We start from the raw sequence: 49048 nt of genomic DNA on the forward strand, positions 1-49048 counted from the left end.
GGGCTCGGCGCAACGCGCGCGCGGCGCCGCCGCAGCGCTCACGAACGGAGGAGCACGAGTTCGCGCGTGGAGCGGGTCATCGCGACGTAGCGGTCGACCGCGCCCGTCAGCCCGTCGCCGAACCGCTCCGGGTCGACGAGGACGACGAGGTCGAACTCGAGCCCCTTCACAAGGGGCGGCGGCAGCACGCGCACACGCGGGACGGAGGCCGTCGGCGCGCCGCCGATCACGACCGCGGTCCCCTCGGCGTGCGCGTCGAGCCATGCGGCGAGCACGCCGTCGAGCTCCGCGGCCGCCCCCTCGCGGACCGGGATGCCGGCGCGGCGCACCGACTGCGGCACGTTCGCGTCGGGGAGCGCGGCCCGGATCACCGGCCCGGCGACCGCCATCACCTCCGACGGCGTGCGGTAGTTGACGGTGAGCGAGGCCCGCGTCACGCGCCGGAGGCCCACGCGCGTCAGGCGCTCCTCCCACGACTCGGGGAAGCCGCCCCGCGCCTGGGCCCGGTCGCCGACCACGGTGACGCTCCGCGACGGGCACCGCTGCAGCAGCATCCGCCACTGCGCATCGGTGAGCTCCTGCGCCTCGTCGATGATGATGTGCGCGAACGGACCCGCCAGCGCGTCGGGATCGGACGCGGGCAGCGCCGCCTCGTCGACGAGGGAGTTCCGCGCATCCTGGCCGCGCAGGATCGACATCAGCAGGAGGTCGCCGTCGTCGGCGGCGACGAGCTCGTCGACGACACGGGCGCGGACCTCGCGCTCGGCGGCCAGGCTCGCCTCGCGCCGGCGCCGCGTCCGCACCTCCTCCGGGTCGCCGATGCGCCGGCGCGCGGCGTCGAGCAGCGGGAGGTCGCCGACCGTCCAGGGGTGCCCGGCGCCGGGTTCGGCGGGAGGGCGCTGCAGCAGCGCGCGCGCATCGTCGTCCAGCCACGGCGCGCAGTGACGCAGATAGCCCGGCACCGCGTAGAGATCGGCGACGACCAGGGCGGGGTCGAGGATCGGCCACGCGCGGGAGAACGTCCGGCCGAGATCCTCGTCGCGCGCGAGAGCGCGGCGGACGTGCGCCACGGTGACGCCGTCGTCCTCCTCGGCGCCGTGGAGGTCTGCGAGGCGATCCAGGAGCTCGGCCCACACCTGGTCGCGCGCCTCGTTGTGCGTCAGCGCCGGATCCGCCGCCTCGAACGCATCGGCCCAGTCGGCGCCCGTCACGAGGACCTCGCCCCAGGGCGTCTCGACGAGGAGGTCGCCCGTCGGCGGACGCTCGTACCAGCGGACGGCCGGCTCGACCGCGTCGACGAGACGGCCGTCGGTCTTCAGCGCCGCGACGGCGGGATCGACCTCGTCGCCGGCCGCGGCGCCTTCGGCCACGAGGTCGCGCAGCGTGCACACGCGCACCCCCTCTTCGCCCAGGCTCGGCAGCACGTCCTCGACGAACGAGAGGTAGGGCGCGTGGGGCCCGACGACGAGCACCCCGCCTTTCCCGGGGCCCATCCGCGGGTCCGCGTACTGCAGGTAGGCGGCGCGGTGCAGGGCGACGACGGTCTTGCCCGTGCCCGGGCCGCCGTCGACGACGAGCGCCCCCGGGGAGTCGGCGCGGATGACGGCATCCTGATCGGCCTGGATCGTCCCGAGCACGTCGCGCATCCGCGCCGACCGGCTCGCGCCGAGGCTGGCGATGAACGCGCTCTGGTCGTCGGGCGACAGACCGGCGTCGTCGCCGTCGGCGAAGACCTCGTCCCAGTAGTCGACGATGCGCCCGTGCGCCCAGCGATAGCGTCGGCGGCTGCGGATGCCGTGGGGGTGGGCGAGGGTGGCCGCGAAGAAGGGCTCCGCGGCGGGGGTGCGCCAGTCCACGAGCAGGCGCTCGCCGTCCGGGGAGGTGACCCCGAACCGGCCGATGTAGAGGGCGGCGCCGTCGGCGTCCACGATGCGGCCGAGGCAGGCGTCGATCCCGAACCGGTCGAGGGTGCGTCGTCGCGCCGAGAGGCGGTGGATCTCGAGGTCGCGCTCCAGGGCCGCCTCGCCGTGCGCCGCGGCCCGGCGCCGCAGCTCGTCGCGCCGGGACGTCACGGCGAGCCGCTCGGCATCGAGCGCCGCGGCGATGGCGGCGAACCGCGCGGCGTCGGCGCCGATGCGCTCGGGGGCGGACTTGGCGGCGAGGAGGGCGGGAAGGGCGAAGACATCGGGCAACGAGGGAGCCTCCGATCGGGGAACGGCCGACCAGTATGCGCCGCCGGGGGGCTCTTGCCGCAAGCCCCCGGTCGGGCGATATCCTGGACATGGCAGGAGGCGTGCGCGTCTCCTGCTTTCGCATGTCTGGCCGCCGATCCCGCCCGCCGCGCGCGTCAGCCCCGGTAGGCGTCGGCGACCCAGCGCGCGTAGGCGTCCCAGGGACGGATCCCGCCGCTGAGGCCGGCGATGTGGGCCGTCAGCCGCGCATCGGCGCGGAACCACTCGCCGCCCTCGCGGAGGTCGGCGAACTCGCGATGCCGCTGCTGCTCGAGGGTGCGGTCGCCCCGCTCGAACGCCAGCAGCTCCTCGTGGAGGATGGCCGTCAGTCGCTGGCGCGGCTGACGCGAGGTGCCGATCTTGATCCGCTCGCGCCATCGCAGGTAGTAGACGACGTCGATCCGAGGCGGCGGAAGGTCCGGATCGGGGGCGTCGCCGACGCGCCAGTCGCAGACGGCGCAGTGCCACCGTCCGTCGCGGCGGATGCCGTCGCGCGCGCCGCACAGCAGGCACGGCTGGGGAAGGGGCATGTCCGCACCGTAGCCGCGGCCTCCGACGCTGCCGGCTGGGGAGTGGGTGGCAGTGGTTGTCGGGTTCGGGGCGGGGTGGCGACCACGAGTGTCATCTGATCCGTGGGGCGGGCCGGCCGATCTGCGGAACCGACCGCGCGCGGTGTAGCAGAACCGCCGGGGGTGAGTCAACGGGTGGGCGCCCGCGTCGCGGCGGCCATACAGTGAAGCACGCAACAACGGGTGGGACGCGGTCGAGACCGCGGCGTTCGGGTCGTCGCAGTCTCCCGCGTCCAGCCGGAGAGGGTCCCACCGTACGGGCTTCGGTCGGGGCCCTCTTCGCGTGCCCGCCGGACCGCCCGGCACCGCCCCACCGCCCGCCCGCCGGCCCCACCGGCCCGCCCCGCCCCACCGCGCCGCACCGGCCGCACCGGCGGCTCAGTCCATCGTGTCGAGGATGGCGGTGAGGTGCTCGAAGGTGGTGCGCGGGTTCACGAGGGCGAACCGCGCGTTCGTGCGGCCGCGGTGGCTGCTCGGGGTCACGAAGGCGTGCTGGTCGTCGAGCAGCCGCGACGACCACGCGTCGTAGTCGGCCTTGCTCCAGCCCTCGCGCTCGAACACCACGACCGACAGCTGCGGGCGGCGCACGAGCGTCAGCCCGGGTCGCCGGTCGATCTCCTCGGCGATGCGCTGCGCCAGGGAGAGGGATGCCGTCACCGCCTCGCGGTAGACGCCCGCGCCGTAGGTGGCCAGCGAGAACCACAGCGGCAGTCCCCGCGGCCGCCGCGTGAGGTGGGCCGCGTAGTCCGATGGGCTCCAGTCGCTCTTCTCGGTGAGGGTGTCGAGGTACTCGGCGTGCTGGGTGTGGGCGCGTCGGCCGAGCTCGGGGTCGCGGTAGATCAGCGCGCAGGCGTCGAACGGGGCGAACAGCCACTTGTGGGGATCGACGACGAGCGAGTCGGCGTGCTCGACGCCGGCGAACAGCGGCCGGGCGGTGGGCGAGAGCATCGCCGCGAGCCCGTAGGCGCCGTCGACGTGCAGCCAGAAGTCGTAGCGGTCCTTGAGGGCGGCGATCCCGGCGATGTCGTCGACGATGCCGAAGTTCGTGGAGCCGGCCGTCGCGACGACGGCGAAGACACTGTCGCCGTGCTCGTCCAGGGCCGCCCGGACCGCCGCGGCCCGCAGCACGCCGTCGTCGCCGGGCGGGACGGCGACCACCTCGATGTCCATGACCCGCGCCGCCGAGGCGATCGACGAGTGCGCCTCGGCGCTGCAGACGACCCGCCAGCGGTCCGGACGCGGCCCCTCCGCTGCCTGAGCCTGCCGGAGGGCCCGCGCGGCCACCAGGGCCGAGAGGTTGCCGAGCGTGCCGCCCTGCACGAACACGCCGCCCGCTCCGCGGGGCAGTCCGAACTCGTCGGCGAGCCAGCGCAGCACCTCGTTCTCGGCGTGCACCGCTCCGGCGCCCTCGAGCCACGATCCGCCGTAGAGCGCGCTCGCCGAGACGACGAGGTCGAAGGCGGCGGCGGCCTTCGAGGGCGCGGACGGGATGAAGGAGAGGTACTGCGGATCGTCGGTGGTGATGCAGGCCGGGGCGAGCACATGCTCGAAGACCGATAGCGCCTTGCGCGCGCCGATCCCGCGCTCGTCGATCGTGCGGCCCGCGAGGCGCGACAGCTCCGCCGCCGACAGCGGCTTGTCGAGCGGGGTGTCGTCGGCGAGCAGGCGCTGGCGGGAGTAGTCGAGCACGAGGTCGACGATCGTCCGTGCCTCGTCGCTGACCTCGTGCATGCGGACGGCGTCGGTGGTCATGAGTGCTCCTGGTTCGGGCGGGCAAGAGGCGGGGTGAGGGGCGGCGCGGCACGGCGGGGGGCGATCGCCTCGAAGGCGGCGGCCAGACGCAGCAGCGCGCTGTCGTCGTAGGCGCGGCCGGCGAAGGTGAGGCCCACGGGCATCCCGATGTCCTCGAGCAGCCCCATCGGGACGGTGACGGTGGGGATGCCGAGGTGGCGGACGGCGAGGTTGCCGTTGGCGATCCACGTGCCGTTGCGCCACCCGATGTCCGCCGAGGCCGGGTTCACGTCCATGTCGGCGGGGGCAACGTCGGCCACGGCGGGGAAGACGACGGCGTCGAGGCCGAGGTCGTCCATCCACTCCTCGAGATCGCGGCGGCGGGTCTCCTCGAGTCCGCGCAGGCCGTCCTCGAGCTCGGGGATGTCCTCGACGGTGACGCCGGGGTGCGCGCGCACCCAGGCGGGGTACTCGGCGATGTCGTCGTCGAAGCCGGTGTAGCGGTCGGGGAGCGCCCCCGGCGGGGCGGGGAAGATCTCGGCGCCGTCGATGCCGGCCAGGGAGCGCAGCGCCGGGTCGCCGTTGGCGGCGAGGAAGTCCTCCCACGCCCACGCCGACAGGTCGACGATCTCCCGTCGCAGGTACGCCGGGCTCACCAGGCCGCGCGTGAGGATCGTGGGTTCCCCGGCCCGGTCGCCCTCGTACCGGGAGACCACCGGGAAGTCGACCTCGACGACCTCCGCACCGGCCCGCTCGAGGTCGCGCCGCGCCTGTCGCCACAGGGCGACGACGCTCGGCCGGGGCACGATCGCCTGCCCCGTCGGCCCGCCGATGCCGGTGGCTCCGACTCCGGCGTCGGGGTCCGTGCCGAGGTACATCCGCGGGACGCCGATGCGGGCGCCGGCGACGGTCGCGCCGTCGGCGAGGGCGGGATAGGAGGACGGTCGCACGGCAGAGGCCGCCGGGAGCGGCACCCACGGCTGCGCGCGCCAGAAGTCGCCGCGGGTGCGCGCATCGTCGGCGACGATCACCTCGAGCACGTCGAGCAGGTCGGCCATCGTGCGGGTGTGCGGCACGACGACGTCCATCGTGGGGACGAGCGGCCAGTTGCCCCGCACCGAGATGACCCCGCGCGAGGGCGTGTAGGCGCACAGCGCGTTGTGGGATGCGGGCCCGCGGCCGCTGGACCAGGTCTCCTCGCCCAGCCCGAACGCGGCGAAGCTCGCCGCCGTCGCCGTTCCCGAGCCGTTGGAGGAGCCCGAGGCGAACGGTGCGGTGAGGTACGCGGGGTTGTAGGGACTCTCGGCGCGTCCGTAGAGCCCGCGCTGCATGCCGCCGTTGGCCATCGGCGGCATGTTCGTGAGGCCCAGGCAGATCGCGCCGCCGTCGCGGAGCCGCTCGATCGTGAACGCGTCGTGCTGGGCGACGAGGTCCGCGAAGGCGGGCGAGCCGGCCGCGGCGGTGAGCCCCGCGACGAGGTAGCTGTCCTTGGCGGTGTAGGGGATCCCCTCGAGCGGCCCGCGGGCCTCTCCGCGGGCGCGCCGCTCGTCGCTGCGTGCGGCCTCGTCCCGCGCGCGGGGATTGCGCACGACGACGGCGTTCAGCGCGGTGGGCGTCGCGGGGCCGTCGTAGGCGTCGATGCGTGCGAGGTAGGCGTCCACGAGCTCCACCGCGGTGGTCCCGCCCGATTCCAGCGCGGCGCGCAGCTGCGCGATCGAGGCCTCGACGACGTCGATCATGCGCCCTCCGCCGCGGGCGTCGTGCGGGGCTGCTGCTGGGTGATGCAGTGGATGCCGCCGCCGCGGGCGAAGATCTCCCGCGCGTCGACGGTCACGACCTCGCGTCCGGGGTAGGCCTCGGCCAGGATCGCGGCGGCGTCCGCGTCCGCCTTCTCCTCGCCGAACCCGCAGGCGATCACTCCGCCGTCGACGACGAGGTGGTTGACGTAGCTCCAGTCCACGAAGCCCTCGTGGTCGCGCAGGGTCTGCGGGGCGGGGAGGTCGACGATCTCGAAGGGGCGCCCCGCGGCGTCGGTCTGCGCCGCCAGCAGCGCGCGAAGCTCGCCCGACACCGCGTGATCGGGGTGGGCGGCGTCGCGCTGGTCGTGGAGGAGGATCCGGCCGGGGGAGGGGATCGTGGCCACGATGTCGACGTGGCCGTTCGTGCCGAAGTCGTCGTAGTCGCGGGTGAGCCCGCGGGGGAGCCAGATCGCGTGGGTGGCACCGAGGGTGCGGGCCATCTCCGCCTCCACGCGCGCCCGGTCGGCGTACGGGTTCCGGCGCGGGTCGAGCTGGACCGTCTCGGTGAGCAGCACCGTCCCCTCGCCGTCGACATGGAGGCCGCCGCCCTCGTTGACGAGCACGGAGCTGACGAGCTCGGCGCCGGAGGCCGCAGCCACGATGCGGCCGTGCTCGGCCGACAGCCGCCACTGCGCCCAGGCGGGTGCGCCCCAGCCGTTGAAGATCCAGTCGACCGCGCCGAGCGCTCCGGTCGTGTCGTCGACGACGAACGTCGGGCCGGAGTCGCGCATCCAGAACTCGTCGACGGGAGCCTCGAGGAGCTCGATCTCGGCAGGGAGCATCCGGCGCGCGCGAGCGGTCTCACGCGGGTCGACCACCATGGTCACCGGCTCGAACCGCGCGACGGCCGCGGCGACCGCCGTCCACGCCGCGTAGCCGGCCTCGCGCTCGGCGTCCGAGGCGCCCAGCGTCTCGCCCTCCGCGGGGAAGGTCATCCACGTGCGCGCGTGGGGCGCCGTCTCGGCCGGCATGCGCCAGGGCATGGCGTCTCCTCGGTGGTTCGGTCTAGGGTATTGATCACGCGATCAACAAAGGGAGCGTATCCAGCCGATGTCGACCCCGTCAACCACCTCGTCCCGCCCGGCCGCCCCCGCGCCGTCCCGCGCGCCGCGCACGCGCAAGAGTCCGGACGAGCGCCGTGCGGAGGTCGCCGACGCGGCGCGCGCGATCGCGCTGGAGCAGGGGCTCGCCGCCGTGACGCTGCGTGCCGTCGCCGCCCGCGTCGGGGTGGCTCCCGGCCTGGTCGCCCACTACGCCCCGAGCATGGACAACCTCGTCGCCGACACCTTCGGCGACCTCGTCGCGGCGGAGCTGCACGAGGTCCTCACCCTCGTCCGGCGCGAGCAGCCGGCGCCGCGCCGACTCGGCCTCCTGCTCGAGACGCTCCTGGACGGCTCGCGCGCCGACATCACCCTCGTGTGGGTGCAGGCGTGGGCCATGGGCGCGGGCAGCGACGTGCTCGCCCGGCGGGTGCGCACGGAGATGGACGACTGGCAGGCCGCGATCGCGGCGGAGATCTCCCGCGGGATGGACGACGGGTCGCTCGTCCCCGGCGACGCCACCGGGATCGCCTGGCATCTGCTCGCCATGATCGACGGCCTGAGCGCGCACTCGCTCGTGCGGTGGAACGACCGGCCCGACCGGCTCACGCTCGCCGCGCGCGCCGTCGCCGGGCTCCTGGGGGTGGAGCCCGGCGCGCTGGCGCGTGGCGAGGTGTGACCCGGGCTACTTCGCGGGCTTCAGGGTGAACACGAACGACGAGCCGGGCACGAGGACCGTCTGCGCGATCGTCTGCCCGGTGCCGCGGTAGCGCTTGCCCGAGGTGGTCGTGTACGACCGCTCGCGGGTGATCACGTCGACGCGGTGGTTGGCGTCGAGCGCGCGCACCAGACCCGGGAACGAGGTGGCCTCCTCGTCGTAGTCGTACGGGGCGCGGGGGACGCTCAGGCTCACCACGACCGGGCGGGCGTTCCTCGGCACCGCCGCGGTGAACGTGGCGTACTCGGTGACCCGCTTGGCTCCGGGGACCGGCGTCAGCACGGCGCGGAACGTGTAGGTCTTGCCGGCGGGGACCGTGCTCATGCTGTTCCGGGAGATGTTCTTCCACGTGCCGCCGGTGAGCATCTGCACGCCGCTCAGCTTCGCCGCGCGGTATCCGTCGGTGAACCGGGCGCCGATCTTGACCCCCGTGATCTGCACGTCCTCGAAGGGGTTCGTCTGCAGCGCGGCGATGTCGTCGGCGAGGTCCCATCCGACGAACTCGCTGAAGGACTCCGTGCTCGAGTAGCGGTTGGTGTTGCGCAGGGTGCCGGTGGCGCCGCTCTCGCGCACGTACGAGATCGTCCACGTCACGAGCGCCGAGCCCTCCCACGCGTTGTCGAGCAGGCGGAGTGCGTCCGCGCTGAGCTGCGCGGCGGCGGCGGGCGCCAGCAGGAGCTTCTCGGAGATGTGGCTGACCGCCGTCCCGCGCTGCGACCCGGCAGCGGTCGTCGTCGTCACCGGGATGGTCGGGGTCCCGGCGCCGAGCGTGCCGCGGACACCCGCGAGGCGGTCCTCGACGAGCTTGCCCTTGACCTTGCCGATCGCGCCGACCAGCTTGTACGAGCTGCCGAGGTCCGGGACGATCCGCGCGGCGGACGCGCCGTGGATGTTGGCGCTGAGCGACGAGTTCCACTCGTTGGGGTGGCCGAAGGCGAAGACGTCGTCGCCGCAGACGGCGGTGACGGTGCCCACGCTGGCCGATCCGACCGCGCCGTAGCCGAACGAGACGGCGATGTTGCCGCCCGCGACGATCGGGTAGTCGGCGCCGTCGTCGACGCCGCCGTCGATCACCAGTCCGCCCATCGAGGCCGGGCGGTAGCCGGGCACGTCGCGCGCGAGGCGACGGGACTGGGCGTCGAGGGCGGCGGCGGTGGTCCCGAGGGTCACGCGGACGGGCTGGAGCTGACGCATCGTCGTGCCGCCGAGGGACTTCGGCGTCTCGCCCACCGCCGACGCGACCTGGCGCAGCGCGGACGGCGAGAGCGGCTGGGACAGCGGGAGGTCGCCGATCGACTTCATGTAGGCGGCGGGCGTGACGCCGGCGACGTTGTCGGCGAGCGAACTGAATCCGTACGCGACGGCGCCGATCAGCGCACCGTCGGCGTCGTACACGGGTGATCCCGACGCCCCGGCCCACACGCCGGCCGCGGGCGACCCGGCCGTGCCGTCCACGACATCGCCTTCGAGCTTGACGAGCAGGAGGTCGCGGGGGTTCCCGGAGGCGTCGTAGCCGAGCCCGTTGTCGAGCTTGCCGATGTACTCCCCGGTGAAGGTGGTGGGCGTGACGCCCTTGACCGTCGAGCGCCAGGTCACGGCCTGCCCGTCGGAGAGCCCTGAGATGGGCGCGATGGCGAGCTCCTGGCCGGGAACGTCGCAGAACACGTCGGGGTCGGCCGGCGCGGCCTGGACGGGAGCTGCCGTCGATGCTCCGACGAGCGCGGCGAGCAGCCCGGCGACGAGAGCGGCACGCGCGCGTGCGCCACCTCGGGTGGATTCGGTCATGACGATGTTTCCCCTCTGCGGATCCCGTGGCGCGGACAGGTCGTTCTGTGGCGCGTGGGTTCCTGCCTACCACGGGCAGGGGCGCGTCTCCAGCAATCAGCCCGGGAGAATCTCGTGGCGTGGCACCGGGGCGGGCACGGAGCCTGCTCAGTGCCCGCGCCCGGAGACGACGTCGGCGAGGCGGGCGATCGGCGACGTGCGCTCGCCGCCGCGGCTCTCCCACCGATCGGCCAGGTGGTAGGCCGCGTAGAGGCCCTGCACCGCGGTCCACCGCAGCGGCTCGACCTCCCACCGCCGCGAGCGGTGGCCGACCCACGGCAGCGACACGAGGTCGGTGTCCCGCCCCAGCACCAGGTCGGCGAGGGTCCGGCCGGCGAGGTTCGTCGTGGCCACGCCCGTCCCGACGTACCCGCCGGCCCAGCCGAGGCCCGTCGCCGGGTCGAGCCCCACGGTGGCCGCCCAGTCGCGCGGGACGCCGAGCACCCCCGACCAGGCGTGCTCGACCGGCACCCGGGCGGCCCCGGGGAAGAACTCCCGCAGGAGCGCGGTCAGCGCGCGCACGGTGCGCTGCTGCGTGCGGCCGTCGGCGTCCACGCGGGAGCCGTAGCGGTAGGGCACGCCGCGACCGCCGAACGCGATGCGGTCGTCGGCGGTGCGCTGGGCGTACATGTAGACGTGCGCGAGGTCGCCGAGCGTCGCGGCGTCGGCCCAGCCGACCTCGTCCCAGAAGTCGGCCGGGAGGGGTGCGGTGACCACCATCGACGAGTTCATCGGCAGCCAGGTGCGGTGCTGACCGGACAGGCCCGGGGTGAAGCCCTCGGTCGCCCGCAGCACATGGGCGGCCCGCACGGTGCCGCGGTCGGTCACGGCACGGCCCGGCTCGATGGTGCGGACCGTCGTGTCCTCGTGGATGGTGACGCCCAGGCGCTCGACGGCGTCCGCGAGACCGCGGGCGAGCTTCGCCGGGTGGATGCGGGCGCAGTGCGGATGCCACAGCCCGCCGAGCGCCCCCGTCACCCGCACGTGCGCGGCGGTGCGACGCGGCCCCCACAGCTCGACGTCGGTGTGGGGCCAGGACGCCTCCTCCGCGTGCGCGGTGCGCAGGCGCGCGAGCTGCGCCGGCGTGCGGGCGACGTTCAGCTCGCCGCCCTTGCGGACGTCGGCGTCGATCCCTTCGGCGCCGGCGACGCGGATCACCTCGTCGACGGTCTCGTTCATCGCCTGCTGCTGACGCGCCCCGCCCGCCCGGCCGTAGCGGGCGCGCCCGCCCGTGACGCTGTTGGTCAGCCAGCCCCCGTTGCGGCCCGAGGCGCCGAACCCGGCGAAGCGCTGCTCGAGCACCGTCACCCGCAGGTCGGGCTGGAGGGTCTTGAGGTAGTAGGCCGCCCACAGCCCCGTGTAGCCGGCGCCGACGATCGCCACGTCGGCGTCCCGGTCGCCGGGCAGCGGCGGGCGCCCGGCGGGCAGGCCGATCTGCTGCCACCAGAACGAGACGCCGCCGTTGCCGGTCATGCCGTGCTCGGCACCGCCGCCGCGTCCATCGCGGCGTCCGCGACCTCGAGGGCGCGGTCGATGATGTCGAGCCCGCGCACCAGGTCGTCCTCGGAGATCACGAGCGGCGGGGCCACGTGCACCCGGTTGAAGTGGGTGAAGGGCCACAGGCCCGCCTTCTTGCAGGCGGCGGCCACCGCCGTCATGGGCGCGGCATCCGCACCGCTCGCGTTGAAGGGCACCAGCGGCCGGCGCGTCTCGGGATCGGCGACGAGCTCGATCGCCCAGAAGAGCCCGCGGCCGCGCACCTCCCCGACCGACGGGTGCCGGGCCGCCATCTCGGCCAGCCGCGGACCGACAACGCGCTCGCCGAGGTCCCGGACGCGCTCCAGGATGCCGTCGCGGGCGAACACCTCGAACGTGGCGACCCCCGGCGCGCACGCGAGCGGGTGACCGGAGTACGTGAGCCCGCCGGGGAAGGGGACCGTGTCGAAGTGGGCCGCGATGCGGTCGGAGATCACCACGCCGCCGAGCGGCACGTAGCCGGAGTTGACGCCCTTCGCGAAGGCGATGAGGTCGGGCACGACGTCGAAGGCCTGGAAGGCGAACCACTCGCCCACGCGCCCGAAGCCCACCATCACCTCGTCGGCGATGTAGACGATGCCGTACCTGTCGCACAGCTCCCGCACGCCCGGGAGGTACCCCGGCGGCGGGACGAGGACGCCGTTGGTGCCGACGATCGACTCGATGATGATCGCGCCGATCGTCGACGCCCCCTCCAGCACGATCGTCTGCTCCAGGTGGGCGAGGGCGCGCTCGGTCTCCTGCTCGGGGCTGTCGGAGTGGAAGGGGGAGCGGTACGCGTAGGGCCCGAAGAACTTCGCCACGGAGCCGTCGGCCGGCTCGTTGGGCCACCGCCGGGGATCGCCCGTCAGCGAGATCGCCGTGGACGTGTTGCCGTGGTAGCTCCGGTACATCGAGAGCACCTTGCGCTTGCCGGTGTACAGGCGCGCCATGCGGACCGCGTTCTCCACGGCGTCGGCGCCGCCGTTGGTGAAGAAGACCTTCTCCATGCCATCGGGGGCGACCTCCGCGATGCGGCGGGCCAGGTCGCCGCGCACGTCGTTGGCCATCGAGGGCTGGATGGTCGCGAGACGGCCCGCCTGCCGCTGGATGGCGGCGACGAGGTCGGGATGCTGATGGCCGAGGTTGAGATTCACCAGCTGCGAGGAGAAGTCGAGATAGCTCGTGCCGAGCGCGTCCCAGAAGGTGGCGCCCTCGCCGCCGGCGACGGGGAGCGGGTCGATGAGGGCCTGCGCGCTCCACGAGTGGAAGACGTGGGCGCGGTCGTCGGCGCGGGTGCGGGCGTCGGCGTCCGGATCGGAGAGGGGGGTCATCTGGTCGTCCTCAGTGGTTGCTCGGGAAGCCGAGGCTGATCTGGCTCTCGCTCGGGTCGGGCCACCGCGTGGTCACGACCTTGCTGCGCGTGTAGAAGTGGATCGACTCCGGCCCGTAGATGTGCGAGTCGCCGAACAGCGAGTTGCGCCACCCGCCGAACGAGAACGCCCCGACGGGCACGGGGATCGGCACGTTGACGCCGACCATGCCGACCTCGATGTCGAACTCGAACTGCCGCGCCGTGCCGCCGTCGCGCGTGAACACCGCGGTGCCGTTCGCGAACGGGCTGGTGTTGACGAGGTCGACCGCCTCGTCGTAGTCGGCGACGCGCACCACCGAGAGCACCGGGCCGAAGATCTCGTCGTCGTACACCCGCATGCCCGGCCGCACGTGGTCGACGAGGGAGACGCCGAGGAAGAAGCCGTCGCCGTCGAACCGCTGCGCGGTGCCGTCGACGACCACGGTGGCCCCCTCGCCGGCCGCGCCCGTCACGTACGAGGCGACGGCGTCGCGATGGGCGCCGGTGATCAGGGGGCCCATCTCGCTGCCGGGGTCGGTGCCCGGGCCGATCCGCAGCGTCGCCACCCGCTCGGCCACCTTCGCGACCAGCGCGTCGGCCACGTCGTCGCCGACCGCGACGAGCACCGAGACGGCCATGCACCGCTCGCCGGCCGAGCCGTAGGCGGCCGACACGGCGGCGTCGGCGGCGGCGTCCAGATCGGCGTCGGGCATGACGACCATGTGGTTCTTCGCGCCGCCGAGGGCCTGCACGCGCTTGCCGTTCGCGGCGGCCCGGGCGTAGATCGACCGCGCGATGGGCGTGGAGCCGACGAAGCTCACCGCGCGCACCTCGGGAGCGTCCAGCAGGGTGTCGACGGCGACCTTGTCGCCCTGCACCACGTTGAGGACCCCGGGCGGCAGGCCCGCCTCCTCGTAGAGGCGCGCGAGGAACAGCGACGCCGAGGGATCCTTCTCGCTGGGCTTGAGCACGACCGTGTTGCCGCACGCGATGGCCGACGCCGTCATCCACAGCGGCACCATGACGGGGAAGTTGAAGGGGGTGATGCAGGCGACGACGCCGACGGGCTGCTTGACGGAGTGCACGTCGACGCCGCGGGACACCTGCTCGGAGCGCTCGCCCTTGAGCAGGTGCACGAGACCTGCCGCGAACTCGACGTTCTCGATGCCGCGGCTGATCTCGCCCTTGGCGTCGGAGAGCACCTTGCCGTGCTCGCTCGTGATGATCGCCGCGAGCTCGTCGGCGCGCTCGACCAGCAGGTGACGGAGCCGGAAGAACACGTCGGCGCGCTTGATGAGGCTCGTCGCCCGCCACGCCGGCAGGGCGGCGGCGGCCGCGGCGACCGCCGCGCGCGTCTCCGCCTCCGACGCCAGGGCGACCTCGTGCTGGACGCGCCCGGTCGCCGGGTCGTAGACCTCGCCGGTGCGGTCGGCGGTACCGGTCTCGGCTCCGGCGACATGGTGGCGGATCAGGCTCATGGGGTCCTCCCGGACAGAACGACCGGCGTCGTCTAGGCTGTGGCGAGTCCCAGTGTTGCAGAGGCAGAGGGGTCGTCACGGTGCCTGAACGTCGCGAAGAAGGAGCGATCCATACGGATCGTCCGACGGCGCACGAGAGCCTGCCCGCGGTGCGCGAGGTGCTCACGCTCGAGGCCGTCGAGGCGGGGATGCCCGACATCCTCGTCGGAGGGGCGAGCCTCGACGCACGCGTGCGGTGGGTGCACGTGTCCGACAGCGCCGGGGTCGCCCGCCTGCTCGACGGCGGCGAGCTGCTGCTGTCCACGGGCTCCTCGTGGCCCGACGAGCCCGACGAGCTCGCGGCGTTCATCCGCGGCCTCGTCGAGGTGGGGCTGTCCGCCCTCTTCCTGGAGCTCGGGACCCACTACCGCTACGCCCCCGCCGTCGTGGTCGAGACCGCCCGCGCGCTCGGGCTGGCGCTGGTCGTCCTCCGCCGCGAGGTGAAGTTCGTGACGCTGACGGAGGCCGTGCACCGCCGCATCATCGCCGAGCAGACGGCGGCGCTGCGGGCCCGCGACGACGTGCGCGCCCGCTTCACGGCGCTCGCCCTGCGGGGCTCCCCGGCCGACTTCATCGTCCATCAGCTCGCGCAGACGCTCGGTGCGCCGGTGATCCTCGAGTCGCTCGCGCACGACGTCGTGGTCGCCGAGGTCCCGCCCGCGCGGGAGGAGGAGGTGCTCGCCCGGTGGGAGGTGCGCTCGCGGCTCGCGCACCGCGATCCCCGCAGCGACTGGCTCATCGTCCCGGTGGAGGCCCGCGGCATCCGGTGGGGCTATCTCGTCGCGCTCCCGGGACCCGTGCACCCCGCCGGGCGGTCCGCGGTGCTGGAGCAGGGGGCGATCGCGCTCGCGCTCGGACGGCTCACCGACGGCCAGGTCGACGAATGGGCGCGGATCGGGCAGCGCCAGCTCGTGGAGGGCCTGCTCACCGGGCGCTTCGCCAGCCACGGCGGGGCCCTGGCCCGGCTCGAGGCGGCGGGGCTGCCGGTGGACGGGGCGCGCCTGCACGGCATGGTCGCCGCCGGCGTCGACATCGAGGCCGACGCCGCCGCCGCGGCCGTGGCGGCGCTCGGCGGGCGGGTGCTGGTGGGGGGCAGGATCAGCGGCGCGGGGGTGACGCTGCTCGTCTCGCTGCCGTCGCGCACGGTGCTCGACGAGGCCGCCGCGCTGCGGCTCGCCGACGCGCTCACGCCGCTGTCCACCCGGCTCGTGCTGTCGATCGGCTCGCCCGCCACAGGCGTCGAGGGCGCCCTGGCCTCGCTCCAGGAGGCGATCGACCTCGCGCGCACCCCCGTGGCCCGCCCCGCGCGCGGTCCGCACGTGCGCCGTGCCGAGGACCGCCCCCTCGCCCGCCTCGTGACCGCGCTGCGCGACGACCACCGCGTGCTCGACCACGGCGAGCGCATGCTCGCCCCGTTGATCGAGTACGACCTGGCGCGCGGCGGCGACCTGCTCGACGTGCTGGCGGCGATGCTCTCGCATCCCGGCAACCGCACGGCGGCGGCCACGGCGTCCCACCTCTCGCGCTCGGTGTTCTACCAGCGGATCGCGCTCATCCAGGAGCTGCTGGGCGTCGACCTCGACGACGGCGAGGTGCAGACGGCGCTCCATCTCGCCATCCTCGTGCGCCGCTCCGCGGTCCACTGAGGTGCCGCGGCCGCCGGCGGGTGACGGCCGGGGCGACGGCCGGGACGAGGGCGAGGACGAGCGCGGCGGCTAGGCCAGGTACACCTTGCGCAGGGTCTCGCGGACGGTCCACACCGTCTGCATGCCGGACTCGAGGCGCACGATCGCGCCGGGGACGAGCTCGATCGCCGGGAGCGGCGGGTCGACGAACTCCACGGTCGCCGATCCGGCGACGACGACGAAGACCTCGTCGATCTCGACGTCGCGGAGGGCGCCGGGGGTCATCTCCCACACGCCCATCCCCATGTCCTCGTCGAGGTCGACCGATCCGGTCGCGGGCGCCCCCGAGACCACCTGGGCGGGGGGTGCGGGTGTCAGCGGCACCTCGACGTCGGAGACGGCCAGGACGATTCCGGGATCCAGTTCTGTCACGAGTCAAACCCTAGCCCGAGGGCGTCGAGCGTCTTCAGCAGCAGGTTCCGGCGACCCTCGTGGTGGTCGGCGCGATCCATCGACCAGCGCGTCGCGTGGATGCCGATCGCCGCGGCGGGCTCGGGCGGGAACGGCAGCGGACGGCGGCGCACCATCTGCAGCGCCGTCCGCTCGGTCTCCGTGCCGTCGAGGAGGTCGAGCATCACCTGCCCGGCGAACCGGGTCGAGCCGACGCCGAGGCCGGTGAAGCCCGAGGCGTAGGCGACGCGGCCGTCGCGGGCGGTGCCGTAGAAGGCGGTGAACTGCGTCGAGCTATCGATGGCGCCCGCCCACTGGTGGCTGAAGCGCAGGCCCTCGAGCTGCGGGAAGGTCGTGAAGAAGTGGCTCGCGAGCTTCGCCCACACGTCCGGACGGTTCTCGTAGCGCGGGTCGACGCGGCGGCCGTAGTGGTAGAGCGCGTCGTACCCGCCGAAGAGGATGCGGGCCCCCTGGCCGTCCTGCCCCTGCGACGGACGGTAGTAGTGGAACTGGTTCGCCATGTCGCCGATCCCCTGACGGTCCCGCCAGCCGATCGCCTCCTGCTGCGCGGGCGTGAGGGGCTCGGTCATGAGCGCGTAGTCGTACACCGGCACCGTCATGAGCCGGTTGCGCCGCAGCAGCGACGGGAAGACGTTCGTGGCGAGCACCGCGTGATCGGCGTCGACCCGCCCTCCGTCGGTGAGCACGGAGACTCCGCCGCCGCGGGGCGTCTCGATCCCCGTGGCGCGCGAGCGCTCGAAGATGCGCACGCCGCGCTCCTCGGCGGCGCGGGCGAGCTCGGCGGCCAGCCGCGCCGGGTGGACGAGGGCGCACGTGCGCTTCTCCCAGATGGCCGCCAGGTAGGTCGGCGACGCCACCGAGGCCCGCACCGCCGCCTCGTCGAGGTACTCGACGTCGGGGTCGCCCGCCGCCTCCGCGCGCCATTCGTCGAGCCACGCCAGCTGATGGGGCTCGATCGCGGGGGCGAGCTGGCCGGTGCGCTCGAACTGCACGTCGAGTCCGAGCTCGGCGACGGTCTGCTCGATCTCGTCGAGGTTCTGCCGGCCGAGGCGCTCCAGGGTGTCGATCTCGTCGGGCCAGCGCCGCGCGCCGTTCTCGTGCCCGTGGGTGAGGCTCGACTCGCAGAATCCGCCGTTGCGGCCCGAGGCCGCCCAGCCCGTGCGGGCCGCCTCGACGATGACCACCCGGCGCCCGGGGTCGCGCAGCACGGCGAGCAGGGCGGTCCACAGCCCCGTGTAGCCGGCTCCGACGATCACGAGGTCGGTCGTCTCCACGCCGCGCAGCGGCGCGCGGTCGGGGCGCAGGGAGGCGGGCAGGTCGTCGATCCAGAAGGATCCGCTCCGCGTCTGCTCGAGGCTGTGCGCGACGACCGATGCCGGGGGCGCCTGCCGTTCGAAGACGGTCGTTCCCATGGGGGTCCTTTCGTCAGGCATCGTCGGCGGCGTGCACGCGGACGCCGCCGACGAAGGTCTGGAGCACCCGGGTCGCGCCGATCCGATCCGCGGGGCCCTCGAAGGGATCGCGGTCGAGCAGGGCGAAATCGGCGGCCTTGCCGACCTCGATGGTCCCGGTGCTGTCGTCGAGGTGGTTCACCCACGCCGAGCCCGCCGTGTAGGCGGTGAGCGACGTGGCGAGGTCGATGGCCTGCTCGGGGAGGAACGGCTCGTAGTCGCCCTCCTCGTGGCCGGGCGCCGCCTGGCGGTTGACCGCCGTGTGGATGGCCGCCATCGGGTCGGGAGTGGACACCGACCAGTCGCTTCCGGCGGCGAGCACCGCGCCGGAGCGCAGGAGGTCGCCGAACGGGTACTGCCAGGCGTCGCGCGGCGCACCGAGGAACGGCAGCGTCAGGTCGACCATCTGGGGCTCCAGCGTGGCCCACAGCGACTGCATGTTCGCCGCGACGCCCAGCCGGCGGAAGCGCGGGATGTCGTCGGGGTGGATGACCTGCAGGTGGGCGATGTGGTGGCGGCCGTCGCCGCGCCCGTTGCGGGCGATCGCGTGCTCCACCGCGTCGAGGCATTCGCGCACGGCGCGGTCGCCGATCGCGTGGAAGTGCACCTGGAAGCCGAGGGCGTCCAGCTGCGGCACGGCCTCGTTCAGGATCTCCGGTGCGACGAACGAGATGCCGGAGTTGTCGGTCGGATGACCGTGGCCGTCGTGGTACGGCTCGAGCATGGCGGCGGTGAAGTTCTCGGCGACGCCGTCCTGCATGATCTTCACGCTCGTCGCCTGGAAGCGGCCGTGACTGAAGCGCTCGCGGCGCTCGACGAGGGACGGGATCTGCTCGAGTCCGGCGGTGCGGTCCCACCAGAGCGCTCCGACGACGCGGCCGGTGAGCGTGCCGTCGATCGCGGCCTGCCGATAGGTCTCGCCCTGATCGACCAGGTCGCTGTAGTCGCCGATGATCGCGTCCTGCCATGCGGTGATGCCGAAGGAGTGCAGGTAGCGCTGCCCGGCCAGCAGGGCCTCGCGCAGGAACGCGGGCGACGGGTCGGCCACCAGTCGGTTGACCAGCGACATCGCGCCTTCGTGGAGGGTGCCCGTCGGATGGCCGTCGGCGTCCCGCTCGATCCGTCCGTCGGCGGGGTCGGGGGTGTCCCGGTCGATCCCCGCACGTCGCAGCGCCTCGGAGTTCACCCACGCGCCGTGGCCGTCGCGGTTGGGGAGGAAGGCGGGACGGTCCGGGAGCACGCGGTCGAGGGCGGCCGCGGTCGGCGTGCCGCCGGGGAAGGCGGACATCGCCCAGCCGCCGCCGAGCACCCACTCCGAGCCCTCCGCGCCGGTGGGCGGATGCGACGCGGCATAGGCGGCGACCGTCTGCAGGTACTCCTCCTCGGTGGACGCCCCGCCCAGGTCGCAGCGCAGCAGCTCGAGCCCGCCCGAGACGGGATGCACGTGCGCGTCCTGGAAGCCGGGCACGAGCATGCGCCCGCGCAGGTCGACGACCTCGGTGCGCGCGCCGATGAGCTGGCGGACGTCGTCGCCGCCGACGGCGACGATGCGCCCGCCCCGCACCGCGACGCCCGTCGCGCGCGAGCGGACGGCGTCGGCCGTGAAGACCGCCCCGCCGACGAAGACCAGTTCTGCGTCCGTCATCCGCGTTCCCTCTTCCCGTGGGCGCCGGTGCCCATCACTCGGTTCCCCTCACTCGGTGCTCATCCGTCGGCGGCCGTCAGCCGCCGCCCATCGTGCGGGCGATGTCGGTGGCGGAGTCGCCGGCGCGGCGCAGCACGAGGGCGACGACCGCGAGGGCGATGAGGGTCAGCAGCAGCATGATCGTCGAGACCGCGGCGACCTCGGGGCGCAGGCCGGAGCGCACCGCCGAGAGCACGTACACGGGCCAGGGCGTGGTTCCGGACACCTGCACGAACGCCGCGACGATCGTGTTGTCCAGGCTGAGGGTGAACGCCAGCAGGAATCCGGCGAGCACCGCGGGCATCGCGAGGGCCAGCGTCACCCGGCGGAACGTCGTCAGCGGCAGCGCGTAGAGGTCGCTCGAGGCCTCCTCCAGGTTCGCCTCCTGTCCGATCAGCCGGGCGCGCACGAGGTAGGAGACGACCGCGGTGGCGAACAGCGAGCTGCCGATCGACAGGCGCACGATGCCGTCGTCGAAGATCGGCATGCCCCAGTCCTGCCCGAGGGTGACGAACCAGGGGAGCAGGGCGACGGCGTCCACGATCTCGGGCGTCACCGACACCAGCAGCAGCAGTCCCAGGAACCACCAGACCCAGCGGCCGGGGTGACGGGCCATCGCGATGCCGGCGAGCGTGCCGAGCGTCGTCGCGATCACCGCCGAGATGAGTGCGGTGACGAGCGAGACGCGCACCGCGTTCTGGACGGCCGGCTTGTCGAGGATCGTCCGGAACGCGTCGAGTCCGAAGCCGTCGAAGGAGACCAGCAGCCGTCCGGTGTTGAACGAGTAGATGACGATGACGATGATCGGCGCGAACAGGAACAGCAGGACGAGCACGCCCCACACGTTCAGCGCGATGTCGGTCCACGACCGGTTCGCGCGCCGCCCGCTGCCCAGCATGGATCCGTCGCGCTGACGCAGGATCGTCTCGGTCTTGGTCGCGCTCACGAGGTCACCTGCGTCTCGGCGTCGGCGCGCGCCGGCGCGGGCGCGGGGGTCGCCGCGGGGGCCGCTCCCAGCACGAGCCGGTTGCGGGAGCGGAACGGGAGCGCGACCAGCCACAGCACGGCGGCCGCCGCGGCGATGGTCAGCGCGATGACGAGCATCAGCACCACGGCCATGGCCGAGCCCAGTGCCCAGTTCTGCGCGGTCTGGAACTGGCTGGCCACCAGCTGGCCCACCATGTTGCCCTTGGCGCCGCCGAGCACGGTCGCGGTGATGTAGTCGCCCATGAGCGGGATGAACACGAGCAGCACGCCGGCCACGACCCCCGGCCGCGACAGCGGCAGCGTCACCCGGAAGAAGGTGCCGACCTTGCCGGCGCCGAGGTCCTTGGACGCCTCGCGCACGGCGGGCCCGACGCGGTCGAAGGCCACGAACAGGGGCAGGATCATCAGCGGCAGGTAGTTGTAGACCACGCCGATGAGCACCGCGGTGCGCGTGTAGAGGAGGTCGAGCGGCCCGTCGAGGAGCCCCAGCGACTGCAGCGCCTGCGACATCCACCCCTCGGGGGCGAGGATCACCTGCCAGCCGATCGTGCGGATGAGGAAGTTCGTCCAGAAGGGGATCAGCACGAGCGCGATGAGGATGCCGCGTCGCTCCGGGCGCACCTTGAAGGCCATCCAGTACGCCACCGGCGCGCCGATGAGGAAGCACAGGGCGGTGCCGAGCAGCCCCACCCACAGCGTGTTCGCGAACGTCGCGAAGAACGTCGGGGAGAGCGCCTCGAGGTAGCGGTCGAAGGAGAGGACGTCGTTGGCATGGGTGCCGAAGATGCCCGGCTTGTACCCGAAGCTGAACCAGATCACCATCCCCACCGGGGCGACGAAGAAGACGGTCAGCCACACCCACGCGGGGACGGCGAGGAGGCCCCCGAGGGATCTCCTACGCACCCGCGGCGGCCTTCATCTCGTTCCAGATCTCCACGCGCACCGTCTGGGAGTCGTTGAGTTCCTGCTCCTTCATGGCGGCCAGCTGGGCGTCCGAGAAGAAGATGAGGTCGGTCAGCTCCATGCCCGCGTCGGTCGCGCCCTGCTGCATGTCCTTGCCGCCGACGTTGTAGCCGATGTAGTCGAGGTTCAGCATGAGGTTCTCGGGCGTCATCGAGAAGTCGATGAAGGCGTGCGCGGCCTCGGGGTGGGGGGCGCCGGCGGCGATGGCCCAGTTGTCCATCCACAGCTCGGTCACCGGTCCGGGGAGCACCCACTGCCAGCGGTCGGGGTCGGCGGACTCCAGCAGGCCGAGGCGCGCGTCGCCGTTCCACGCCTGCATGAGCACCTGCGTGCCCTGCGGGATGGCGTTGGTCCCGGGGTAGGAGTCGAACGCGGCGATGTGCGGGGCGATCTCCTCCACGAGGAACTTCCGGCACGCCTCGAGCTGATCGGCGTCCTGGGTGTTCCAGTCGAGGTCGTTCGCCCAGAAGTAGGCGCCGATGATCCCGGCGGGGTCGTCGGACATGCTCGTCTTGCCGCTGGCCTCGTTCTGGGCGGCGTCGAAGAAGTCGCTCCACGTCGACAGCTCGCGCGTGATGATCGTCTTGTCGTAGACGAATCCGGTGGTTCCCCACGCCTTGCAGACCGAGTACTCGTTCTCGGGGTCCCATGCGCGTCCGAGCGCGGTCGGGTCCATGTTGGTGAGGTTCGGCAGCAGATCCTTGTTGAACTTGGTCAGCAGGCCGTTCTCGATCATCTGCGGGATGAACACGCCGGTGGGGACCACGATGTCGAAGCCCGACGTGCCCTTCGCGGCGATGAGCTTCGCGATCAGCTCCTCGTTCGAGCTGTAGGAGTCCAGGGTCACCTTCGGGCCGAGGTCGGCGGTGAAGGCCGAGACCACGTCGGGGGAGTCGTAATCCCCCCACGTGTACACCGACAGGGCGTCCTCGAGAGCGCCGCCGGAGGCCTGCGACGAGGGGCTCGTGGTGCTGCCGCCGGGCGCGCAGGCGGCCAGCAGGGCGGTGCCGCCGGCGAGGGCGGCCAGCGAGAGGAAGCGTCGCCGCGACAGTTCGGCGGCGATGCGCGGAACCGCGCTCTCGGGGGCGAGGATGCGCAGCGGGGTGCGGGACTCGGTCATCGGGGCCTCCAGCTCGGGTTGAGGTCGGGATCGGGTGGTGGTGGGTCTGGGGTGCGGCCGGTGCGGCTTCCTGCGGGTGGTCTAGACGGTCGGAGGGGCGATGTAGCCGCCCTCCTCGGCGGCGTGATCGGCGGGGAAGAGCAGCACGTCGCCCGGGGACCACGTGCACACCACCGGATCGCCCACGCGCAGGCTCGGCGCCTCGGGCGTGGGGCGGCGGACGATGAGGCTCTGGTCCTCGCCCAGCCGTACGAGGTACTGCATCGTCTCGCCGAGGTGCGAGATGCCGATGAGCTCCCCGCGCACCGCGTTCGTCTCGGCGAGCCCGCCCGCATCCGCCGCCGCGATCCGCACGTTCTCCGGCCGGACGGCTGCGGCCGCGGCGCCCCCACCGGGCAGGGGCGTCGCGGAGGATCGGACGACTACGTGCGGGGACGACACGGCGTCTCCGCCGGTGAGCGGCCCGTGGAAGAAGTTCTGCTGGCCGACGAAGGCCGCCACGTAGGCGGAGGCGGGGCGGGCGTACACCGTGTCAGCGTCGGCGAGCTGCTCGATGCGACCCTCGCGCATGATGGCGATGCGGTCGCTCATCGACAGGGCCTCGCCCTGGTCGTGCGTGACGAAGACGAACGTGATGCCGAGGCGGGACTGGAGGAGCTTCAACTCGAGCTGCATCTCCTCGCGCAGCTGCCGGTCCAGGGCGCCGAGGGGCTCGTCGAGGAGCAGGACCGAGGGGCGGTTGACCAGGGCGCGCGCCAGCGCGATGCGCTGCTGCTGGCCGCCGGAGAGCTGGGTGGGCCTGCGGTCGGCGAAGCGCCGCATCTGGACCATGTCGAGGGCGGCCGAGACGCGATCGCGGATCTCCGCCTTGGGCGTGCGCCGCTGCTGCATCCCGTAGGCCACGTTCTCGGCGACGGACATGTGCGGGAACAGCGCGTACGCCTGGAAGACGGTGTTCACATCCCGCTTGAAGGGCGGGGATCCGAGCACGCTCCTGCCGGAGATGAGGATGTCGCCGCGGTCGGGGTGCTCGAAGCCCGCGATCATCCGGAGGGTCGTCGTCTTGCCGCACCCGGACGGGCCGAGCAGCGACAGGAATTCACCCGGCTCGATCGTCAGCGACAGATCGTCGACGGCGAGCTGGTCGCCGTAGTGCTTCGTGACGCCCGCCAGCACCACCGCGCCGGGCCCGTGCTCTGCTGGTCCGGGCCGATCGATCGTCGTTTCGGGTGCCGACGTCACGCGTGCTCCGCTCCCCGCGCCAGGGTGGCGCGTGTGTGCGGCCATTCAATACGTCCGACCCGGAGCCCGCAATGATCACGGGGCCGAGCCGGACGAACCCTCCCGGCTGACCGGTCGCCCTGACAGATCGTCCGGGCGGGCGTAACGGAGCGGTAACACCACGGCCTCGCCGCCGACGCCGGCACGTGCCAGCGTCAGCGGCTCCGGCCGTACGCGCGGTCAGGCGTTTCTGCGCACGACGCGCATGAGCCAGGCGATCACGGCGACGATGATGATGACGAGCCCGATCCACAGGAGGATCTTCGCCGCCTCGACGAAGATGCCGACGAGGAGCAGGGCGATGCCGATGACGAGCAGGATGACAGCGAGTGAGGTCATGCCCTCACCGTGGCCCGCCCGCCGCTGCGGCTCAACCGGGTTGACAGGTCGTCGCCGCAGTGCAACGGCACCTGCATTGCGACGGCACACGCAGCGCCAGGGACCGTGCCGTGCCGGGGAGCAGGCGGCGCCGAGCAGGGGCGCGATCGGCTATCGGGGCGGGCGGCAGCTGTCAACCCCTTTGCCGGACCGGTGAGCGCGGGGTTGACTCGACAGCACTCAACGTTTCCCGCGCCCTGTGCGCCGCGTCCGCCGCGACACCACTCCGAGGTACCGAGATGAAAGACATCCTGATCGAGGGTCACCGGCTGCTGACCTCCGACGCGATCGCCGACGCCGTGATCGCGTACGCGACTCTGCTGCACGGGGCGGATCAGACCGATGTCGTCGAGTTCCCCACGGTGCACGACGGCGAGCTGTCCCAATGCTCCCTGCTGCTGAGCGGTCATGTCGGCGTCGCGGTGGTCGACGCCACCGACGTGCTGGCGCCGGCGCTGCCCGGTGCGGACGCGGCGGTCGCCGAGATCCTGCGCCGCACGGAGGCGCTGCGCTGACGGTCCGACGCGCCGCGGAGTCTCCGGGAGCGGGTCACCTGTATTAGCGTCGTTCCTGCGCGATCGCTCGCGCCCGACAGCGGAGGCTCCAGTGGGCAAGTTCATCTACGAGGGATCGGTGACGGTCGACTTCGACGACCGGGTGCTGGCGCACGTGCAGGTGGTCGTCGGGCAGAAGCTCCGCCGCGGCGAGGCCTTCCACTTCACGTGGCGTGAAGACCCGAGTGTCGGCGACGGACGCACGTCGGTGTGGCTCCACCCGTCGGCATCGCTCATCTACAAGTACTTCGGAAGCCGACAGCCGAGCCTCAACCGGGCGTGGCTGGAGGCACTGAACTACACCGCCAACTCGACCAACGGACTGCACGTCGTCCCCGAGCCGCCGGAGTCGAGCGCGACGGAGCAGACGGACTGACTCAGTCCTTCTCGGCCACCTCGACCGACTGGGGGGCCGTGTCCGGCACCTCTTCGCCGCCGTTGTCGATGTGCTCGGCGACGAGGGTCATCCCGCCCGACGAGTTGGCCGACTGCGCGAGCTCCTCGAGCCACTCTCGGCTGAGTTCCGGGTTCTCGGGGTCGTCGAAGACGAACCGGAGCGGAATGGACGGATGCAGCCAGATCGTGCTGCGACCGCGCTCCTCGTCATCGGGATGCGTCCACGACAGGGTGAAGCTCTCGCCTCGCCGGAGCTTGGTGGCGACGACGACCTTGAGGTGCGCGAGCGCACGGTCTTCGATGTGGATCGGCGTGGCCGATCCCCCGTAGTAGATAGTGCCCACGCTCGTACTTTACGCGGTCGGACCGGCTGTCAAGGGGCTCGTGACCTTCCCGGATCGGCGCCTATCGTGACGGGCGCGCTTTCCGCGCCGATCGGGTGCCGATGCGAGAGGACGTGACGTGCGACGAGTCGCTGCCGTGACCGCGGCGATGCTGCTGTCCCTGGCCGTCCTCACCGGGTGCGGGGCATCGATCCCCGCCGACCCCGACGGTGCGCTCGACCGCATCGACGGGGGCGTGCTGCGCGTGGGGGCATCGCCGAGCGACGGCCTCGTCGTCCTGGACGCCCCGTCGGGCGCGGACCCCGTCTCGGGACCGCTGCCCGACCTCATCGCCGGCTTCGCGGCCGGCCGTGACGCCCGGGTGCGCTGGACGGTCGGCTCGGAGGAGGATCTCGTCGCGGCGCTCGAGTCGGGCGACCTCGACGTCGCGGTCGGCGGCATGACCGACGACACGCCGTGGAGCGACCGGGTGTCGGTGACCCGGGGCTACACCGGCATCCCCGGAGCGGCGGGCCGCCCGGTCGTCGTGCTCCTGCCGCTCGGCGAGAACGGCCTGCAGTCGGCCCTCGAGGCCTACCTCGACGCGGAGGTCGGCCCATGATCGGGCGGATGACGTCCATGGGACGCACCGACCTGCCGCCCGCCCAGCAGGCGGCGCTGCGCAGCGCGGTGCGGTGGGAGTGGTTCACGATCGCCTACACCTGCGTGACGATCGCGCTCATCGCCCTCGTCGTGGGCGGGTCGCAGGCGATGAAGACGGCGTGGATCGAGGACATGCTGTCGCTGATCCCGCAGGTGTCGTTCCTCGTCGCGCTGCTCCTCATCCGTCACCGGCCGACCCGTGGGTTCCCGTACGGTCTCCACCGCGCCATGGGTGTCGGACACCTCGTCGCCGGGGTGGCGCTCCTGGCGATCGGCGGCAGCCTCGCGGTCGAGTCGGCGATCGGCCTGCTGCGCGGCGAGCACCCGGCGATCGGCACGGTGAACGTGTTCGGCCAGACGATCTGGCTCGGCTGGTTCATGGTCGCCGTGATGAGCGTCATCGTCATCGGCCCCTTCTTCTACGGGCACGCGAAGGCGAAGCTCGCCCCGGTGCTGCACAACAAGGTCCTCTACGCCGACGCCGACATGGCCAAGGCCGACTGGACGACGACGGTCGCCTCGATCGTCGGCGTGCTCGGCATCGGCATCGGCTGGTGGTGGCTCGATGGCGCCGCGGCCATCTTCATCTCCGCCGGCATCGTCTGGGACGGCTGGCGCAACGCGCGCTCGGCGGTGCTCGACCTCATCGACCAGCGGGCGCGCACGCATGACGACGCCGCGCCGCATCCGCTGGCCGACCGGATCGTGGCGAGCCTGGAGACCCTGCCGTGGGTGGCGCAGGCGTCGGTGCGGATGCGCGACATGGGACAGGTGTTCCACGTCGAGGCCTTCGTCGTGCCGCGCCGCCGCCGCGTGCGTCTCGCACGCGTGGAGGCCGCCCGATCGCAGATCGCGGAGCTGGACTGGAAGGTCCAGGACGTGATCGTCGTCCCGGTGGCGTCGCTGCCGGAGGAGACCCGAGGAAAGGAACGAACATGACCGATCCGCGCACCGCCCACCACGACGGAGGGTTCCCCGACCAGGAGCAGGAGCAGCCCGGACTCACCGGCCGCACCGAGCCCCGCCCCGACCACGGCGAGGACAGCTACCGCGGCAGCGGACGCCTCGAAGGCAAGCGCGCGCTCATCACCGGCGGCGACTCCGGCATCGGCCGTGCCGTCGCGCTCGCGTTCGCGCGGGAGGGCGCGGAGGTCGCGATCGCGCATCTGGCCGAGGAGCAGGAGGACGCCGACGCGACCGTCGCGCTCGTGCGCGCCGAGGGGCGCCGCGGCGTCTCGTTCGCGGGCGACGTGCGCGACGAGGCCTTCGCGACCGCGATCGTCGTCGACGCGGCGCGCGAGCTGGGCGGGCTCGACGTCGTGGTGCTGAACGCGGCCTATCAGAAGGACCGCGACGGGATCGGCTCGCTGGAGACGGCCGAGTTCGACCGCGTGTTCCAGACGAACCTCTACGGCATGCTCTACTCCGCCCGCGCGGCGGTGCCGCTGCTGCAGCCGGGCGCCTCGATCATCGTCACGTCGTCGATCCAGGCGTTCAACCCCTCGCCGGGGATCATCGACTACGCGATGACGAAGGCGGCGCAGGTCGCCTTCGTCAAGGCCGCCGCCGAGGAGCTCGGGCCCGAGGGCATCCGGGTGAACGCGGTCGCGCCCGGCCCGATCTGGACGCCGCTCATCCCGGCGACCGGGTGGGACGCGGAGCGACTCGCCACGTTCGGCCAGGACACGCCGCTCGGCCGTGCCGGGCAGCCCGCCGAGCTGGCCGGCGCGTACGTGTTCCTGGCGTCGGACGAGGCCTCGTTCGTCTCGGGCGCCGTGCTGCCGGTGACCGGCGGCAAGGGCCTCTGAGCCGACCCGGGCGGAGCGTCGCGCGTCAGGCGGCGACGAATCGCCCGGGGTGGGGGCCGTGGAGCTCGCCGTGCAGCCGTTCCATGCGGGCGTCGAGCTCCGCGGCGGTGAGCGCCGCATCGCGCAGCTCCGCGAGGAGGCCGTCGGGCACCGCACCGTCGTACTTGTAGTAGATCTTGTGCTCCAGGCTCGCCCAGAAGTCCATCGCGATGGTGCGGAACTGCACCTCGACGACGGCGTCGATGCGCCCGCTGGAGAGGAAGACGGGCACCTCCACGATCGCGTGCAGGCTCTGGTAGCCGTTCTCCTTGGGGCGGGCGATGTAGTCCTTCACCTCGCGCAGCGTGATGTCGTCCTGTGCGGTCAGGAGGTCGAACAGCCGGTAGGCGTCCTTCGCGAAGCTGGTGGTCACCCGGACGCCGGCGATGTCGGTGATGTGGTCGCGGATGGCGTCGAACGTCGGCTCCACGCCTTTGCGCACGACCTTATCGATGAGGCTGTCGGCGCTCTTCACGCGGCTCGAGACGTGCTCGATGGGGTTGTACTCATGGGTCAGCAGGAACTCGTCACGGAGGATGCCGATCTTGGTCTCGACCTCGCGGAGGCCGAACTGGTAGCCGAGGAGGAAGCGCTGGAACTCGTCGCGCATCGCACGCAGCTCATGGGGGGAGAAGGTCGCCACCCCGTCGTCGGTCGTGACGGACAGGTGCTGCGGCGACGCTTCCATGGTCCGACCGTATCGATCGACGTTCAGCGGACGCTGTGAGTCGGGGGCGTACTCAGGCGTCGATGCGCGAGTGCTCGCCGAGTCGGTGCCAGGTGCGGTTGTGGTAGACCAGCGCGTCGCCCGGCTCTCCCGGTGCGACATCGCGGACGACCTGCGACTGCAGCGCGTGCGCGGCGATGACGGTGGAGCCGCCGGCGTCCATCCGCCCGATCACGGCGCAGCGCACCCAGGCGCGGACGTCGTGGTACACCGGTTCGCCGGTGACCAGACGTGACCAGCGGTCGGTGTCGGCGAAGCGGTCGACCCCGCTCGTGGCGCCGAGGCGCGCGAGCTCCAGGTCGTGCGCGTCGAGCAGGTGCACGACGATCGTCTCGGCCCGCGAGAGCACGTCGGAGGAGGACGACAGCGACGAGATCGAGAAGATCAGGAGCGGCGGGTCGGCGCTCACCGACGACACCGATGTCGCCGTCAGGGCGACCGGGCCGTCGCCGGCGTCGGCGGTGATCACCGCGACGCCCCCGGGGTGGCCGCGGAACAGCGCCTTGAACTCGTCGGCCGACAGCGAGGACGAGAACTGGTGCTCCGGCGCGTCGATGCGGGCGGCGGGCGAGGTGGTCATCCTTCGACGCTAACCCCGATCCGAGGGGTCGGGGGCGGTGTGTGTGCGTCTGTGACCCCGTGTGAACGAATGTGACGCGCGGGCGCCGGGGCGTGTCGCCGTGTTGCGGGGCCGCGCGACGGGCGGCGTGCTCCTCGGCGACCATGAGGGCATGTCCCGCCTCGTCGACGCCGATCGGCTCTCCGCCGAACTGGAGGGCGCGTCCCCGCCGCGCCTGCTCGACGTGCGATGGCGCCTGAACGAGCCCGAGGGGCGGCCCGCCTACGTGGGCGGTCACCTTCCCGGTGCGGTCTACGTCGACCTGGAGCGGGAGCTCGCCCGTCCCGGACGTCCCGAGGAGGGCCGCTTCCCGCTGCCGGATCCGGCCGATCTCGAGGCCGCCGCGCGCCGGTGGGGGCTGTGGCGCGGTGACCGCGTCGTGGTCTACGACGACAACGACGGCGTGGCTGCGGCGCGGGCGTGGTGGCTGCTGCGGGGGCACGGCATCGACGTGCGGGTGCTCGACGGCGGCTTCCGCGGCTGGCTCCACGCGGGGTATCCGCTCGCGCGAGGCGATCACGCGCCGCCCGCGGGCGACGTCGTGCTGGCGGGGCCGGGACCCGCTGTCGCGACCATCCAGGACGCCGCGCTCGCACCGCGCACCGGCGTGCTCGTCGACGTGCGGGCCCCGCAGCACTACCGCGGACAGGTCGGCGGGCTCGATCCTGGCGCCGGGCACATCCCGGGCGCGATCAACATCCCCACCGTCACGCACATCGCCCCCGACGGCCGACTCCACGAGCCGGCCCGGATCCGGGCGGCGCTCGCCGCGCGGGGGGTCACCGCGGAGACGGCGGTCGTCCTGTACTGCAACAACGGCATCGCGTCGGCGCATTCGGCGCTCGCCTTCGCCGTCGCAGGCATCGGCGTCCGTGTGTATCCGGGCTCTTGGAGTCAGTGGAGCCGCTCGCCCGGTCGCCCGATCGCGACCGGCGCCACCCCGGCCGAAGCGATCTCCGCCGTCTGACCCGTCCTCCCGCCTGCGGTGCGCCCCGCCCGCGCTGACGGCCGCCGGACGGTCAGAAGGGCGCGCCCGAAGGGCCATCTCGATCGATCGGTATGCCGATGGGGGCGTCGTCCGTGATGAAGGTGAGAGTGCGCGCCGGCCGGTCGGGATAGTGCCTGCCGGTCGGGCTGGTCCAGTGCAGCACTCCGTCGGGCGTCTGTCTCACCCGCCAGGCGGAGTGGTGTTTGAGGGTGTGGTGGCGGCGGCAGAGGTGGGCGAGGTTGCCGAGTTCGGTGGGTCCGTCGTGTTCTCGCGCTCTGGTGTGGTCGATGTCGCACCTTCGCACCGGGATCCGGCACCCCGGGAACCGGCAGTGCTCGTCCCGCACTCTCAGCGCCCGCTTCAACTGGTCGCTCGGCCGGTACCGGTCCACCGCGAGCACCGTCCCGGTGACGGGGTGGGTGAGCACCCGGTCCCACCCCGACGTGGTGCCCGCCAGCCTTAGCGCCGTCGCGGTGTCGATCGGCGCGCGGCCGGTCAGCTCCGTCGGCGCGTCACCGGCGCCGACGGCCGTGAGGACGGGCACGGTGACCTGCACGTGCGCGACGATCGCCTCCCCCTCCGGGATCGACCCGTTCGAGACCTCGGGCGTCGCGTGCCCGGTCAGCAGCAGGTCGGCGAACACGTCGGCACGGATCTCATCGATCCGCCGGAGGTCGGAAGCGGGCTCATCGAGCAGTGTCGTCCCGACGGTCGCGGCACCCGCCTCTCCACTTCCTGCACCACCGCGCGCGTCGATGACCCGCCGGGCGTACCGGTCGAGACGGTCGCGGATCCCGTGCGCCAGATGCGCCGGCAGCGTCGCGATGAGTTCCGCCATGCCGTCGTCGAGGTCGCGCACCCACACGCCCCGGCCCTTCGCGGCCACGGCGTGCCGCTCGGCCAGCGGCACCGGATGCAGTCGCGCCGCGAGGACTCGCACCGCAGGCCGTAGCCGTCCCGGCGTTTCCCGCCGGGCCACCTGCAGCGCGGCCTCCTCGAACGCGGCGCGGGCGTCGTGGTCGTCGATCGGCAGTCCCGCCTCGACGATCACCCGCACATGCGCCCCCGAGACCTCACCCGCCGCCAAAGCGGCCCACGTCGCGGGGAACCGCTCCGTCAGCACCACCGCGTCGGACAGCTGGCGCTGCACCGTCCGATCCGACACCCGCAGCGCGACGCCGAGCTGCGCCGCCATCGACCGCAGCGGCACATCCCGCACCCCCGACGGTCCCGGCGCATCGTCCTGCGCCCGCACCACTTCCACCGCTCGAGCCAGCACCGCGGCCTCGCGGGCCTGCAGCGCCGCCATCCCGCGCCGGATCTCGACGAGCTCCTCGACCACCGCCTCCACGCCGAACGTCGCCGGGCGGAGCGCAGCGGTGTTCGTCATGCCCCCATCCTTCCCGGAGGCACCGACACCGACTCCGACAAAGCCCCGGTCAGGACCGCTTCCTGTGGATAACCCCGCCGGCAAACCACATGGGGAGGAAACGCCACGGCCCAGCCGCCCCGGCCGGACGAGCGGCTACAGGAAGGGGCGGAGGCGCGGCCACTCGGCATCCGCCCAGGCCGCGACGATCTCGTCGCGCTGATCGACCTGCGACGCCGGGAACGCGATCCCGCGGGTGGGCACCGATGCGCCGAGCTCGACCAGGAGGGGCCGCAGCGACACCTCCACGGCCAGGGCGTGGGCGGGGGAGCCGATCGTCAGGATCGGCACCGCGGCGACCGCGTGCAGGGCGCCCGCGTCGAAACGGTCGAGGAACGCCTTCAGCAGCCCCGTGTAGGTGGCCTTGTAGGTGGGGCTGGCGACGATGACCACGTCGGCGGCGAGCACCCGATCCCGCGCGGCGTCGACGACGGCGCTCGGGTACCGGAAGAGCTCGTCGGCGATGTCGGCGAGCTCCACGGTGTCCGCGACCCCCGCTCCCGAGCGCTCCGCGAGGGCCGCGGCGACCGACTCGGCGATGCGGCGCGTGCGGGATCCGGGCTGCGGGTTGCCCACGAGTGCGACGACGGAGGCCATCGGGTGCTCCTAGCTGCGGGGGACGGCGGCGGCGAGGGCCGCGTCGAGGTCGGCGATGAGGTCGGCGGCCGTCTCGATGCCGATCGACAGCCGGATGAGGCCGTCGCCGATCCCGAGGCGCTCGCGCTCCTCGGCCGAGAACGACACGTGGGTCGTCGAGGCCGGGTGGAGGGCCATGGAGCGCACGTCGCCGATGTTGGTCATGCGGCTGAAGACGCGGAGCGCGTCGAAGAAGCGCCGGGCCGCGTCGCGGCCGCCGCGCACGGTGAAGGCGAACACCGAGCCGGCGTGGCCGCCGAAGCGCTCCGTCGCGATCGCGTGGTACTCGCTGCCGGGAAGGCCGGCGAAGTCGACGCTCTCGACGGCCGGGTGCGCGTCGAGCCAGGATGCGACGGCGACGGCGTTCTCGAGGTGGCGGGCCATCCGCAGCGAGAGCGTCTCGATGCCCTGCTGCAGGAGGAAGGAGTGCACCGGCGACAGCGCGGGACCGAGGTCGTTGACGATGCCGAAGCGGAGGTAGGCCTCCAGCGCGTGGCGGCCGTACGCGTCGACGAACGACGGCTTCCCCGGGCCGGGCGGCTCGGTGATCCCGGGGTAGGGGCGCCGGGAGCCCGCCCAGTCGAAGGTGCCGCCGTCGACGATCGCGCCCGACAGCGCCGCCCCGTGACCGGTGAGGAACTTGGTCGACGAGTGCACGACGACGTCGGCGCCGTGCTCCAGCGGACGGATGACGTAGGGGGTTGCCACGGTGTTGTCGACGACGAGCGGGATGCCGTGCCGACGGGTGATCGCGGCGACCGCGGCCACATCGACGAGGTCGTTCTTCGGGTTGGGGATCGTCTCCACGAAGGCGGCCTTGGTCTCGGGGCGGATGAGCCGCTCCCACTCCTCGGGATCCCGCGGCTCGCGCACGTAATCGACCTCGACGCCCAGGCGTGTGAACGTGCGGTCGAAGAGGATGCGGGTGCCGCTGTAGACGCTGGCGGTCGACAGCAGATGCTCCCCCGCCCCCGCCAGGCCCAGGAGGAGCGCCGTGATCGCGGCCTGCCCCGAGCCGACGACGATGGCGCCGACGCCGCCCTCGAGGGAGGCGATGCGCCGCTCGGCCACGAGGTGGGTGGGATTGAGGTTGCGCGAGTAGAGCTGACCGGCGTCGGCGCCGGTGAAGCGCGCCTCGGCCTCGTCGAACGAGGCGAAGCGATAGGCGGCGGACAGGTAGATCGGGGTGACACGGGCGCCGAAGTTCTCCTCGGGGAGCTCCCCGGCGTGGACCTGCCGGGTGTCGAAGCCGAAGCCCTCCCAGTCGTAGCGCGCCGGAACGGGCGCGACGACCGGCGGCGTCGCGTCGTGGGTCACGAGGCTCCGACGAGTCCGCCCTGCGGACGGAGGAGCCCCGCGCGCGTCAGGCCGAGATAGATCTGGCAGCCGAGGCAGAAGGCGAACACGGCGTTCAGGAACGCGGCGACGAACGCGGCGGCGCCGGCCGCGGGCAGCGCCCACGGCACGCCGACCAGGTGCAGGATCAGGCCGAGGCCGACGACGAAGAGCCCGACGCCCTGCGCGAACCGCGGCGGTCGCGGGTCCTCGAGCTCGGTCGGCGCGGTCAGGCGCGGCCGGATCGCGGTGCGGAACAGCACCGCCCACGGCGCGGTCCGCGGCGACGTCACGCCCCACGCGAACAGCACGGCGACGAGGGCGAGCACGAGGAAGCCCGGGTCGGCCGCGCGGTCGGCGAGGGTCGTGCCGGTGCGGGTCGCGGAGCCCACGAGCGACAGGAAGGTGCCGAGGAGCAGGAGCACGCTCGTGATGGCGGCGGTCACCCGCGGTCCGCGCGGGTCGATGCCGGCGGGACGGGAGGCGGTCGGGTCGGTGGCCATGCCGGAACCCTAGACGCAGACCGGGGTGGCGCACCCGGCAGCCGTCACAGAGCGACACGTGGCGGCGCGCTGCCCGACTTGCCCCCACCGGGGGCGCGGGTTACGGTGGTCGCGTGCACCTGACCTGTCGCTGTTGTCGCTGAGCGCTCACGCGCGCCCTCCGACGACCGACAGATTCGCCGTGCCTCTGTGCGCACGGCACGACCACCAGGACACCTCATGCGCTACGCCACCCACATCGCCGACCTCGTCGGCAACACGCCCCTCGTCCGTCTCGGCAGCGTCACGGACGGCATCCGCGCCACCGTGCTCGCCAAGGTCGAGTACTTCAATCCCGGCAGCTCGGCGAAGGACCGCATCGCGTCGCGCATCATCGACGCGGCCGAGCGCGATGGGCTGCTCCGGCCGGGCGGCACGATCGTCGAGCCGACCAGCGGCAACACCGGGGTGGGACTCGCGCTGGTCGCGCTCCAGCGCGGCTACCGCATGGTGTTCGTCGTGCCCGACAAGTTCGCCGGCGAGAAGGTCGCCGTGCTGAAGGCGTACGGCGCCGAGGTGGTGATGACCCCGACGAGCGTGCCGCCGGAGCACCCCGACTCCTACTACTCCGTCTCGGACCGCCTGGCGCGCGAGATCCCCGGGGCGTTCAAGCCGAACCAGTTCGCGAACCTCAACGGTCCGCGCGGGCACTACGAGACGACCGGCCCCGAGATCTGGCGCGACACCGACGGCCAGGTCACGCACTTCGTCGCGGGGATCGGCACCGGCGGCACGATCAGCGGCACCGGGCGGTTCCTGAAGGACGCGTCGGCCGGAGAGGTCGTCGTCGTCGGCGCCGACCCGGAGGGCTCGATCTACTCCGGCGGACCGATCCACGGCTACGCCGTCGAGGGCGTGGGCGAGGATTTCTGGCCGGCCACCTTCGACCCCGCCGTCGTCGACCGCTACGAGCGGGTCGGCGATTCCGAATCGTTCGCGATGACGCGCCGGCTCGCCCGCGAGGAGGGCCTGCTGGTCGGCGGCTCGTCGGGCATGGCCGTCACCGCGGCGCTGCGGGTGGCGCGCGACCTCCCCGAGGGCGCCGTGGTCGTCGTGATGCTGCCCGATCACGGCCGGGGCTACCTCAGCAAGATCTTCGACGACGAGTGGATGCGGGACCACGGCCACGCCGAGCTCCTCGATCCCGCGCTGACCGTCGACACCCCCGCCACCTCCGACCTCCCCGGGAGCCTCGCATGACCGCCTCCGACGCCGCCCGCGGCTTCGCCAGCCTCGCCGTCCACGCCGGTCAGGAGTTCGACCCGACGACCGGCGCGGTGATCCCGCCCGTCCACTTCTCGACGACGTATGCCCAGGACGGCATCGGGGGGCTCCGGCAGGGCTACGAATACGGCCGCAGCGGCAATCCGACCCGCACCGCCCTCCAGGTGCAGCTGGCCGCGATCGAGGGCGGCGCGCACGCCTTCTCGTTCGCCTCCGGCCTGGCCGCCGAGGACGCGCTGCTGCGCGCAGTGCTCCAGCCGGGCGACGAGGTGCTCCTCGGCAGCGACGTCTACGGCGGCACCCACCGTCTCATCTCCCGCATCCTCGGCCCGTGGGGCGTGAAACTGCGCGTCGTCGACCTGAGCGATCCGGATGCCGTCCGCGCCGCGGTCGCCGAGCGTCCGCCGCGCATCCTGTGGGTCGAGACGCCGTCCAACCCGCTGCTGCGCATCACCGACATCGCCGCGCTCGTCGAGGTCGGTCACGCCGCGGGCTCGCTGGTCGTCGTCGACAACACCTTCGCCACCCCCGCCCTGCAGCAGCCGCTCGCCCTCGGCGCCGACGTCGTCGTGCACTCGACCACGAAGTACCTGGGCGGGCACTCCGATGTCGTCGGGGGTGCGCTCGTGCTCGACGACGACGCCCTCGCCGAGAAGATCGGCTTCCTCCAGTTCGCCGTCGGCGCGGTGTCGGGCCCCCTCGACGCGTGGCTCACGACGCGCGGGGTGAAGACGCTCGCCGTCCGCATGCAGCGGCACAGCGAGAACGCCGCCGCGATCGCCGCCTTCCTCGACGGGCATGAACGCGTCGCGCGGGTGTACTACCCCGGCCTGGCATCGCACCCGGGGCACGAGATCGCGGCGCGGCAGATGTCCGCGTTCGGCGGCATCGTCTCAGTGGCCCTGGAGTCCGGCGAGGCCGCACGACGCTTCGCCGAGTCCACGCGGCTGTTCCAGCTCGCCGAGTCGCTCGGCGGGGTGGAGTCGCTCGTGAACTATCCCGACGCGATGACCCACGCCTCCGTGCGGGGCACGGAGGCCGCCGTCCCGGTGGAGGTGGTGCGCCTCTCGGTCGGCATCGAGGACGCCGACGACCTGCTGGCCGACGTGGAGCAGGCCCTGCGCGCCTGAACCGTGCCGTCTCGGAAGCGGCCGGGACGCACGCGCGGGTGATTCACCCCGCCGTGCGAGCCGCCTCGGTCACGCGTCCTCCTGCCGGTTCCGGCGCAGCGACCAGCGCCGACGGCGCGGCGGGTCCGGCGCGGGAGGAGGGGTGCGCGCCGCACGCCGCGCACGCCAGGCGTCGACCTCGGCGTCGACGTCGCGGGTGGGCGTCACGACCGGCCGCCCGCCCTGGAGCTGGCGGCGCGCTTCCACCACCCGGCGGTTGAAGTCGGTGACGTACTCGCGCACGTCGGGCTCCCGGGTGAGCGCGTCCACGCGCTCGTCGAACTCGGCGTGCTCGACCCGCAGCCGCAGCGCCGGCGGTCCGAGGCCGGTCAGCTGCTCGGTCTGGATCTTGCGCCGGATCCACCAGTTCGGGTCGTGGTGGTCGCCCAGCCCCTCGAGCGGCTTGCCGTAGCCGGGCAGGTCGTCGAAATCGCCGCGGCGGATGGCCTGCTGGATCGCCGTCTCGACGTACATCGCCCGCTCGTGGGCGGTCGGCGCAGCGGGATCGGCGCGCGGAGCGGCGGACGCGGGATCGGCATCCTCGTCGCCCGCGAATCCGGCCTCGCGGGCGGCCTTGTCCACGCGATAGCGAGCGGCGTCCAGCCGCGGATCCTCGGCCATTCCTCCAGCCTAAGCGCCTCTCGGCTGGCGGGCACGATACCCGGCATGTATATACTCGGAAATCACATACCGGGTATGCACCCGGTCGTGCAACCGAGGGAGACGCGGATGTCGGTGCGACAGAGCCTGCTGGCCATTCTGGATCAGGGCCCCTGCTACGGCTACCAGCTGCGGGCGGAGTTCGACCGGCGCACCGGCTCGACCTGGCCGCTCAACGTCGGCCAGATCTACAACACACTCGACCGGCTGGAGCGCGACGGCCTGGTGGCCAAGGGCGACGTCGACGAGCAGGGCCACGTGTACTGGCAGATCACCGAGGCGGGATCCGCCGAGGTCCGCGCCTGGCTGTCGTCCCCCGTGGAACGCAGCCACGGCACCCGCGACGAGCTCGCGATCAAGCTCGCCGTGGCCGCGACGCTCCCCGGGGTCGACGTCTCCGAGGTCATCCAGACCCAGCGCCTCGCCTCGCTCTCGCAGCTGCAGGAGCTCAACCGCGCGAAGTACGCCGGAGCGAACCCCGACGGTCCCGAGGAGCTCGCCTGGTCGCTCGTCGTGGACTCGATGATCTTCTCCGCCGAGGCGGAGGTGCGCTGGCTCGACCACACCGAGCAGCGCCTGGCGATGCACCCCCAGCATGCGATGGCCCTCGAGCTGTCCACCGAGCGGCCCAAGCGCGGCCGGCCGGCGCTCCGCCCCGCCGCCGAGAGCGCGGCCCGCGCGTGACCGCGGTCCTCCAGCTCATCGGCGTCACCCAGCAGTACGGCGCGGGCGCGACCAGCGTCTCGGCGCTGTCGGGCGTCGATCTGACGGTCGCCAAGGGCGAGCTGGTGGCCATCATGGGGGCCTCGGGCTCGGGCAAGTCGACCTTGCTCTCCATCGCCGGCGGCCTGCAGAAGCCGACGACCGGCGAGGTCGTCGTCGAGGGGACGTACCTGTCGACGGCATCCACCCGCGAACTCGCGCAGCTGCGGCGGCGCTCCCTGGGATTCGTCTTCCAGGACTTCAATCTCATCCCGACCCTCACGGCCCTCGAGAACGTGACGCTGCCGCTGGAGCTCGACGGCTTCCGGGCCCGCGCAGCGCGCCGTGCGGGTCGGGATGCGCTCGTCTCCGTCGGCCTCGACGCGAAGTTCGACGCGTACCCCGACGACCTCTCCGGAGGTCAGCAGCAGCGCGTCGCGATCGCCCGCGCCGTCGTCGGCGGGCGGCGGCTGATCCTCGCGGACGAACCGACGGGCGCGCTGGACTCGGTCACCGGTGAGGCGGTGATGAAGATGATCCGCTCGCGGGTCGATCAGGGTGCGGCCGGCATCCTCGTCACCCACGAGGCCCGGCATGCGGCGTGGGCCGACCGGATCGTGTTCCTCCGCGACGGCCGGATCATCGACCAGTCGCAGCGCGACGGCGCCGACTCGCTGCTGGCGAGGGCGCGGTGACCGGCACGCTGGAGCGTGCGGAGTCCGTGGGGACGGATCCGCACGCCCGGCAGCCGGGACTCGAGTCGTCGCGGTGGGCGAGGTGGCGGGTGGCGGGGCGCTTGGCTCGGCGTCAGGTGCGTCGCACGTGGGTGTCGAGCCTGCTCATCATGACCCTCGTGGCGCTGCCCATCGCGGCGATGGCGGGGGCGGCCATCTTCGTGGACAGCATGATCGGCACGCCCGAGGAGCGCGCCGACGTGGAGCTCGGCCGGATGGCGGCCTGGGTGCAGCCCGCGGGGGTGGCCGGTGCCGGGTTCTGGCAGGCGCCGGGCGAGCCGTTCTGGAACGGCTACCCGCGCGATGCCGACGGCGGCGGGGGCGAGCAGCCGGAAGGGGCGATCCCGACCGATCCGCTCGGGGCCCTTCCCGCAGGCACCGAGACGGTGCCGATCGGCTCGGGTCAGGTGCGGATCGACACCGCGGCCGGGGTGGCGGCGGTGCAGGCCTGGGCGGGCGCCGCGTGGGATCCGCGGTTCGCGGGGCGGTTCGACGTGATCGACGGCCGCGCCCCGGCCACGGACGACGAGGTGATGGTCACGCCGGCCACCCTGGAGCGGACCGGCGTCGCGGTCGGCGGTGTGTTGCGCAGCGACGACCGCGACTACACGATCACCGGCACGATCGAGGTCGCCGACCTGCCCGACGCCGACAGCGCGGTCGTGTTCGCCGACGCGGAGCGCTTCGCCGACCGGCGCTGGTACCTGCCCGAGAGCGCGCTCTCGTGGGCGGACGTGCAGGAGCTGAACGAAGCGGGCATGATCGCCTACGCCCGCGCGGTCGTCCTCGATCCGCCGCCGTTCTCGGTCGACGGCGAGTGGATGCTCGACCGTGCCACCCAGGACTTCTACAACAGGCTCGCGCTCGCCGCCAGCCTCGGCGCGGCGGGGGTGGCCGCCGGGTACATGGTCGTCATGCTCGCCGGCGCCGCGTTCGCGGTGAGTGCGCGCCGGCAGCAGCGCGCCCTCGCGATCGCGGCGAGCGTCGGCGCCGACGCGCGCGACCTCCGGCGCACCGTCCTCCTCCAGGGCACGGTGCTGGGCCTCGTCGGAGGGGTGGTCGGGGTGGCCCTGGGCATCGGCCTGGCTGCGCTCACCCTCGCGATCGTGGACAACGGCTCCGCGACGCAGTTCTGGGGCTTCCACGTGCCGTGGCTGCTGCTGGTCGGCATCCTCGTCTTCGCCGTCCTCGTCGGGACCGCGGCGGCGCTCATGCCGGCCCGCGGTGTCGCGAAGTCGGATGCGATGAGCGCGCTGCGCGGCGCCCGTCGCCCGCAGAAGGTCACCGCGTCGCGTCCGATCTGGGGATCGGTCATGCTCGTCGGCGGTGTCGCCCTCACGATCCTGTCCGGCCTCGCCGCTGCGGCCGTCACGGCGAGCTCGTCCATCCCGTACGACTCGCCGCTGCGCTGGCTGCCGACCGTCGGCATCATCGTCGGACCGATCGTCGCGCAGCTGGGGATCGTCCTGTCGGGGCGATGGCTGCTCTGGCTCGCCTCGCTCGCGCTGTCGAAGCTGGGCATCGCCGCACGGATCGCCTCGCGGGATGCCGTCGCCAACGGCGCGCGCACCGTGCCGGCCTTCGCGGCGATCGGAGCGACCGTGTTCGCCGGGGTGTTCGCCGTCGGCATGGGCGGGATGGTCACCGGGCAGACGGCCCGCTCGTGGACGTACTCCGCCCCGGTCGGCACCGCCATCGGCTCGCTGTACTCGCGCACCCCGGACCTGCTCACCCGCGAGCAGGCGGAGGCGGCCGCGGCCGAGACCGTCGCGGTCTACCGCGAGGTGGGCGCGACGGCCACGGGCGTCGCCGAACGGCAGCAGCCCCTCTGGGCCGAGAGCGAGGCGGACATCCCCGAGGACCTGCTCCGCGCGACCACCGTGCGACCCGATCGGAACCTCATCGATCCCGCCAGCGTCGACGGATGGGGATACTCGACCGAGCTCGCGGACCCGCAGAACAACATCTCGGTCATCGCCGTCGACGACATCGAGACCGTCACCGGCATCCGCCTGACGGAGCGGCAGCGCGCCGCCTACGACGCGGGCGCGGCGCTCGTGACCGATGCGGGCCTCGTCACCGACGGCCGGATCGAGGTCGCCGCGTGGACGGAGCGGCAGTGGCAGTTCGGCGGCGCGCCCACCAATGTGCTGCGGCCTTGGCCGGGCGAGGACATCGAGGAGCCGGTGTGGTCGAAGGGTCTCGACGCGTTCGTGGTCGCCGCCCCGCATCAGGCGGTGCAGGTCGCGGTCTCCCCGGCCACGGCGGAAGAGCTCGGCATCGAGGTGGTGCCGCTCATGGTCTACGGCGGCTTCGACGGGGCGCCGACGACAGAGCAGTCCGATCGGCTCCGGGCGCTCGGGGAGAACCTGCAGAACGATGACTACGCGGCGTCGGTCTGGGTGGAGACCGGGCCGATCGGCGCCGAGTCCTGGCTCGTGCCGTTGCTGGTGGCGGTCGCCGTGCTCGTCGTCGGAGCGAGCGCGGTCGCCCTCGGGCTCGCGCGCTTCGAGCGGCGCCCCGACGATGCGACGCTCACCGCCGTCGGCGGCACCGACGGCCTCCGTCGCCGGATCGGGTTCTGGCAGGGGCTCGTGATCGTGGGATTCGGGACCTTCGCCGGCGCCGCCGCCGGCATCCTCCCGCCCATCGGCTTCCTGCTGCAGTCGCAGGCCGACACCGGGCGGGAGCTCTCGATCGCGGACGTGCCGTGGTGGCTGCTCGCCGCGCTCGCCGTCGCGCTGCCGCTGGTCATCGCCGTCGCCAACGCCGTCGTCCCGCCCCGCCGCCCCGACCTCACCCGCCGCACCGCGATCGCCTGAACCCTCCCGCCCCCGCTCCTGGTCATCCCGCGAGCCGACACGCTGTGTGCGAGCCGACACGATGAGAACCGCGCGGGAGGTGTCGGCTCGCGCGGATCGTGTCGGCTCGCGGACTGGAGGAGGATAACGTCGGAGCATGCCCCACCCTCTCGTGACCGCCGCCGAGCTCGCCGCACTGCTGGACGCGGAGGCGCCGCCGATCGTGCTCGACGTGCGATGGCGGCTCGATGCGCCCGACGGCCGCGCCGCGTTCGAGCAGGGGCACGTGCCGTCGGCGCAATACGTGAGTCTCGACGACGACCTCGCGGCACACGGCGCGCCGACCGACGGGCGGCATCCGCTCCCTGCTCCCGATGTGTTCGCCGAGACCGTCCGCCGCTGGGGGGTGTCGGAGGGGGACACGGTCGTCGTGTACGACGACTGGCTGACCTACGGCGCGGCGCGGGCGTGGTGGATGCTGACCGACGCCGGCATTCCGGCGCGGGTGCTCGACGGCGGCCTCGCGGCGTGGCGGGATGCCGCTCTGCCCCTCGAGCCGGGCCCCGGGACGCCCCGTGCGCCGGGCACCGTCACCGTCACGTCGGGGCTCCTGCCGCAGCTGGACATCGACGAGGCGGCGGCGCTTGCGGGCACCGGCATCCTGCTCGACGTCCGGGCGCCGGAACGGTACCGCGGCGACACCGAGCCCATCGATCCGCGCGCGGGGCACATCCCCGGTGCGATCAACTCGCCGACGGTAGACAGCAACGCCGCCGACGGCCGGTTCCTCCCGCCCGAGGAGCTGCGCGCGCGCTTCGTCTCCGCGGGGGCGCGTGCGGACGAGCCGGTCGGCATCTACTGCGGGTCGGGCGTCTCCGCATCCCACGCCGCCCTGGCCCTCACGCTCGCGGGATTCACCCCGGCTCTCTTCGTCGGATCCTGGAGCCAGTGGGCGAACCACCCCGACCGCCCGGCGGCCGTCGGCGCCCGCCCCTGACGCCCCCTCGCGCCTCCCACCGCCCTCTTCGCCGAGCCGACACGCTGCTGCCGAACCGACACGATATTGCGCGTCAGAAGCGTGTGGGTTCGCGCGAATCTTGTCGGCTCGGCAGAGGAAGGAAGAAGAAGGGGCTGCGTCAGGTGAGGAGCGGGGCGAGCTCGGCGGCGGCGGAGACGAGGATGGCGGCGGTGTCGGCGGGATCGGCCACCCGGCGGGGCGGGCCGGCGAAGGCGAGCGCCCCCGCGAGCACGCCGCCGTCGCCGCGGATCGGCGCGGCCAGACACCCCGTGGTCGCCGCCTCCCGGCGCACGACGCCGAAGCGCGCGAGGTCGTCGCGGTCGGCGGTGTCCCCGCCGTCGCGCTCCCGCAGCAGCAGGCGCCCGACGGCGTAGCGCTCGGGCTCGCGCGCCAGGCGCACCGGATCCGACAGCGGGAAGTCCGGGTCGGCGTCGGCGACCACGACCCGGCCGTCGACGTACATGACGAGGTGGATGCCGCCGCGCACCTGTCCCCGCACGCGTGCCAGGACGGCGTGCGCCGCGCGCGGAACGTGCACTGGGGCTGCCGCGACCGCCAGATGGACCACCTTCGCGCCGAGGGCGAAGCCGCTCAGGTCGGGGGTGCGGACGAGGAACTCGTCCTGCACGAGGAGATTGAGCAGGCGGTACGCCGTGGCGCGCGGCATCGCGAGCGCTTCGGAGATCTCCCGCGCCGTGGTGCCCGGGCCGAGAGCGGCGACCGCCTCGAGGACGGTGAGGGCGCTGTGCACCGCGCGCGGCTGGCGGGCCGTCAGCGAGGGCGCCGCGGGGCCCGTCGCCGGACCGGGCGCCGGGCCGTCCATCACCCCTCCTTCCGCGCCACGCCGCCGAGGACCTGCGCCGCGACGGGCTCGTCGTACCCGCCGACGCCGTCCAGCCGCGCCGCGCCCGGCCGCATCCGCCACGCGATGAGCGCCGCCGCCGCGGCCGCCAGCGCGATCGAGATCCACACGCCCGGGTTGCCCACCTGGGCCTCCACGACGAGGTAGACCCCCAGGCACGCGATGATCGCCGCGGCGGCGACCATCGCGACGGCGGCCGCCCACGCGGTGGTCTCGCCGATCCTGCGGAGGAACAGGGGTGCGGCGACGCAGACGATCGCGTACGCGACGATGTACCCCACTGCCGAGACGACGATGACGGACTCCATCGCGTCCCAGGGGCGGATGCCGCCGGCCACCAGCGCGAGCGGGATCGCGGCGATCACGGGCACCGCGACGGCGACGGCGCCGATGGGGGTGCGGTGACGGGCATGGGCGCGGCCGAACAGCGGCGGCACGACGCCGTCGCGGCCGAGCGCGAACAGCACGCGGGTGAGCGCGGTCGTGGAGGCGAGCGCGCAGGCGAGGAAGGAGGCGGCGATGCCGACGTCGGCGGCCGCAGCCCACCCCTGCAGCCCGAACAGCGCGGCGAGCTCGTCGATGGGCGCCTCGGAGGCGACGAGGTCGCGGCCCGCGGCGGCGAAGCCGGCGACCTGCGTGTAGGCGGCCAGCAGGTACAGCGTGCCGGCGACGAGCACGGTCCACACGATCGCCCGCGGGATGTTCCGCAGGGGCGAGCGCGCCTCGACGCCGAGGGTGGCGGCGCTCTCGAACCCCACGAACGCGGTCAGCGCGAGCACTGCGCCCGCGGCGACCGCCGATGCCGATACCCCTCCGGGCGCGGACGGCCACAGCGCCTCGGGCTGCAGCGGCCCGATGTGCACGAGAAGGGCGATCAGCAGGGCCACGACGAGCGCCACCGACACCGCCTCCACCACGAGGGCGACGCGGGAGGATAGGCGGATGCCGCGCACGAGCACGATCGCCAGCACCGCCGCCTCGCCGGCGAGGGAGAGGGCCGACAGCAGCGGTGCCGGCGCGGACGGCCACACCCTCGACATCATCAGCGACAGGTAGTGGGCGCCGCCGAGCAGGGCGAACACCGAGATGAAGGCGTAGCCGACGATGATCGCGGCGGCCGTGGCGAGCCCCGCCGACGGGCCGAGCCCGCGCGCCGCGTACGTGTAGAGCGACCCGCTGGCGGCCAGCCGCCGGGCGAACTGGTTGACGGTCCAGGCCACGAGGAGCGCGAGCAGGGTCGCGACGGCGACGGCGAGCACCGTCGCGCCTCCGGCGGCGCCGGCGACCAGCAGGATCACCGTCGTCGCGGCCGCCGTCGGGGCCACGGCGGCCACCGACTGCGCGAGCACGTCGGCGAAGCCGACCGTCCGCCGCTCCAGGCCGTGCAGCGGCGAGCGTGCGGCGAAGTCGTGCACCGGATCGGGTCGCGCGATCGCGCGCTCCAGAGCTGTCATGCGACCTCCCGGGGATCGCCTCGACGGTATCCGGGCGCCGTTGCCCCGTGGCTACCGCCGTGTTTCGGGCTCGTGTCGCCCGAATGAGACACGGCGACGCCGACCGTCCCGTTCGGCGGCGCCGGTTTTTCACGGCCCCGAGACGGTGAGGCAATCGCGGCCCGCGACCCTGGTCGCAGTCGACCCGTCCGCCGCCACCGGCACCACCGTCAGAAGAGGAACACCATGACCCAGCTCGAATCCCCGGGCGTCGAGGCATCCGCCAAGCGGGTGCTCACCGGCTCCCTCGGCGCCACCGCGATCGTCTTCATGGTGGTCGCCGCCGCCTCCCCGCTCACCGTCATCGGCGGGGCCGCACCGCTGGGCATCCTGCTCGGCAACGGCGTCGGCTTCCCCGCCCTGTACGCGGTGAGCGCGGTCATCCTGCTGCTGTTCGCCGTCGGGCTGGCCGCGATGTCCCGCCACATCCCGCGTCCGGGCGCGTTCTTCACCTATGTCGGCTACGGGCTCGGCCGCTCGACCGGGCTCGCCGCCGCGTGGGTCGCGATGCTCACGTACACGACGATCCAGGTGTCGGTGTACGGCTATATCGGCTTCATCCTCAGCTACACGGTGGAGACCTACGCCGGCGTCGCGCTGCCGTGGTGGCTGTTCGCCCTGCTGATCATCGGGCTCGTCGGCATCCTCGGCTACCGCCACATCGACCTGTCGAGCAAGGTGCTGGGCGTGCTCCTGATCGCCGAGGTCGGCATCGTGGCGGTGCTCGTCGCGGTGGTCGTGTTCTCCGGCGGAGGTCCGGAGGGACTGAGCCTGGCGCCCTTCGAGCCGGCGAACGTCGTGAGCGGCTCGCCGGGCGTCGGCCTCATGTTCGCGATCGCGGCCTTCATCGGCTTCGAGGCGACGGCGATCTTCCGCGACGAGGCGCGCGACCCCGACCGCACGATCCCGCGCGCCACGTACATGGCCGTCATCGGCATCGGCGTCTTCTACACCGTCGCCTCCTGGGGCCTGGTGATGGCCTGGGGTCCGGGCAGCGTCGTCGACGAGGCCGCAGCCGACCCGGGCAGCCTGATCCTCCGCACGATGGCCACCTACCTCGGGGCCACCGGCGAGATCATCACCAACGTCCTGCTGATCACGTCGATGTTCGCCTGCGTCCTCTCGTTCCACAACGTCGTCACCCGCTACCAGCACTCGATGGCCTCCGCCGGGGTCCTCCCGGACGGCCTCGCGTCGGTGCACGCGCGCCACCTGTCGCCGCACACCTCCTCGATCGTGCAGACGGCCACCGCCGCGGTGCTCATCGCGGTCTTCGCCGGGTTCCAGCTCGACCCCGTGCTGGCCGTCTTCACCTGGTTCGCCGGCGTCGCGACGCTCGCGATCGCGATCCTCATGGCGCTGACATCCGTCGCGGTGATCGCGTACTTCCTCAAGACCCGCAAGGACACCCGCGCCTGGAACACGATCATCGCGCCCGGACTCGGCTTCCTCGGTCTGATCCTGTCGGCGGCGCTCATCGTGGCCTACTTCCCGATCATGGTCGGCGACGTCGACGCCGAAGGCGCTCCCGTCTTCGGCGGGCTCAGCTGGTTCCTGCTCGCGCTCGTCGTGGTCTTCCCCGTGCTCGGCTACCTCCAGGCCGCCTGGATCAAGAAGCGCCGTCCGGCCGCCTACGCGAAGCTCACCGACGCGATCGCCGGCTGACGGCGTCCCGCCCTCCCTTTCCCGCCCCACCCGCACCAGAGAGATCCCTTCATGACCGACACCCTCACCGCCGACCTCGCCGCCGCGACGCCCGCCGCACCGGCGCACCCGCTCGCCTCCCTGACCGCCGCCGAGATCGAGGCGGTGCGCGCCATCGTCCTCGACCTGCCGACCACGACCGACCGCACGCGGTTCGCGTACGTCGGACTGGAGGAGCCCGCCAAGGGCGAGATCCTCGCGTGGGAGCAGGGCGGCCCGGCCCCCGAGCGGCGTGCCCGCGTCCAGCTGCTCGACATGACGACCACCCGCTCGAGCGACCTCGTGGTGTCCCTCGGCAGCGGCAGCGTCGTGAGCGAGCACGTGCTCGACGGCACGGCCGGGCAGCTCCCGATCCTCGACGCCGAGTTCGAGGAGGTCGGTCTCATCGCGGGCGCCGACCCGGAGTGGGTCGCGGCGCTCGCCGCCCGCGGACTGAGCGTCGACGACGTGGTGCTCGTGCCGCTGTCGGCCGGCCACTACGGCTACGGCGACGAGGAGGGCAAGCGCATCCTCCGCACCTTCGCCTTCCAGCAGTTCCACCCGAAGGACCACCCGTGGGCGCACCCCGTCGACGGGCTGACCGCCTACATCGACGTGGCCGCGCGGAAGGTCATCCGCATCGTCGATACGCCCGGGTTCGAGATCCCGCAGACCAGCGGCAACTTCGACGACCCGGCGCTGCAGGGCCCGCCGCTGGAGGGGCTCAAGCCGATCGAGATCACCCAGCCGGAGGGTGCGAGCTTCACGGTCGACGACGAGCACGTGACCTGGGGCGACTGGGACCTGCGCATCGGCTTCGACACCCGCGAGGGCCTGATCCTCCGCCAGCTGCAGTTCCAGGGGCGACCCGTGATGTACCGCGGATCGATCAGCGAGATGGTCGTGCCCTACGCCGACCCCGCGCCCAACCGGTTCTGGCAGAACTACTTCGACACCGGCGAGTACCTGTTCGGCCGTTACACCAACGAGCTCGAGCTCGGCTGCGACTGCGTCGGCGACATCACCTACGTCGACGCCGTCCTCTCCGACGAGCTCGGTTCGCCCCGCACGGTGCGCAACGCCGTCTGCATGCACGAGGAGGACTTCGGGTCGCTGTGGAAGCACACCGACCTCTTCACCGGATCCAACGAGGTGCGCCGTCAGCGACGCCTGGTGATCTCCTTCTTCACCACCGTCGGCAACTACGACTACGGGTTCTTCTGGTACCTGTACCTCGACGGCACCATCGAGTGCGAGGCCAAGCTCACCGGCATCCTGTTCACCTCGTCGTACCCCGGCGAGGACTACCCCTACGCGTCGCAGGTCGCCCCGGGCCTGGGTGCGCCCTACCACCAGCACCTCTTCTCCGCGCGACTCGACATGACCGTCGACGGGCAGGCGAACGTCGTCAACGAGATCGACGCCGTGCGGGTGCCGATCTCCGAGGGCAACCCGGCGGGCAACGCCTTCACCAAGAAGGTGACGCCGATCGTGAGCGAGGCGGTCTCGGGACGCGTCGCGGACGGATCGGTCGGCCGCGTCTGGCAGATCGCCTCGACCGAGAAGACGACCTCGCTCGGTCAGCCGACCTCGTACGTCCTGTTCCCGGAGGCGCATCCGATCCTCCTCGCCGACGACGCGTCGTCGATCGCCTCGCGGGCGGCGTTCGCGACGAAGAACCTGTTCGTCACCAAGTACGACCCGGCCGAGCGCTACGCCGCGGGCGACTTCGTCAACCAGCACCCTGGCGGAGGCGGCATCCCGGAGTTCATCGCGGGCGACGAGCCCCTGGTGGGCGAGGACCTCGTCGTCTGGCACACCTTCGGGCTGACCCACTTCCCTCGCAACGAGGACTGGCCGGTCATGCCCATGGACTACGCGAAGTTCACGCTCAAGCCGTACAACTTCTTCGAGCGCAACCCCGCGCTGCACATCCCAGCCCCGGTCTCGGACCACTGCTCGGCGGGCACGGCGGCCGCGCACGCCGGCGGGTACGGTCCCGTCGCCGGTGCGCACGATCACGGTGCCCACGATCACGGTGCCCACGATCACGGTGCGCACGGCCACCACGGCCACCACTGAGCGCGTGGGCGAGGTCCTCCACCTGTGGGCCCTCGCGCCCGCCACGGTCGGCGCGTGCTGCGTCGCCGCCGACCGTGGCCGCGCGCGGGTGCCCGAATTCGCCGCCGCCGCGCTCATGCTCGTCGCGATGGCCGACGTCGGCACCGGGGCGCGCCTGATCGCGCCGGTGCTGTGGGCGCTGCTGCTGGTCGTCGGGGCCATGGGCCTGGCGGCGCTGCGGGGCGCACGGCGGCCGCGCCCGGCCGCGGGGGAGCGGATGCCGCATCCCTCCCGCGCGATGACGGTGATGACGGCGCTCGGCCT

Annotated in this window: 43 protein-coding genes and 1 pseudogene; 17 read left to right on the forward strand and 27 right to left on the reverse strand. The window is 73.1% G+C overall.

The features are described from left to right. Nucleotides 1-38: 38 nt before the first annotated feature. From helR to QQZ13_RS06000, 5 genes are all read right to left on the reverse strand, one after another. Nucleotides 39-2192: an RNA polymerase recycling motor ATPase HelR gene (helR, locus tag QQZ13_RS05980; RefSeq protein ID WP_284528179.1), complete on the reverse strand. Its 2154-nt coding sequence runs from the start codon at nucleotides 2190-2192 to the stop codon at nucleotides 39-41. Nucleotides 2193-2347: 155 nt separating this feature from the next. Beyond that, complete coding sequence (locus QQZ13_RS05985; RefSeq protein WP_284528180.1) at nucleotides 2348-2761, reverse strand: GIY-YIG nuclease family protein; 414 nt, start codon at nucleotides 2759-2761, stop codon at nucleotides 2348-2350. A gap of 417 nt (nucleotides 2762-3178) precedes the next feature. Then, on the reverse strand, nucleotides 3179-4552 hold the full coding sequence (locus QQZ13_RS05990) for an aminotransferase class V-fold PLP-dependent enzyme (RefSeq protein ID WP_284528181.1): 1374 nt from the start codon (nucleotides 4550-4552) through the stop codon (nucleotides 3179-3181). Beyond that, nucleotides 4549-6270: an amidase gene (locus tag QQZ13_RS05995; protein WP_284528182.1), complete on the reverse strand. Its 1722-nt coding sequence runs from the start codon at nucleotides 6268-6270 to the stop codon at nucleotides 4549-4551. The genes QQZ13_RS05990 and QQZ13_RS05995 overlap by 4 nt, the downstream gene beginning before the upstream one ends. Further along, nucleotides 6267-7313 (reverse strand): agmatine/peptidylarginine deiminase, encoded by a 1047-nt coding sequence (locus QQZ13_RS06000; RefSeq protein WP_284528183.1) that lies wholly within the window; start codon nucleotides 7311-7313, stop codon nucleotides 6267-6269. The genes QQZ13_RS05995 and QQZ13_RS06000 overlap by 4 nt, the downstream gene beginning before the upstream one ends. A 67-nt stretch (nucleotides 7314-7380) precedes the next feature. Here QQZ13_RS06000 and QQZ13_RS06005 point away from each other — a divergent pair, with 67 nt between their 5' ends. After that, the gene (locus QQZ13_RS06005; RefSeq protein ID WP_284528184.1) at nucleotides 7381-8049 is read left to right on the forward strand and encodes a TetR/AcrR family transcriptional regulator; all 669 of its coding nucleotides are present in this window, start codon (nucleotides 7381-7383) and stop codon (nucleotides 8047-8049) included. A gap of 6 nt (nucleotides 8050-8055) precedes the next feature. On the opposite strand, the gene QQZ13_RS06010 is transcribed toward QQZ13_RS06005, so the two are convergent. From QQZ13_RS06010 to QQZ13_RS06025, 4 genes are all read right to left on the reverse strand, one after another. Further along, nucleotides 8056-9873, reverse strand: coding sequence for a hypothetical protein (locus QQZ13_RS06010; RefSeq protein WP_284528185.1), 1818 nt, complete (start codon nucleotides 9871-9873; stop codon nucleotides 8056-8058). 147 nt (nucleotides 9874-10020) lie between these two features. Then, nucleotides 10021-11385: an FAD-binding oxidoreductase gene (locus QQZ13_RS06015; RefSeq protein WP_284528186.1), complete on the reverse strand. Its 1365-nt coding sequence runs from the start codon at nucleotides 11383-11385 to the stop codon at nucleotides 10021-10023. Next, nucleotides 11382-12761: an aspartate aminotransferase family protein gene (locus QQZ13_RS06020; protein WP_284528187.1), complete on the reverse strand. Its 1380-nt coding sequence runs from the start codon at nucleotides 12759-12761 to the stop codon at nucleotides 11382-11384. The genes QQZ13_RS06015 and QQZ13_RS06020 overlap by 4 nt, the downstream gene beginning before the upstream one ends. A 10-nt stretch (nucleotides 12762-12771) precedes the next feature. After that, on the reverse strand, nucleotides 12772-14259 hold the full coding sequence (locus QQZ13_RS06025) for a CoA-acylating methylmalonate-semialdehyde dehydrogenase (protein WP_284528188.1): 1488 nt from the start codon (nucleotides 14257-14259) through the stop codon (nucleotides 12772-12774). An 80-nt stretch (nucleotides 14260-14339) separates the two neighbouring features. On the opposite strand from QQZ13_RS06025, the gene QQZ13_RS06030 reads away from it, so the two are divergent. Then, nucleotides 14340-15944 (forward strand): PucR family transcriptional regulator, encoded by a 1605-nt coding sequence (locus tag QQZ13_RS06030; protein WP_284528189.1) that lies wholly within the window; start codon nucleotides 14340-14342, stop codon nucleotides 15942-15944. A 69-nt stretch (nucleotides 15945-16013) separates the two neighbouring features. Here QQZ13_RS06030 and QQZ13_RS06035 read toward each other — a convergent pair whose 3' ends face one another. From QQZ13_RS06035 to QQZ13_RS06070, 8 genes are all read right to left on the reverse strand, one after another. Continuing rightward, entirely contained in the window at nucleotides 16014-16355 is a 342-nt protein-coding gene (locus QQZ13_RS06035) for a cupin domain-containing protein (protein ID WP_284528190.1), read from the reverse strand. Continuing rightward, entirely contained in the window at nucleotides 16352-17806 is a 1455-nt protein-coding gene (locus tag QQZ13_RS06040; protein ID WP_284528191.1) for an FAD-binding oxidoreductase, read from the reverse strand. Before QQZ13_RS06040 ends, QQZ13_RS06035 begins: the two co-directional genes overlap by 4 nt. Before the next feature lie 13 nt (nucleotides 17807-17819). Further along, nucleotides 17820-19490 carry an amidohydrolase gene (locus tag QQZ13_RS06045; RefSeq protein ID WP_284528192.1) on the reverse strand — a complete coding sequence of 557 codons (1671 nt, stop codon included), beginning with the start codon at nucleotides 19488-19490 and terminating at the stop codon, nucleotides 17820-17822. A gap of 76 nt (nucleotides 19491-19566) precedes the next feature. Beyond that, a complete protein-coding gene (locus QQZ13_RS06050) occupies nucleotides 19567-20475 on the reverse strand; it encodes an ABC transporter permease (RefSeq protein ID WP_342395260.1) in 909 nt (302 codons plus the stop codon). Then, nucleotides 20472-21419: an ABC transporter permease gene (locus tag QQZ13_RS06055; RefSeq protein ID WP_284528193.1), complete on the reverse strand. Its 948-nt coding sequence runs from the start codon at nucleotides 21417-21419 to the stop codon at nucleotides 20472-20474. Before QQZ13_RS06055 ends, QQZ13_RS06050 begins: the two co-directional genes overlap by 4 nt. Next, complete coding sequence (locus tag QQZ13_RS06060; protein ID WP_284528194.1) at nucleotides 21412-22599, reverse strand: spermidine/putrescine ABC transporter substrate-binding protein; 1188 nt, start codon at nucleotides 22597-22599, stop codon at nucleotides 21412-21414. Before QQZ13_RS06060 ends, QQZ13_RS06055 begins: the two co-directional genes overlap by 8 nt. Before the next feature lie 81 nt (nucleotides 22600-22680). Continuing rightward, the gene (locus QQZ13_RS06065; protein ID WP_284528195.1) at nucleotides 22681-23841 is read right to left on the reverse strand and encodes an ABC transporter ATP-binding protein; all 1161 of its coding nucleotides are present in this window, start codon (nucleotides 23839-23841) and stop codon (nucleotides 22681-22683) included. A gap of 219 nt (nucleotides 23842-24060) precedes the next feature. Further along, the gene (locus tag QQZ13_RS06070; protein WP_284528196.1) at nucleotides 24061-24219 is read right to left on the reverse strand and encodes a hypothetical protein; all 159 of its coding nucleotides are present in this window, start codon (nucleotides 24217-24219) and stop codon (nucleotides 24061-24063) included. Between the two features lie 278 nt (nucleotides 24220-24497). Between QQZ13_RS06070 and QQZ13_RS06075 the strand changes: the two genes are divergently transcribed. After that, on the forward strand, nucleotides 24498-24773 hold the full coding sequence (locus tag QQZ13_RS06075) for a hypothetical protein (protein WP_284528197.1): 276 nt from the start codon (nucleotides 24498-24500) through the stop codon (nucleotides 24771-24773). Nucleotides 24774-24864: 91 nt separating this feature from the next. Beyond that, nucleotides 24865-25188 (forward strand): ATP-dependent DNA ligase, encoded by a 324-nt coding sequence (locus tag QQZ13_RS06080; protein WP_284528198.1) that lies wholly within the window; start codon nucleotides 24865-24867, stop codon nucleotides 25186-25188. A 1-nt stretch (nucleotide 25189) separates the two neighbouring features. Here QQZ13_RS06080 and QQZ13_RS06085 read toward each other — a convergent pair whose 3' ends face one another. Next, nucleotides 25190-25552, reverse strand: coding sequence for a hypothetical protein (locus tag QQZ13_RS06085; RefSeq protein ID WP_284528199.1), 363 nt, complete (start codon nucleotides 25550-25552; stop codon nucleotides 25190-25192). Between the two features lie 118 nt (nucleotides 25553-25670). Between QQZ13_RS06085 and QQZ13_RS06090 the strand changes: the two genes are divergently transcribed. From QQZ13_RS06090 to QQZ13_RS06100, 3 genes are read left to right on the forward strand one after another with little or no spacing between them, the layout of a single operon-like run. Beyond that, complete coding sequence (locus QQZ13_RS06090) at nucleotides 25671-26153, forward strand: hypothetical protein (RefSeq protein WP_284528200.1); 483 nt, start codon at nucleotides 25671-25673, stop codon at nucleotides 26151-26153. An 8-nt stretch (nucleotides 26154-26161) separates the two neighbouring features. After that, nucleotides 26162-27133 (forward strand): cation diffusion facilitator family transporter, encoded by a 972-nt coding sequence (locus tag QQZ13_RS06095; RefSeq protein WP_284528201.1) that lies wholly within the window; start codon nucleotides 26162-26164, stop codon nucleotides 27131-27133. Beyond that, entirely contained in the window at nucleotides 27130-28002 is an 873-nt protein-coding gene (locus QQZ13_RS06100) for an SDR family oxidoreductase (protein ID WP_284528202.1), read from the forward strand. The genes QQZ13_RS06095 and QQZ13_RS06100 overlap by 4 nt, the downstream gene beginning before the upstream one ends. 25 nt (nucleotides 28003-28027) lie before the next feature. Here QQZ13_RS06100 and QQZ13_RS06105 read toward each other — a convergent pair whose 3' ends face one another. Both QQZ13_RS06105 and QQZ13_RS06110 read right to left on the reverse strand, forming a co-directional pair. Further along, nucleotides 28028-28729, reverse strand: a complete 702-nt coding sequence (locus tag QQZ13_RS06105; protein ID WP_284528203.1) for a GTP pyrophosphokinase family protein — start codon at nucleotides 28727-28729, stop codon at nucleotides 28028-28030. A 52-nt stretch (nucleotides 28730-28781) separates the two neighbouring features. Then, complete coding sequence (locus QQZ13_RS06110; RefSeq protein WP_284528204.1) at nucleotides 28782-29348, reverse strand: flavin reductase family protein; 567 nt, start codon at nucleotides 29346-29348, stop codon at nucleotides 28782-28784. 151 nt (nucleotides 29349-29499) lie between these two features. On the opposite strand from QQZ13_RS06110, the gene QQZ13_RS06115 reads away from it, so the two are divergent. Beyond that, nucleotides 29500-30354 (forward strand): sulfurtransferase, encoded by an 855-nt coding sequence (locus tag QQZ13_RS06115; RefSeq protein ID WP_284528205.1) that lies wholly within the window; start codon nucleotides 29500-29502, stop codon nucleotides 30352-30354. Between the two features lie 52 nt (nucleotides 30355-30406). Here the strand turns inward: QQZ13_RS06115 and QQZ13_RS06120 are convergent, their stop codons facing one another. The 4 genes from QQZ13_RS06120 to QQZ13_RS06135 form a co-directional block, all read right to left on the reverse strand. Further along, the gene (locus QQZ13_RS06120) at nucleotides 30407-31765 is read right to left on the reverse strand and encodes an HNH endonuclease signature motif containing protein (RefSeq protein ID WP_284528206.1); all 1359 of its coding nucleotides are present in this window, start codon (nucleotides 31763-31765) and stop codon (nucleotides 30407-30409) included. Between the two features lie 135 nt (nucleotides 31766-31900). Next, complete coding sequence (locus QQZ13_RS06125) at nucleotides 31901-32401, reverse strand: NADPH-dependent FMN reductase (RefSeq protein ID WP_284528207.1); 501 nt, start codon at nucleotides 32399-32401, stop codon at nucleotides 31901-31903. Nucleotides 32402-32410: 9 nt separating this feature from the next. Further along, complete coding sequence (locus QQZ13_RS06130; RefSeq protein ID WP_284528208.1) at nucleotides 32411-33757, reverse strand: O-acetylhomoserine aminocarboxypropyltransferase/cysteine synthase family protein; 1347 nt, start codon at nucleotides 33755-33757, stop codon at nucleotides 32411-32413. Next, nucleotides 33754-34278, reverse strand: a complete 525-nt coding sequence (locus QQZ13_RS06135) for a DUF4395 domain-containing protein (RefSeq protein ID WP_284528209.1) — start codon at nucleotides 34276-34278, stop codon at nucleotides 33754-33756. The genes QQZ13_RS06130 and QQZ13_RS06135 overlap by 4 nt, the downstream gene beginning before the upstream one ends. 219 nt (nucleotides 34279-34497) lie before the next feature. Here QQZ13_RS06135 and QQZ13_RS06140 point away from each other — a divergent pair, with 219 nt between their 5' ends. Then, nucleotides 34498-35517: a pyridoxal-phosphate dependent enzyme gene (locus QQZ13_RS06140; protein ID WP_284528210.1), complete on the forward strand. Its 1020-nt coding sequence runs from the start codon at nucleotides 34498-34500 to the stop codon at nucleotides 35515-35517. Beyond that, nucleotides 35514-36671, forward strand: a complete 1158-nt coding sequence (locus QQZ13_RS06145; RefSeq protein WP_284528211.1) for a cystathionine gamma-synthase — start codon at nucleotides 35514-35516, stop codon at nucleotides 36669-36671. The genes QQZ13_RS06140 and QQZ13_RS06145 overlap by 4 nt, the downstream gene beginning before the upstream one ends. A 69-nt stretch (nucleotides 36672-36740) precedes the next feature. Here QQZ13_RS06145 and QQZ13_RS06150 read toward each other — a convergent pair whose 3' ends face one another. After that, nucleotides 36741-37331, reverse strand: coding sequence for a DUF1992 domain-containing protein (locus QQZ13_RS06150; protein WP_284528212.1), 591 nt, complete (start codon nucleotides 37329-37331; stop codon nucleotides 36741-36743). A 108-nt stretch (nucleotides 37332-37439) separates the two neighbouring features. Here QQZ13_RS06150 and QQZ13_RS06155 point away from each other — a divergent pair, with 108 nt between their 5' ends. The 4 genes from QQZ13_RS06155 (at nucleotide 37440) to QQZ13_RS06170 (ending at nucleotide 42604) form a co-directional block, all read left to right on the forward strand. Continuing rightward, on the forward strand, nucleotides 37440-38054 hold the full coding sequence (locus QQZ13_RS06155; RefSeq protein ID WP_284528213.1) for a PadR family transcriptional regulator: 615 nt from the start codon (nucleotides 37440-37442) through the stop codon (nucleotides 38052-38054). Then, nucleotides 38051-38767 carry an ABC transporter ATP-binding protein gene (locus tag QQZ13_RS06160; RefSeq protein WP_284528214.1) on the forward strand — a complete coding sequence of 239 codons (717 nt, stop codon included), beginning with the start codon at nucleotides 38051-38053 and terminating at the stop codon, nucleotides 38765-38767. The genes QQZ13_RS06155 and QQZ13_RS06160 overlap by 4 nt, the downstream gene beginning before the upstream one ends. Continuing rightward, the gene (locus QQZ13_RS06165) at nucleotides 38764-41628 is read left to right on the forward strand and encodes an FtsX-like permease family protein (RefSeq protein ID WP_284528215.1); all 2865 of its coding nucleotides are present in this window, start codon (nucleotides 38764-38766) and stop codon (nucleotides 41626-41628) included. Before QQZ13_RS06160 ends, QQZ13_RS06165 begins: the two co-directional genes overlap by 4 nt. Nucleotides 41629-41764: 136 nt before the next feature. Next, on the forward strand, nucleotides 41765-42604 hold the full coding sequence (locus QQZ13_RS06170) for a sulfurtransferase (RefSeq protein ID WP_284528216.1): 840 nt from the start codon (nucleotides 41765-41767) through the stop codon (nucleotides 42602-42604). A 139-nt stretch (nucleotides 42605-42743) separates the two neighbouring features. Here QQZ13_RS06170 and QQZ13_RS06175 read toward each other — a convergent pair whose 3' ends face one another. Next, on the reverse strand, nucleotides 42744-43448 hold the full coding sequence (locus QQZ13_RS06175) for a helix-turn-helix domain-containing protein (protein WP_284528217.1): 705 nt from the start codon (nucleotides 43446-43448) through the stop codon (nucleotides 42744-42746). After that, entirely contained in the window at nucleotides 43448-44941 is a 1494-nt protein-coding gene (locus tag QQZ13_RS06180; RefSeq protein WP_284528218.1) for an APC family permease, read from the reverse strand. The genes QQZ13_RS06175 and QQZ13_RS06180 overlap by 1 nt, the downstream gene beginning before the upstream one ends. 225 nt (nucleotides 44942-45166) lie before the next feature. Here QQZ13_RS06180 and QQZ13_RS06185 point away from each other — a divergent pair, with 225 nt between their 5' ends. From QQZ13_RS06185 to QQZ13_RS06195, 3 genes and pseudogenes are all read left to right on the forward strand, one after another. Beyond that, the gene (locus tag QQZ13_RS06185; RefSeq protein ID WP_284528219.1) at nucleotides 45167-46645 is read left to right on the forward strand and encodes an APC family permease; all 1479 of its coding nucleotides are present in this window, start codon (nucleotides 45167-45169) and stop codon (nucleotides 46643-46645) included. A gap of 51 nt (nucleotides 46646-46696) precedes the next feature. Next, entirely contained in the window at nucleotides 46697-48745 is a 2049-nt protein-coding gene (locus tag QQZ13_RS06190) for a primary-amine oxidase (protein ID WP_284528220.1), read from the forward strand. Next, nucleotides 48687-49048 (forward strand): annotated as a pseudogene (locus tag QQZ13_RS06195) (hypothetical protein); the annotation flags it as partial. The gene QQZ13_RS06190 and the pseudogene QQZ13_RS06195, both read left to right, overlap by 59 nt.

This window comes from Microbacterium sp. T2.11-28 (genome assembly GCF_950097975.1).
In the GTDB taxonomy this organism is placed as follows: Bacteria; Actinomycetota; Actinomycetes; order Actinomycetales; family Microbacteriaceae; genus Microbacterium.

Excerpts from the sequence above, each read along its gene's own strand:
- QQZ13_RS06075 (WP_284528197.1), top strand. The coding sequence starts at position 24,498 with ATGAAAGACATCCTGATCGAGGGTCACCGGCTGCTGACCTCCGACGCG.
- QQZ13_RS05985 (WP_284528180.1), bottom strand. The coding sequence starts at position 2,761 with ATGCCCCTTCCCCAGCCGTGCCTGCTGTGCGGCGCGCGCGACGGCATC.
- QQZ13_RS06015 (WP_284528186.1), bottom strand. The coding sequence starts at position 11,385 with ATGACCGGCAACGGCGGCGTCTCGTTCTGGTGGCAGCAGATCGGCCTG.
- QQZ13_RS06010 (WP_284528185.1), bottom strand. The coding sequence starts at position 9,873 with ATGACCGAATCCACCCGAGGTGGCGCACGCGCGCGTGCCGCTCTCGTC.
- QQZ13_RS06170 (WP_284528216.1), top strand. The coding sequence starts at position 41,765 with ATGCCCCACCCTCTCGTGACCGCCGCCGAGCTCGCCGCACTGCTGGAC.
- QQZ13_RS06190 (WP_284528220.1), top strand. The coding sequence starts at position 46,697 with ATGACCGACACCCTCACCGCCGACCTCGCCGCCGCGACGCCCGCCGCA.
- QQZ13_RS06145 (WP_284528211.1), top strand. The coding sequence starts at position 35,514 with ATGACCGCCTCCGACGCCGCCCGCGGCTTCGCCAGCCTCGCCGTCCAC.
- QQZ13_RS06110 (WP_284528204.1), bottom strand. The coding sequence starts at position 29,348 with ATGACCACCTCGCCCGCCGCCCGCATCGACGCGCCGGAGCACCAGTTC.
- QQZ13_RS05990 (WP_284528181.1), bottom strand. The coding sequence starts at position 4,552 with ATGACCACCGACGCCGTCCGCATGCACGAGGTCAGCGACGAGGCACGG.
- QQZ13_RS06005 (WP_284528184.1), top strand. The coding sequence starts at position 7,381 with ATGTCGACCCCGTCAACCACCTCGTCCCGCCCGGCCGCCCCCGCGCCG.
- QQZ13_RS06185 (WP_284528219.1), top strand. The coding sequence starts at position 45,167 with ATGACCCAGCTCGAATCCCCGGGCGTCGAGGCATCCGCCAAGCGGGTG.
- QQZ13_RS06155 (WP_284528213.1), top strand. The coding sequence starts at position 37,440 with ATGTCGGTGCGACAGAGCCTGCTGGCCATTCTGGATCAGGGCCCCTGC.
- QQZ13_RS06125 (WP_284528207.1), bottom strand. The coding sequence starts at position 32,401 with ATGGCCTCCGTCGTCGCACTCGTGGGCAACCCGCAGCCCGGATCCCGC.
- QQZ13_RS06105 (WP_284528203.1), bottom strand. The coding sequence starts at position 28,729 with ATGGAAGCGTCGCCGCAGCACCTGTCCGTCACGACCGACGACGGGGTG.
- QQZ13_RS06045 (WP_284528192.1), bottom strand. The coding sequence starts at position 19,490 with ATGACGGACGCAGAACTGGTCTTCGTCGGCGGGGCGGTCTTCACGGCC.
- QQZ13_RS06175 (WP_284528217.1), bottom strand. The coding sequence starts at position 43,448 with ATGGACGGCCCGGCGCCCGGTCCGGCGACGGGCCCCGCGGCGCCCTCG.
- QQZ13_RS06150 (WP_284528212.1), bottom strand. The coding sequence starts at position 37,331 with ATGGCCGAGGATCCGCGGCTGGACGCCGCTCGCTATCGCGTGGACAAG.
- QQZ13_RS06120 (WP_284528206.1), bottom strand. The coding sequence starts at position 31,765 with ATGACGAACACCGCTGCGCTCCGCCCGGCGACGTTCGGCGTGGAGGCG.
- QQZ13_RS06180 (WP_284528218.1), bottom strand. The coding sequence starts at position 44,941 with ATGACAGCTCTGGAGCGCGCGATCGCGCGACCCGATCCGGTGCACGAC.
- QQZ13_RS06060 (WP_284528194.1), bottom strand. The coding sequence starts at position 22,599 with ATGACCGAGTCCCGCACCCCGCTGCGCATCCTCGCCCCCGAGAGCGCG.
- QQZ13_RS05995 (WP_284528182.1), bottom strand. The coding sequence starts at position 6,270 with ATGATCGACGTCGTCGAGGCCTCGATCGCGCAGCTGCGCGCCGCGCTG.
- QQZ13_RS06095 (WP_284528201.1), top strand. The coding sequence starts at position 26,162 with ATGACGTCCATGGGACGCACCGACCTGCCGCCCGCCCAGCAGGCGGCG.
- QQZ13_RS06025 (WP_284528188.1), bottom strand. The coding sequence starts at position 14,259 with ATGAGCCTGATCCGCCACCATGTCGCCGGAGCCGAGACCGGTACCGCC.
- QQZ13_RS06020 (WP_284528187.1), bottom strand. The coding sequence starts at position 12,761 with ATGACCCCCCTCTCCGATCCGGACGCCGACGCCCGCACCCGCGCCGAC.
- QQZ13_RS06135 (WP_284528209.1), bottom strand. The coding sequence starts at position 34,278 with ATGGCCACCGACCCGACCGCCTCCCGTCCCGCCGGCATCGACCCGCGC.
- QQZ13_RS06115 (WP_284528205.1), top strand. The coding sequence starts at position 29,500 with ATGTCCCGCCTCGTCGACGCCGATCGGCTCTCCGCCGAACTGGAGGGC.
- QQZ13_RS06100 (WP_284528202.1), top strand. The coding sequence starts at position 27,130 with ATGACCGATCCGCGCACCGCCCACCACGACGGAGGGTTCCCCGACCAG.
- QQZ13_RS06040 (WP_284528191.1), bottom strand. The coding sequence starts at position 17,806 with ATGGGAACGACCGTCTTCGAACGGCAGGCGCCCCCGGCATCGGTCGTC.
- QQZ13_RS06070 (WP_284528196.1), bottom strand. The coding sequence starts at position 24,219 with ATGACCTCACTCGCTGTCATCCTGCTCGTCATCGGCATCGCCCTGCTC.
- QQZ13_RS06000 (WP_284528183.1), bottom strand. The coding sequence starts at position 7,313 with ATGCCCTGGCGCATGCCGGCCGAGACGGCGCCCCACGCGCGCACGTGG.
- QQZ13_RS06140 (WP_284528210.1), top strand. The coding sequence starts at position 34,498 with ATGCGCTACGCCACCCACATCGCCGACCTCGTCGGCAACACGCCCCTC.